At 40.5% G+C, this 50,316-nt stretch carries 59 protein-coding genes (1 of these 59 cut by a window edge); 4 read left to right on the top strand and 55 right to left on the bottom strand.

Features of this window, described 5'->3' with window-relative positions; translation table 11 throughout:
• Nucleotides 1–780 (top strand): YeiH family protein (locus G632_RS0113825; protein ID WP_022769961.1); only part of this gene is annotated, 780 nt, incomplete at its 5' end.
• Nucleotides 781–785: 5 nt separating this feature from the next.
• Here G632_RS0113825 and G632_RS0113820 read toward each other — a convergent pair.
• The 15 genes from G632_RS0113820 to G632_RS21390 all read right to left on the bottom strand — a co-directional run bounded on the left by G632_RS0113820 (nucleotide 786) and on the right by G632_RS21390 (nucleotide 11,232).
• The gene (locus G632_RS0113820) at nucleotides 786–1,076 is read right to left on the bottom strand and encodes a HigA family addiction module antitoxin (RefSeq protein WP_026491484.1); all 291 of its coding nucleotides are present in this window, start codon (nucleotides 1,074–1,076) and stop codon (nucleotides 786–788) included.
• Between the two features lie 43 nt (nucleotides 1,077–1,119).
• Entirely contained in the window at nucleotides 1,120–1,758 is a 639-nt protein-coding gene (locus G632_RS0113815; RefSeq protein ID WP_022769959.1) for a hypothetical protein, read from the bottom strand.
• A gap of 35 nt (nucleotides 1,759–1,793) precedes the next feature.
• A complete protein-coding gene (locus G632_RS0113810; protein WP_022769957.1) occupies nucleotides 1,794–2,234 on the bottom strand; it encodes a hypothetical protein in 441 nt (146 codons plus the stop codon).
• Nucleotides 2,235–2,316: 82 nt separating this feature from the next.
• Entirely contained in the window at nucleotides 2,317–3,261 is a 945-nt protein-coding gene (locus tag G632_RS0113805; protein WP_026512594.1) for a DUF6017 domain-containing protein, read from the bottom strand.
• A gap of 68 nt (nucleotides 3,262–3,329) precedes the next feature.
• Nucleotides 3,330–3,695, bottom strand: coding sequence for a replication initiator protein A (locus G632_RS0113800; protein ID WP_022769955.1), 366 nt, complete (start codon nucleotides 3,693–3,695; stop codon nucleotides 3,330–3,332).
• Nucleotides 3,695–4,612 (bottom strand): ParB/RepB/Spo0J family partition protein, encoded by a 918-nt coding sequence (locus tag G632_RS0113795; protein ID WP_022769953.1) that lies wholly within the window; start codon nucleotides 4,610–4,612, stop codon nucleotides 3,695–3,697. The genes G632_RS0113800 and G632_RS0113795 overlap by 1 nt, the downstream gene beginning before the upstream one ends.
• The gene (locus G632_RS0113790; RefSeq protein WP_022769952.1) at nucleotides 4,575–5,387 is read right to left on the bottom strand and encodes a ParA family protein; all 813 of its coding nucleotides are present in this window, start codon (nucleotides 5,385–5,387) and stop codon (nucleotides 4,575–4,577) included. The genes G632_RS0113795 and G632_RS0113790 overlap by 38 nt, the downstream gene beginning before the upstream one ends.
• Nucleotides 5,380–5,859, bottom strand: coding sequence for a DUF6462 family protein (locus G632_RS22530; RefSeq protein ID WP_330361285.1), 480 nt, complete (start codon nucleotides 5,857–5,859; stop codon nucleotides 5,380–5,382). The genes G632_RS0113790 and G632_RS22530 overlap by 8 nt, the downstream gene beginning before the upstream one ends.
• Nucleotides 5,860–6,532: 673 nt before the next feature.
• Complete coding sequence (locus tag G632_RS0113775) at nucleotides 6,533–7,768, bottom strand: tyrosine-type recombinase/integrase (protein ID WP_022769951.1); 1,236 nt, start codon at nucleotides 7,766–7,768, stop codon at nucleotides 6,533–6,535.
• A gap of 138 nt (nucleotides 7,769–7,906) precedes the next feature.
• Nucleotides 7,907–8,107, bottom strand: coding sequence for a hypothetical protein (locus G632_RS0113770; RefSeq protein WP_022769949.1), 201 nt, complete (start codon nucleotides 8,105–8,107; stop codon nucleotides 7,907–7,909).
• 3 nt (nucleotides 8,108–8,110) lie between these two features.
• A complete protein-coding gene (locus G632_RS0113765) occupies nucleotides 8,111–8,704 on the bottom strand; it encodes a sigma-70 family RNA polymerase sigma factor (RefSeq protein ID WP_022769948.1) in 594 nt (197 codons plus the stop codon).
• 123 nt (nucleotides 8,705–8,827) lie between these two features.
• Nucleotides 8,828–9,157 (bottom strand): helix-turn-helix domain-containing protein, encoded by a 330-nt coding sequence (locus G632_RS20180; protein ID WP_022769947.1) that lies wholly within the window; start codon nucleotides 9,155–9,157, stop codon nucleotides 8,828–8,830.
• Between the two features lie 235 nt (nucleotides 9,158–9,392).
• On the bottom strand, nucleotides 9,393–10,025 hold the full coding sequence (locus tag G632_RS0113755; RefSeq protein ID WP_022769945.1) for a hypothetical protein: 633 nt from the start codon (nucleotides 10,023–10,025) through the stop codon (nucleotides 9,393–9,395).
• A 185-nt stretch (nucleotides 10,026–10,210) separates the two neighbouring features.
• Nucleotides 10,211–10,780, bottom strand: coding sequence for a hypothetical protein (locus tag G632_RS0113750; protein ID WP_022769944.1), 570 nt, complete (start codon nucleotides 10,778–10,780; stop codon nucleotides 10,211–10,213).
• A 47-nt stretch (nucleotides 10,781–10,827) separates the two neighbouring features.
• A complete protein-coding gene (locus tag G632_RS21390; RefSeq protein WP_022769943.1) occupies nucleotides 10,828–11,232 on the bottom strand; it encodes a helix-turn-helix domain-containing protein in 405 nt (134 codons plus the stop codon).
• Between the two features lie 333 nt (nucleotides 11,233–11,565).
• Between G632_RS21390 and G632_RS0113740 the strand changes: the two genes are divergently transcribed.
• Nucleotides 11,566–12,261, top strand: a complete 696-nt coding sequence (locus G632_RS0113740) for a hypothetical protein (protein WP_022769941.1) — start codon at nucleotides 11,566–11,568, stop codon at nucleotides 12,259–12,261.
• A gap of 108 nt (nucleotides 12,262–12,369) precedes the next feature.
• Here the strand turns inward: G632_RS0113740 and G632_RS0113735 are convergent, their stop codons facing one another.
• From G632_RS0113735 to G632_RS0113540, 38 genes are all read right to left on the bottom strand, one after another.
• Nucleotides 12,370–13,053 carry a hypothetical protein gene (locus G632_RS0113735; RefSeq protein ID WP_022769940.1) on the bottom strand — a complete coding sequence of 228 codons (684 nt, stop codon included), beginning with the start codon at nucleotides 13,051–13,053 and terminating at the stop codon, nucleotides 12,370–12,372.
• Nucleotides 13,050–13,199, bottom strand: coding sequence for a hypothetical protein (locus G632_RS22020; RefSeq protein ID WP_155828895.1), 150 nt, complete (start codon nucleotides 13,197–13,199; stop codon nucleotides 13,050–13,052). The genes G632_RS0113735 and G632_RS22020 overlap by 4 nt, the downstream gene beginning before the upstream one ends.
• A 17-nt stretch (nucleotides 13,200–13,216) precedes the next feature.
• Nucleotides 13,217–13,669, bottom strand: a complete 453-nt coding sequence (locus G632_RS0113725; RefSeq protein WP_022769937.1) for a PaaI family thioesterase — start codon at nucleotides 13,667–13,669, stop codon at nucleotides 13,217–13,219.
• Nucleotides 13,670–13,730: 61 nt separating this feature from the next.
• Nucleotides 13,731–14,030 carry a hypothetical protein gene (locus G632_RS0113720; protein ID WP_022769936.1) on the bottom strand — a complete coding sequence of 100 codons (300 nt, stop codon included), beginning with the start codon at nucleotides 14,028–14,030 and terminating at the stop codon, nucleotides 13,731–13,733.
• Nucleotides 14,014–16,356, bottom strand: coding sequence for a hypothetical protein (locus tag G632_RS0113715; protein WP_022769935.1), 2,343 nt, complete (start codon nucleotides 16,354–16,356; stop codon nucleotides 14,014–14,016). Before G632_RS0113715 ends, G632_RS0113720 begins: the two co-directional genes overlap by 17 nt.
• Before the next feature lie 77 nt (nucleotides 16,357–16,433).
• Nucleotides 16,434–18,059 carry a class I SAM-dependent methyltransferase gene (locus tag G632_RS0113710; protein WP_022769933.1) on the bottom strand — a complete coding sequence of 542 codons (1,626 nt, stop codon included), beginning with the start codon at nucleotides 18,057–18,059 and terminating at the stop codon, nucleotides 16,434–16,436.
• Between the two features lie 9 nt (nucleotides 18,060–18,068).
• A complete protein-coding gene (locus tag G632_RS0113705; RefSeq protein WP_022769932.1) occupies nucleotides 18,069–21,068 on the bottom strand; it encodes an Eco57I restriction-modification methylase domain-containing protein in 3,000 nt (999 codons plus the stop codon).
• Between the two features lie 301 nt (nucleotides 21,069–21,369).
• Complete coding sequence (locus G632_RS0113700; protein ID WP_022769931.1) at nucleotides 21,370–22,035, bottom strand: HAD family hydrolase; 666 nt, start codon at nucleotides 22,033–22,035, stop codon at nucleotides 21,370–21,372.
• A 15-nt stretch (nucleotides 22,036–22,050) separates the two neighbouring features.
• Nucleotides 22,051–23,067, bottom strand: a complete 1,017-nt coding sequence (locus tag G632_RS20170; protein WP_022769929.1) for a lysozyme inhibitor LprI family protein — start codon at nucleotides 23,065–23,067, stop codon at nucleotides 22,051–22,053.
• 80 nt (nucleotides 23,068–23,147) lie between these two features.
• Complete coding sequence (locus G632_RS0113690; RefSeq protein WP_022769928.1) at nucleotides 23,148–23,723, bottom strand: MT-A70 family methyltransferase; 576 nt, start codon at nucleotides 23,721–23,723, stop codon at nucleotides 23,148–23,150.
• Between the two features lie 230 nt (nucleotides 23,724–23,953).
• Nucleotides 23,954–25,351, bottom strand: coding sequence for a relaxase/mobilization nuclease domain-containing protein (locus G632_RS0113685; RefSeq protein WP_022769927.1), 1,398 nt, complete (start codon nucleotides 25,349–25,351; stop codon nucleotides 23,954–23,956).
• Nucleotides 25,352–25,409: 58 nt separating this feature from the next.
• Nucleotides 25,410–25,742, bottom strand: a complete 333-nt coding sequence (locus G632_RS0113680) for a plasmid mobilization protein (protein ID WP_022769926.1) — start codon at nucleotides 25,740–25,742, stop codon at nucleotides 25,410–25,412.
• A gap of 1 nt (nucleotide 25,743) precedes the next feature.
• Entirely contained in the window at nucleotides 25,744–26,337 is a 594-nt protein-coding gene (locus tag G632_RS22340) for a helix-turn-helix domain-containing protein (protein WP_242826727.1), read from the bottom strand.
• Between the two features lie 7 nt (nucleotides 26,338–26,344).
• On the bottom strand, nucleotides 26,345–26,758 hold the full coding sequence (locus G632_RS0113670; RefSeq protein WP_022769923.1) for a DNA topoisomerase III: 414 nt from the start codon (nucleotides 26,756–26,758) through the stop codon (nucleotides 26,345–26,347).
• A 5-nt stretch (nucleotides 26,759–26,763) separates the two neighbouring features.
• On the bottom strand, nucleotides 26,764–27,093 hold the full coding sequence (locus G632_RS0113665) for a hypothetical protein (protein ID WP_022769922.1): 330 nt from the start codon (nucleotides 27,091–27,093) through the stop codon (nucleotides 26,764–26,766).
• A complete protein-coding gene (locus G632_RS20160; protein WP_022769920.1) occupies nucleotides 27,093–28,328 on the bottom strand; it encodes an ArdC-like ssDNA-binding domain-containing protein in 1,236 nt (411 codons plus the stop codon). Before G632_RS20160 ends, G632_RS0113665 begins: the two co-directional genes overlap by 1 nt.
• Nucleotides 28,329–28,451: 123 nt before the next feature.
• Entirely contained in the window at nucleotides 28,452–29,243 is a 792-nt protein-coding gene (locus tag G632_RS0113650; protein ID WP_022769918.1) for a DUF4366 domain-containing protein, read from the bottom strand.
• Entirely contained in the window at nucleotides 29,230–29,580 is a 351-nt protein-coding gene (locus G632_RS0113645) for a DUF4315 family protein (RefSeq protein WP_022769916.1), read from the bottom strand. The genes G632_RS0113650 and G632_RS0113645 overlap by 14 nt, the downstream gene beginning before the upstream one ends.
• Before the next feature lie 14 nt (nucleotides 29,581–29,594).
• A complete protein-coding gene (locus G632_RS0113640; protein ID WP_022769915.1) occupies nucleotides 29,595–31,349 on the bottom strand; it encodes a C40 family peptidase in 1,755 nt (584 codons plus the stop codon).
• A 19-nt stretch (nucleotides 31,350–31,368) separates the two neighbouring features.
• A complete protein-coding gene (locus tag G632_RS20155; protein WP_022769914.1) occupies nucleotides 31,369–33,774 on the bottom strand; it encodes a VirB4-like conjugal transfer ATPase, CD1110 family in 2,406 nt (801 codons plus the stop codon).
• A 19-nt stretch (nucleotides 33,775–33,793) separates the two neighbouring features.
• Nucleotides 33,794–34,177: a PrgI family protein gene (locus tag G632_RS0113630; protein ID WP_035782757.1), complete on the bottom strand. Its 384-nt coding sequence runs from the start codon at nucleotides 34,175–34,177 to the stop codon at nucleotides 33,794–33,796.
• Nucleotides 34,178–34,190: 13 nt separating this feature from the next.
• On the bottom strand, nucleotides 34,191–35,057 hold the full coding sequence (locus G632_RS0113625; RefSeq protein WP_022769912.1) for a VirB6/TrbL-like conjugal transfer protein, CD1112 family: 867 nt from the start codon (nucleotides 35,055–35,057) through the stop codon (nucleotides 34,191–34,193).
• A 201-nt stretch (nucleotides 35,058–35,258) separates the two neighbouring features.
• Nucleotides 35,259–35,471, bottom strand: coding sequence for a Maff2 family mobile element protein (locus G632_RS0113620; protein ID WP_026512590.1), 213 nt, complete (start codon nucleotides 35,469–35,471; stop codon nucleotides 35,259–35,261).
• 304 nt (nucleotides 35,472–35,775) lie between these two features.
• On the bottom strand, nucleotides 35,776–37,536 hold the full coding sequence (locus G632_RS0113615; RefSeq protein ID WP_022769910.1) for a VirD4-like conjugal transfer protein, CD1115 family: 1,761 nt from the start codon (nucleotides 37,534–37,536) through the stop codon (nucleotides 35,776–35,778).
• Nucleotides 37,533–38,006 (bottom strand): PcfB family protein, encoded by a 474-nt coding sequence (locus G632_RS0113610; protein WP_022769908.1) that lies wholly within the window; start codon nucleotides 38,004–38,006, stop codon nucleotides 37,533–37,535. The genes G632_RS0113615 and G632_RS0113610 overlap by 4 nt, the downstream gene beginning before the upstream one ends.
• Nucleotides 38,007–38,016: 10 nt before the next feature.
• Entirely contained in the window at nucleotides 38,017–38,463 is a 447-nt protein-coding gene (locus G632_RS0113605) for a hypothetical protein (RefSeq protein WP_155828893.1), read from the bottom strand.
• Entirely contained in the window at nucleotides 38,460–38,654 is a 195-nt protein-coding gene (locus tag G632_RS0113600; protein ID WP_022769906.1) for a hypothetical protein, read from the bottom strand. The genes G632_RS0113605 and G632_RS0113600 overlap by 4 nt, the downstream gene beginning before the upstream one ends.
• A gap of 83 nt (nucleotides 38,655–38,737) precedes the next feature.
• Nucleotides 38,738–39,811 carry a DUF5688 family protein gene (locus tag G632_RS0113595; protein ID WP_022769904.1) on the bottom strand — a complete coding sequence of 358 codons (1,074 nt, stop codon included), beginning with the start codon at nucleotides 39,809–39,811 and terminating at the stop codon, nucleotides 38,738–38,740.
• A 320-nt stretch (nucleotides 39,812–40,131) separates the two neighbouring features.
• Nucleotides 40,132–40,680 (bottom strand): HD domain-containing protein, encoded by a 549-nt coding sequence (locus tag G632_RS0113590; RefSeq protein ID WP_022769903.1) that lies wholly within the window; start codon nucleotides 40,678–40,680, stop codon nucleotides 40,132–40,134.
• Between the two features lie 176 nt (nucleotides 40,681–40,856).
• Nucleotides 40,857–41,459: a sister chromatid cohesion protein PDS5 gene (locus G632_RS0113580; RefSeq protein ID WP_022769900.1), complete on the bottom strand. Its 603-nt coding sequence runs from the start codon at nucleotides 41,457–41,459 to the stop codon at nucleotides 40,857–40,859.
• Between the two features lie 296 nt (nucleotides 41,460–41,755).
• Nucleotides 41,756–42,388 (bottom strand): L-2-amino-thiazoline-4-carboxylic acid hydrolase, encoded by a 633-nt coding sequence (locus tag G632_RS0113575; RefSeq protein WP_022769899.1) that lies wholly within the window; start codon nucleotides 42,386–42,388, stop codon nucleotides 41,756–41,758.
• Nucleotides 42,385–43,134 carry an alpha/beta hydrolase gene (locus G632_RS0113570; protein ID WP_022769898.1) on the bottom strand — a complete coding sequence of 250 codons (750 nt, stop codon included), beginning with the start codon at nucleotides 43,132–43,134 and terminating at the stop codon, nucleotides 42,385–42,387. The genes G632_RS0113575 and G632_RS0113570 overlap by 4 nt, the downstream gene beginning before the upstream one ends.
• Nucleotides 43,131–43,811, bottom strand: coding sequence for a DUF6796 family protein (locus tag G632_RS0113565; protein ID WP_022769896.1), 681 nt, complete (start codon nucleotides 43,809–43,811; stop codon nucleotides 43,131–43,133). The genes G632_RS0113570 and G632_RS0113565 overlap by 4 nt, the downstream gene beginning before the upstream one ends.
• A gap of 2 nt (nucleotides 43,812–43,813) precedes the next feature.
• Nucleotides 43,814–44,668: a class I SAM-dependent methyltransferase gene (locus G632_RS0113560; protein WP_022769895.1), complete on the bottom strand. Its 855-nt coding sequence runs from the start codon at nucleotides 44,666–44,668 to the stop codon at nucleotides 43,814–43,816.
• A gap of 21 nt (nucleotides 44,669–44,689) precedes the next feature.
• Nucleotides 44,690–45,316, bottom strand: coding sequence for an L-2-amino-thiazoline-4-carboxylic acid hydrolase (locus G632_RS0113555; RefSeq protein ID WP_022769894.1), 627 nt, complete (start codon nucleotides 45,314–45,316; stop codon nucleotides 44,690–44,692).
• Between the two features lie 29 nt (nucleotides 45,317–45,345).
• Nucleotides 45,346–45,846 carry a hypothetical protein gene (locus G632_RS0113550; RefSeq protein ID WP_022769892.1) on the bottom strand — a complete coding sequence of 167 codons (501 nt, stop codon included), beginning with the start codon at nucleotides 45,844–45,846 and terminating at the stop codon, nucleotides 45,346–45,348.
• 12 nt (nucleotides 45,847–45,858) lie between these two features.
• On the bottom strand, nucleotides 45,859–46,338 hold the full coding sequence (locus G632_RS0113545; RefSeq protein ID WP_022769891.1) for a hypothetical protein: 480 nt from the start codon (nucleotides 46,336–46,338) through the stop codon (nucleotides 45,859–45,861).
• Between the two features lie 36 nt (nucleotides 46,339–46,374).
• A complete protein-coding gene (locus G632_RS0113540) occupies nucleotides 46,375–47,163 on the bottom strand; it encodes an alpha/beta fold hydrolase (RefSeq protein WP_022769890.1) in 789 nt (262 codons plus the stop codon).
• A gap of 245 nt (nucleotides 47,164–47,408) precedes the next feature.
• On the opposite strand from G632_RS0113540, the gene G632_RS0113535 reads away from it, so the two are divergent.
• Both G632_RS0113535 and G632_RS0113530 read left to right on the top strand, forming a co-directional pair.
• On the top strand, nucleotides 47,409–47,705 hold the full coding sequence (locus G632_RS0113535; protein ID WP_022769888.1) for a DUF6110 family protein: 297 nt from the start codon (nucleotides 47,409–47,411) through the stop codon (nucleotides 47,703–47,705).
• A 31-nt stretch (nucleotides 47,706–47,736) separates the two neighbouring features.
• Entirely contained in the window at nucleotides 47,737–49,812 is a 2,076-nt protein-coding gene (locus tag G632_RS0113530; protein ID WP_022769887.1) for a heavy metal translocating P-type ATPase, read from the top strand.
• 111 nt (nucleotides 49,813–49,923) lie between these two features.
• Here the strand turns inward: G632_RS0113530 and G632_RS20150 are convergent, their stop codons facing one another.
• Nucleotides 49,924–50,199: an Lrp/AsnC family transcriptional regulator gene (locus G632_RS20150; protein WP_022769886.1), complete on the bottom strand. Its 276-nt coding sequence runs from the start codon at nucleotides 50,197–50,199 to the stop codon at nucleotides 49,924–49,926.
• 24 nt (nucleotides 50,200–50,223) lie between these two features.
• On the bottom strand, nucleotides 50,224–50,316 hold the 3' portion of the coding sequence (feoB, locus tag G632_RS0113520) for a ferrous iron transport protein B (protein WP_022769884.1). 1,923 nt of this gene lie beyond the right edge of the window; only the last 93 of its 2,016 coding nucleotides appear in the window; its start codon lies beyond the right edge, outside the window; its stop codon occupies nucleotides 50,224–50,226.

Raw genomic sequence — 50,316 nt, 5'->3', positions numbered from 1 at the left:
AAACAGTCACTTCCTATAATTATCTGCACGATTTCAACATCGCTTATCCTATCATGGATTCTTCATAAGGTTATGAATATCAAAGGAAACACAGCTACTCTTATCGGAGTTGGCTCATCAATATGCGGCGGCTCAGCAATTGCAGCTACGGCTCCTGTCATTGATGCGGATGATGATGAAGTGGCACAGGCAATTTCTGTGATATTTTTCTTTAACGTGCTGGCAGCACTTCTTTTTCCTTCGCTGGGAAAGCTTATAGGTTTTGATATCACAACAGGAGAGGCTTTCGGTATTTTTGCGGGAACTGCAGTTAATGATACTTCTTCCGTCACTGCAGCTGCATCAACCTGGGACAGCATGTGGAACCTGGGTAGTCAGACTTTGGACAAGGCAGTTACAGTGAAGCTTACAAGGACATTAGCAATCATTCCGATTACACTGGTTCTTGCTTATCTGAGAGCAAAGGAAGCAAAAAAGGATGGAAGCACCACCAACGGTTTTAGCTTCAGGAGAGCATTCCCGATGTTCATAGTGTTCTTTGTTCTTGCTTCAATTATCACAACACTTTGCTTGGGAATGGGAGTACCTTCGGATATTTTTAAACCTCTTAAAGAACTTAGCAAGTTCTTTATCATAATGGCCATGGCTGCTATAGGCCTGAACAGCAACGTGATCAAGCTCATTAAATCCGGTGGAAAGCCGATACTGCTTGGTGGCTGTTGCTGGGGCGGAATAACAGTTGTAAGCCTTGTGATGCAACATGTAATGGGGATATGGTAAACGATTCAAAATACTGTATCCAGAGGAAAAGGTATTACATTTGATGGTTCATTTTGCTGTGCTGTCCATAGTGTTAGTTTCTGCTGCATATTCATCCAACTTTCCGGAGATGTATTAGTTGCCTTGCTTATTCTAATGGCCATCTCCGGGCTAAGAGATACTTTCTCATTAACAAACTCTGATAACGCTTTCCTGCTTACTCCAAGCATTCTCGCTGCATCAGTAACGGAAAGATCTAGTGGTTTTAACACATCTTCAGCAAATACCTTTCCTGGATGCGTAGGTTTTCTGATCATATCATTCTCCATTTCAATTTTCTTCTGACTCAAAGCCGGCTTTTCATGCCGCCACTCTATCTCTTATAATGCTGCCTATTGCTGTAACAATCATAGCTGCGCATATTACGGCTATTCCAATCCTATCATAAGCATTATAGATTCCTTCAGAGAACTTAAGCTTAATGAATTTCTCCCAAATTGCACCGAGTATTACAAGAAGCGTGGCTCCAACAGAGGCAGCATACATACATGCCACAACCAAACTGGCAAGTATGTTTCTGCAATCATCCCTGTCGACTTTGAGAGAGTCGCAGTTGGAAACTAATATAAAGTATGTCACAGCCAGGTATGCAACGGTCACAAACGTGGCTTTCTGCCAAGATGCACATTCAAATAAACTGTAACCTAGGCCCATGATCAGGTCAACGAACATGAGGCAGGAAAACACTATCATAGGTCCGCTGGTCTGCTGATTAAATGTAAGGAGTGCTATTAACAACTCTATCACAACAATAAGTGTTATCACGCTGAGTTTAGTTTCTCCGGGAATAATGTCTTTAAGCCCTGGAAATACCAAAAGGAGAAAAAGAGATCCTAAGAGCCCTGTCATAAAAGGTAATGCCCTTAGAAGACCAAACAAGAGTATAAAGATCACTCCCAATGCTATGACCAACAGAATTTCAAATATTGCCGCTATCATTTATGCCTCCATTCTATGACCAAAGCCCTTGGCCATCATTTGCTGTTTTTCTTTTGTTTATACAGTTTGTTACAGTAGACAGCAGCTCTTGAAGCAGATTTAAACTCTTCTACACCGTTTCTTTCAATCACAGCCCTCTCGATGCCTTTGGCATTTCCCTGCTTGACTGCTTCTGTGAACATCTTGCCAAGGCGGGATCTGACCTGAGCCGGTGACTCTTTTATCTCGTATTCAATAAGAACATCGTTTACACCTGCGAAGGTCGGAAGATCTGCCAGGACGAATTCTGCTTTCATTGTTTTGGCCTCAGCGATCATGTTGTTGATGGCAAGTGTATAGTCGTAGACAGTTCTTTTGCCGAACTTCTCCTCCAACATATCGCAGATGTAGTAGTTGACGGTTACGTTCTCCTTCTTGGCTGCTTTCTCAATCTGATCATATAATTCCTGTGTGATTGCTAAATTAACTCTTGGCATATCTTTTCCCTCCATGAGTGTTGTTTTATGTTCACTTACAGTTAAATTATATGAGTGTTGTACAATGTTGTCAATATAACGATCATGTGCCGTACATGTTGTGGTTAACCTCTGCCTGATAGTAACTGCTCATAGTAGAAGGAGCATTAAACAGGGCTGCAAGCATGTAGTTCTTGATGTGGGTGATCTTGGTGGTGTTACTCTTAAGGCAGTCGATCACGTACTCAAGGTGCATGTGGTTGAGCTTTAAGAACTTGGACTTCACCAGATCCTTGGGATACTCGTTCTTGGCAATCCAGATTGTCTTCCGGGTGGAAAGAACTGTCTCAAGAATCAGGTCAAAGACTCCCTCAAGATCATCCCTGTATTCCGGATGACGCTCTATCATGGTATCTATATCGAGGTTTTCTCTAAGGATCTCATAATACGCTCTGTAGTCATCATTCAGATCCGGCTCCATCGATGTGATATGATTTGTTATTTTAACTAAGTTAGTATTATTAGTATTAATATAATTAGGGTTGGTTTTTCCCATGTCTAGACCTTGGTTTTTCCCATCTCTAGACATTGTTTTTTCAAAGGTCTTGACCTTGGTTTTTCCCATGTCTGAAACATCATCATTTTGTTCAGACATTGGTTTTTCCCGGGTCTGAACTTCTTCTGAATCTTCCTCAACGAAGTCCTTCAGGTACAATAAAGCTGCTTTCCCCTGGCCCTGCCTCTTGCGTTCCATGAGCCCTATAGCCTCCAGCTCCTTAAAAAGATTTATAGCCTTATTCTCCTTACAGCCCAGCATTTCCATGGCTTCCTGCTGTGAGTATATGATAAATGCCCTATTTTCGCTATCTATCCACTTGTTTTTCTGCGAAATTGACATTCTATCCAGCATCAGGCCATACAGGATCTTGGCATCAGAGCTCATGTTTCTGAATATCTTATTTGTAAAAAGAAGCTTAGGCAGCCTGTAATAAGCATGCATTTCAGATTCCTGACCATAAAAATAGTCAAATGTTATCTTGTCGCTCAAAGCTCTTTTCTCCTCCATTCAATGACTTTCTACGACTTTCTATGACGTATAGTGGTGCAATATTTGCACTACCCAATCAGCTGAAAAATCTTTTGTCTGTTGAAATTCTTGACGTAAATCTTATTGGGCTTTCCCTTTTCCTGTAGTCGCAATATAAGTCCAATATCCTCAAGCTCTTTCATACAATCGATTACTGTGTGCCTGGAAAAGCCGATGTCTTCTTCCAATTTTCTCAGTGGATAAAGAATATACACCCTGTTCTGCTCGTCATACCAGCTGTGCCTTTTGGCTTCACGCATTCTGTCGAGAAGCACAGCATACATAAGCTTGGCTCCGGGAGACAGGGAAGAAAACGCCTTCCCTGTCAGAAGCTCCTTGGGAATCTCCACTGAAGCAAACTGTGCTGACTGCGCACCATAAAAATATTCCATCATTATTCTGAGCCCTCGCTTTCATGAGTTCTTTTCCATTCCTCCAAGAGACTGATCATGATCCTCTCGATCTCAGACTGAGAGTAGTAGGCGGGAAAATACTTGTTGAGCTTTCTTTCGTTAAACGTAACTTTCTTTTTAATCTGAGGAGTGGCTCTCTTCTGTATAAGGATGTCTATCATCTGTTCCTGGGTGAGAGAGTCATCATCACGATATTGGCGGAGATCCATGAGCTGTTCCTGCTTGATCATGCCGTTTTCGTGGATGTATTCCCAGAGCCATTGTTGGTAGGTGTGGTTTAGATAGGAAATCTCTGCAGCTTGAAGCAACGCTAATCTTCCTGCATCGACCATATCTAAAAGTTTAGGAATTAAGTAAGTAAGACGAATATACCTGTGAACTTGAGCCCTTTTTAATCCGACAGATTCACCTACTTCTGTAGCTGAATACATTAACTTTGTCTCTTCAGTAGACAAAGTTAAATCTGATCTTTTCCCCTGATGGTTTAACGCATCCATCTTCATCTTTAACGAATATGCTCTTTCACTCGGAAGTATCTCTTCCCTCTGCATATTCGCATTAACCATGGCAATAGTCGCATCATCATTAGTCATTTCCTTAATGATTGCAGGAATCTTCCTTAGTCCGGCTCTTTTTGCAGCGTGAAGACGTCTGTGTCCTGAGATCATCTCATAATTGCCCTCATCATCCGGCCTTACAAGAACCGGAGTGAGAACACCGCTTTCCTTGATGCTCTCCACAAGCTCATCCATCTTTTCATCATCTACAACTCTGAAAGGGTGATTCTCAAAGGGATAAATGGTCATAACATCAAGATCTACTGTTCCCTCCATGCTGGGAACTCCTAGAAGCTCATCAATACTAGATAGCTTTACTTTCTGTCCAACTCTTTGTGCCATTGTCCATTACCTCCCTTATGAATGATGTGTAAGCAAATGCTGCTTTTCCTTTTGGATCATAGACGTAGAGACTGCTCCCTGAAGCGCTTATTTCAGCAGCTCTGACTGATAACGGGATCTCTGTCTCAAAAACATTTATACTTGATGAATAAGCTTCGTAAATCTGAGCCGAAATGTCTTTTGCATAATTGGTCCTGTTATCCACCATAGTGATGAGAATTCCGTCGATTTCGAGCTTAGGATTAAGCTGACGCTTTACTCTTCCAATTGTCTTTATAAGCTGTTGCAGACCCTTTACAGGAAGATATGCGGCCTGGCATGGAATGATTACAGAATCAGCACAAGCCAGGGCATTTATGGTCATCATTCCAAGAGAAGGCATACAATCAATAATAATGAAGTCATATACTTCTCTGGCCTTGTCTACGTACTCTTTGAGGATTGTCTCCCTGCTGATCACTCCGGTCATGCTGATTTCTAAACTTGAGAGTTCTATATTTCCCGGCATCAGATCCACACCTTCAGGATGATGGATGAGGCCTTTTGTCACATCTACAGGCTCGTCATTGATGATATTTACAAGTGCTGTGGCAAGAGAGTAATCAAGTCTGTCCGGTTCATCACAGCCAAGGCTGATTGACATGCTGCCCTGAGGATCCGCGTCGATCATAAGGACCTTATAGCCTTCTCTTGCAAGACCAATACCTAGATTTACGCTGGTGACGGTTTTTCCCACACCGCCTTTCTGGTTTGCTACGCTGATAACCTTACTCATAAAAATCGTCCTCCTCCCAACATGATTCTATAAACTCATCAATTTTTTCCGTGTTACACAGAACAACTCCTCTGACCTTCCTTGTGGCTCTTGCATCCTTAGCCAGCTTTTCGAAAGTATGAAGCCCCATTGAGTAGAGCTCAGCGCCTTCCTGGTAACGCACATATTTCTTTTTTCCCTTTTTAACCATTTCCTCCAGGTTAGGGACAATTCGTCTTTTAGGCATTTCCTTGTTCTCCTTTACTGTTTCCTCGTACCGGCAGTTATCTTCAATAAATTTTTCATAGATGTCCTGATCTACCAGTACCCGTTGTCTGATCATCCTATTGGCCCGGGCTTCCTTGACTGAGTTTACAAAACTCCAATAAGGAATGCTGTAGAGCCTTGCACCATCTTCGTATGTGACGAAATTATGCAATTTTCCCTTGATGTATTTATCAAGATCCGGTGGAGAATTTGATTTGTGAACCATCTTGTAACCTCCTTGTGGGTGTTACGAGATGTAAAACGAATGAAATGAACTAAAAGATAAAAAGCCACATCTCTCTGTGAAAAGAAATGTGGCTTAAGATGCAGATTCTGTTTTAAAAGATTGCAAATTGTATCAAAAATACGCCGCTAAAACTGTTACAAAAAATAAACCGACTATTCCTCAGGGCCTTGACCAACCCCAAAATTCGTCATAGCGCGTCCTTTGATTTCTCGATTATTATCCATAGAACGTCGTATAGCTCCGTAGGAGTCCAATGAAGGAACTGTCAAAAAGTTGCCTGATTGGACGAATATGGACTCCTATGGATTCCCTGTACTTTCTAAGACGCACTATATTACTTGCTCGACTTCAAGGTCGGGATTTTTGCGACTTGTCGCACTTCCCGATACTGTATATACGTTTCAAGCCAGACAATTACATTTTTGACTTGCACTTCATGTTACTTTGAAACACTACGTTAACGGCTTCATTTTGCTGTATTCGTGCTGTCACAAATTTGCGGTTGTGATTATGGCTCATAAAATGAGTCATTTTTGATGCTGTTTGTTTTGCCGGAGATTCAAAACCTTTTTTGCTATCCTGATGAATGGTTGCTGTCAATTGCTGTCAAAAAATATGTCAAATCAATTTGCTGTCAAAACCGCTCTGCGATTTAAAAAGTATCATCCATACTGTCAGATAGCAATCCCATTACTTCATTGTTCTTTTCTTCACTTGCATCTGCATATATATCCATTGTAGTCTCTACACTCTTATGTCCCATGATCGAGGTAATGACTTTAAGGTTCGTACATACTTCAACAAGTCTTGTAGCAAATGTATGCCTACATATATGAAGTGAAAAATCCGGGAGCAGGAATGGGTCTCTCTTCTCCTTTAATGCACGCTTTTCTTCCTCCGCATTGTAGTGTGCGACAATGCATTTGATCTCGCGATTAAGAGTCTGTGGATTATGAACCGTTGAATACTTATTTAGGAATACAAAGTTTGTAAGTCCATCAATCTCAGGCTGCTCATATTCACATCCTTCAAGTTCTTCCTTTGCCATTTCGAATGCAAGCTTTACCGAGTCAAGCATTGGTATGACTCTTATTCCAGCCTCAGTCTTTGGTCTGTGAACATGCATCCTGGAAAGCTTCTCGCCTCTCTTTTTGTAGTATGACAATGTATGATTGACGTTGATTGTACGCTTCTCCATATCAATGTCATCCCAGGTAAGGCCTACAAATTCTCCCGCCCTTAAGCCTGTTCCAAAAAGAACTACGAAGACTGGCCACCATGAGCAGAATATAGGATGTGATGCTACATATCCCATAAACGTTCTAAGCTGATCCTTAGTAAGCGCATCTCTTGAGTTCCTATTCTTTCCTCCGCACTTACATACCTCAGCCATTGCACCATCAGTGGGATTTTTCCGGATTATATCGTCTCTTACTGCCATCTGAAATGTTGGATGTAAAAGACAATGCACATTATCAAGCGTTGCTAGCTCAATGTCGTCTTCCTTAAGCAGTTTCAAATAAAACTGCATAATATCTGAGAACTTGAAACTTGATATAAGCTTACCTCCGATAGTGTTTCTCACAAAATGGTCATACATGTAATAGTACCCTTTTTCAGAGGAACCGCGAAGACCATATTTAGTTTTCATGTATCTGTCGAATGTTGCATTAAGGGTTGCTGTCTTTCTCTGGTACAGATCAAGTCCATCAAGTAGATCTCTCTGGATTTCTTCTTCCTTTTCTCTAAGCGAAAGAAGGTCCCGGTCATATATGTACCGTCTTCTTCCAAGAGCATCTGAATAGGAGAAGCAGAATCGCCCATCACTCTTCCGGACAAACTCACCTTTCTTCAACCTTCGACCCCTATTGTCTTTTCTTGCTTCCATATAATCTCCTAATTAATATAGAAGACATGGCATGCTCAAACATAGGGCTTCATCACTTATAATTATGACTCTGATTCTTTGATAAAGCAATCTATTTTCATGGCATGTCATGTCTTATAACACCGCTGTTGACTCGTTTTAGCATGCTGGGCTTGTGTCAAAATATTTCTTCATTCTGGCATAGTTATAATAAACAGCCCCATCTACTTTTCTCTGTGCATCACATGCATTTGCAATCTTTCTTACTGTATCTTCACAGCAGTTAAACTTAAACATGGCCTGATCAATTCTGATATAATCAGGTTCCCCAAATTCTCTTGGTCTTTTTAATCTTCCCATAGCTCATGCTCCTATCTTTAACTCAATTTCTACTTCATCGCTAAAGTATTTCTGTTCCAAAAACAGCATGGCTCCTTCTTTGACTATTTTCTTGGTACGCTTAATCCTGGACTTCACAGCTTCCGGAGAAAGATTCACATCATCAGCGATGGTAAAAAAGCTTTCTCTTTCCACTATGTATCTTTCAAGGAAGATTCTCTCATCATCATCCAGGCTTTCCACCTGGCTGCATACAATCTCGTAGTCGTCTCTCATATCGAGCAGTGTCTTAATCTCCGCTCTGTGTATGAAATATTCTTCGGAGCCTTTAAGTGCTGTGTTGTAATCCCCCTCATGGATTGCTTCCTGTATGGAAACATTCTCAACCGCTGTATTGGCAGTCACGTCACTTATGTTTGATGTCTGAACTCTTACGCCCAGCTCCCCATTTTCCCTACGTCTCTTATGCTCACGCTCATTTCTGATCACAATGCTGAGACATTTCTCATAACCATCAACCAGTTTGTTGAACCTCGCATAGTTACGCAGGATTATATCCACTCTTGTGTCTAAGTCAGCTCTTCGATATTTGTCTACAATACTTTGCACTACAGCCATAAGTCCCCCTCTCCGGTAAGCCTGTAATAATCAATAATTGTAACCCCATATACTATCTTAAACCGCATAAACACTGAGTTTCAATGACATTATTGTGTCGTTTATGTCACAGTATGTGACACCTTAAAAGTTCTCCAATCCTTCTATCTGCCTGATCACAGCTTTCTTTACTACTTCATTATTTATGGAACTGTAAGCTCTGACCAACTCATCAATCTCACTGTTACCGGAGCTTGTCTCTCCTTTAAGAATCCAGTCTGTTGATACATTAAACTTCGTGGAATACAGCACAAGGATCTTTATTGGCACATCCCTTATCCCCAGCTCATAGTTTGCCAGTGTTGACCTGCCTGTTATAACAAACTCATTAGATACATCTTTTTGGCTAAGTCCCCTGCTTTCACGGAGCTCTTTTAACCTTGCCCCAACTGCAGCTCCTAAATCAAAATCCATGGGCACAACTCTCCTCTCCTTTAATATATAGTAGAAACTCACGAGTTATCTCCGTTGCAACAGTATGCATGATATCATACGATATGCCTGATTTTTTCTCACAAATCCGTCTTTTTCCAATCATTTTTTCTGCAACATTCCCTCACATTTCCCTCACGAAACCATCACGAATCCATCAGAAAACCCTCAAATAAAAAAACGGCTACAGATTTCTCCATAGCCGCGCGACTTTATATCAACATGCTCCTATTTTTTCTTTGTAATAAACAGGCTTATCAACAATACCTGCATTAATATCCTCTTGTTCTCTTCTGTTGGCATATATCCACATCAATATTCCAAAGAGCACTATTGCAACTGGATGCCGCCTGTCAAAGGTTGCCTCTGAAATTTCCATTTCAGCCATAATTTCCTTCTTGGTTTTAAGCTGATTTTTACTGTTTAAGTAAGCAAGCTTTAGAATTGTCTTAAGCTGCTTACCTTCGAGCCTGGTCTCACCTTCAACACTGGGATCATACTTAGTAGTGCTGATCTTACCGTCCACCATCTCCTCAATGCTATCCATGATCATGTCAGCCTTTTCCATGAACCATCTGGATCTGACAACCTCCCATATGAAATCCTCGTACTCAGCATCAGTGTATTTGTGCCCTCCGCTTATAATCTCAATATATTTTCGCCTTATTCGCTGCTTTTCCTTTGTTATCACTTCCAATGATTCATTACCAACACCCTGCAGAGCCTTGCGTCCGACAGCATATCTGCAAAGAAGTGCCTCCGCAAGAGAGTGAACTGTATCATAGGCAAGCTTCTCCTGTCTGCATATTTCCCGGGCTAAAATCTCAGCCCTTAAATTTTTTCTCCTCATAAAAATTCCCTCCAACTAACTAAAATAACAGAAAGTAGATTATCACAATATTGTTAAACAATCTTCCGAGGAATTTCCGTGAAATTTCCGTCAAAAAAAGCCATCACCTCTGTAAAGCATCGAAGCAATGGCTCTTTTCAATCATTCTTTTTCCGAATATTTGCTAATTCGTCAATTATAAATCATTATTTGAGATTATCAGGAAAAATCGGATGATTGGGCACAAGGCCCATAGCGATATCCCTATATTCATTATTTTTCAAGTGGATCCATGCCTCTATGGCAAACATTGTCACCGCCTCTTCTAATCTGTCATAGAATACAGATGTAGTAGTAAAACCGCAGTCGTACATCCTCTCGGTCTTACTTTCATGTTCGGCATGAAGGTAGTACTTATCAAGGATTCTTTTATAAATATTACCCTTATCAAGCATCAGCATCATGCTCATAGCGTAATCAATCACACCTTCGAACCACACTGTAGCCATGGCCCTATCAACTAACGGTCCCATCTGGGCCTTGTATTCATCATATGGTCTCCAGAACATATCCAGAAGATCATACCTGAGCTGCCTTCTTTCAGCATCTATTTCTTCCTGTGTCTTTACGATATCTGTATTCTGATCCTGACAGATCAGTGCAATCCTGTAATCCTCAAACAACAACTTACCTTTTTTATAGACTTCCTTGGGGTTTTTAAATCCCTGTATCATACATAATGAAGCAATTTTCCTGTACGCAACCGACTTTGCCATGATAATACCTCCTATATCACAACACCATCAATCGATTTAAAATCGCGTCACTTCTTTTTCCTTTTTGTGGACACCTTTTGATTATCTTTTATCACTTCTTCAAGCGCTTCAGAAGCAATCAATGTATCCTTTGCTAAAGCCTGCACAATATTTAATACTCTCCGTTGCTGAGCTTCAGGCATCTGCGTGACAAATTCAATGATTATCTCTAAAGTCTGAGTTTTTCCAGCTTTTTTACCAACAACAAGATCCTCTAGGAAAAATTCCGGAACTGTCATATCAAAGGCAGCACAAATCTTTTCAATTGTTTCAAACTTTGGAAAACTATCTCTTTCAAATACATACTGAACAGTACTGGCAGATACACCCATTTCTTCAGCAAGTCTGTACCTTTTCCAGCCTCTGTTCTTCATTAGTTGTTTTACTTTTTGTTGAAATCTTTTTACAGTCATAGTTTCACACCTCCTTAAAGAAGTGTTTTCCTAACTGTATTTTAGTTAAAGCTTCATTCCGTTTTAATAAATTGTATTGAATGAATTATTTCATTGCATTGAATGTGTAAAGCCTGTAATTCGCATATAATCCGCATTTATGGATAGTTGATGACTGATATATAATATTTTTATTAACTTAAACGCATTGAAATTCATGTCCGTCAAATATTATCAATTAGCGCTTATTGAGCTATAGCTAAGGTAACCATTAAAATATTGTACTCACTTCTTTCAGCAGGCATATAATGTTAATAATTGATTTGAATAAAACTGAGAAAGAGAGTATGGGATATGGAAAAATCTTTTGAAACACTAATTAAAGAAAAATATTGCAATGCAGAAGAACGTTGGTATCCAACATCAGTTGATGTGTTTAGAAATGGATTTATTGCCATGAGTAGTGATGCTGAAGGTTTCCATCCTTTGGTAGACAATCTTGCGTATAATTTACAATACCTCCAGTTTTTGGAGAAAGAAATACAGGAATTAAATGTATCCAGCGTAATCTACTCAATGCTTGTAAAAACCTATGTCATAACAGGAATGGGTATCGTAGAAGGTATTTTCTCCTATGTAATCAAGTCAAATGGATGGTGGAAAACAAATGACGAAGAAGAAGTGCTATCTAGCACATCTGAAATAACGGATAAAAAAGGAATAACGTATAGAATAAGAACTATAGTTAACAAGAAAGTTGCACCAGTCAATGATAAAATGAATTTTGATGACATGATAAAATGTCTAAAGCATCATCATAAGGCATTGTCTGTTGATCATTTATTGTATCCCCAAATTGATCGTGTACGAGATCTTAGGAATAGAGTTCATTTACAAAAAGGTAATAATGAAAAAGATCATGATTATAATGCCTTTGATTATATTGTAAAAAAAGAAATGCGAAACATTCTTTATGAGTTACTATGCTCTCCCAAGGTGTCTGACCAAAGGACACTTCACAATTATGATTTTTTGAAGCCAGAGGAGTAACATCTCCAACCATAACTCACTATCATCAAGATGGATTTTTAGGGCTACTGTAAAAATGAAAGAGTTCAACGTAGGACTCTTTCATTTTTTATATCTTCATTTACCCATTTATTCAATATTTGTCCATTCAATCGAAGTATTTATCTCTGAGTATTCATCAACAAGAGCATTGAACTCTTCTTCTGTAATAACATCAAACTTATCTATATTCTCAAGGTAGTCCTGAGGCGGATTCTCCTGTTTATAAAACTCTGGCGAACCTGATGCAGCCCAGTCATCATAGTAATTTACAAATGCCATGACGACCTTTGCTCTACCCTGATCATCAATTTCAGATACGACATACATCTTACGGCCTTCGTGTCCAGTATCGCCACTGACAAACTGGTTCTTATTGTTTATGAAGGTGACACCTGAAGATCCAAGATTCTCTACATTCGCTGACTGGATCTTATTATCCTTATACTCGATAATGTCATATATCCAATAGCCAAAAGAGCGGACTATCAGTTCATTTACTCCGTCCCCATTCATGTCATAGAGAGCATATTCCATATCAGGCTCGCCTACTGCCCAGAAGGTCTCGCCGTTTGCATCAGTTTCATTCCCCTTCAGATACTCCATGAAATGTGCATCGGCATCACTCTCTTTGCCAACAGTTGACGGAAGTTCAATAGCTGTGGGCTCATCTGCACCACCGATTATTTCTGCATTATCTGTCTTTTTCGCACCGCAGGCTGTCATCCCAAATACAATCAATAATGACATTGCAGCTAATATAGCTCTTTTCATGATAAGTTCTCCTCAAATATCGAATAGTCCCTCTCAAAAAGGACTTCTAACATCTGCTTTTTCAGCAGTTCTTTATCCACTTTCTCCATCAGGTACTTCTTGCAGTACATCTTGCTCTTCCACATCACGGAGCATATCTGTAGCACTTCTCCTTATAACAGGCTTAAAACTTAAGATTATCTCCCAACACCGGAACCTTGCTTGCAAAGAAGGAAAACTCTCCGCTGTCGAGAAGATTACCTGCATCATCAGTTACTCTGATATCAAATACAAGTATGTGTTTACCGGTCTTGAGCTTCATGCACTCACAATAGATATATTCCGTATTAACTGCCGGCAAAAGAAAATTCAGATTGGCAGAAACTGTAGTAACATAATATCCGCTCATGCTGCCTGTTGCACCTGCCATAGCATCAACAAAAGATAATAGTGCTCCGCCATGGATACTCCCATATGTGTTATGAAGTCTGGTATCACATTTTATCCTGGACTTGCTGTAAGTGGGGCTCAGTTCCAGCACTTCAAAGCCTATAAACTTGTTATATTCATTCGCATAAAGCTCAGGGATTATCTTCTCCCTGATCGCGTTTTCTTTCTCAGTACGTGCTTTTCTCATTTTATCCTACAGCGTTCCCTTTCCGTCTTTGTCGTAAACCACAAGCATATTTTCCCTGCTCCTATGCTGAAAAGCACTTTTTATTGATTTCTTTGCAGATATCATCACATAATGATTGTAAAGTTTCACAAACTCGTGTCCCCTTTTTTACAATACTGGCATCCAAAGTGGTACTAATTTGATTGGCAATAACAATCTCGATTTCTTCATTTACCTTTTCAAACACCATCTTGTAAAATTTCGCAGAATCCAATTCCATGTTTTTTTCGTCTATTTCCAGAGTGCCTTCTTTATTCCCCGGCAAGGAATACTCTATGATATATTTTCCGCCTTCATACCTTACATTATAAGTTTTTCTCATATCTTTTTACCCTTTGTTGAATTGTATATATACCACCATCAATGTTGTCCGCTACGATTTTTAAAATACTATATTTATCATCTTCATATTCCAATGCACCTGATTGGACTGAAATCTCCTCGTTTTTACTTAGAAAAATAACATTATCAACATCGAGATTAACAATAAATTGCGGATTATGTGTAACCATGATAACCTGACGTCTCTTAGCCATATTTCTAAATTGTTCAAGTACATCTTCCTTAATCGCCTTTTGAGAAATATGATCTTCGGGCTGATCAATAATATATATACCCTTATTCTTTTCCTCCCCGCTTAGGAGCTTAAAATATATACGCGAATTAAAACCTGCAGATAAATCCGAATATACATCCTTCCCATTCTCAGTTATAGCCTTAATGGGTTTGAAATCATTATCCAACCTTGATGTAATCTTTGCTTTGAAAGCTTCCAATGGGTCTTCAATATCATTTGGATACCTTGAAATACTATTTTTCAATTCCTTCCGAGTTAAAGTATTTAAATCAAGCTTATGATCCCTCTTAAGTACACTTGAAATAACTTCATTGATGTATTTTTCATCTACTTTTTCAACCATTATTTTAGAGACAAACAAGAATGTATCAACAGGATTTACCTCTGGTTTAACGATAGTTTCATCAATCTGACACTTATAATCCTCAAATGATAATCTGGTCTTCACAAGATTACTGATATTTTCAGCAAGTATTTTTCTATCTTCTGCAAATGCATTATGTCGATTCTGAGCATCAGTCTGTCTTTCGCTATACTTCCTTTTAAAACGCTTCAAAGCTGTATTAAAAGCATTTCTTTTTGTTCTTTCAAGCTTAGCCTTTTCGTACTTATCACTGTATTTTTTATGAATTAATTCAAAGTACTCAACTTCACTTTGCAATCGTTCCTTATCGCCCTCTTCCAAGGCTTTATTAGGAATTATTTCCTTAGTTAATTCATCAATAATTGCCTCGAGTTTTTCAACAAGTTTTTGAAGTTCTGAGATATCTATCGTTTCTAATTCAATACCAAGCACCAATTCCTTTTCAAGCTCGTCCTCATCTAAAATACTTAACGGCAATAGCTGATTTATACTATCCTCATATTCAAATCTTTTTTCAATTAGCTTGTAAAGGCGATTAAACTCTCTTTCGACAGGCTTTCTGTATGAACCAGCATTGATCTCAGTGGGAAAGAACTCCGCCAAGTACTTATCAGCTTTCAAATTTACATCCTCAAAGATTTCTCTAATTTGTCCCTGATAATTAAATTTGAAAATATCTTTTTCATCTATCTTTGTTAATATTTCAATGCCATTGTCGCTGATGTACTTCTCATAACCTCTTTTTAGCTTAGTATTTGAAGATATCTCTCGTTCCGAAGTTAATTCGTGCAGTAGAAGAGATTTGCCTATGGAGTTATCTCCAATTATTACATTTATACCTCTGGACATAGGGACAACATTAGTCTTACCATTGATTTTGATTCTTAATTCTTTTACATATTTACCCTGGCCCCAAAAGCTTCCGGAATAATTAATTCTATGATTATCCGTAATTGCCATCACTAAACCCTTAAAGGTAGGCAACGCTTTAAGGTAAGTAAAACCTATCTCGTCTTTCTTGTCTTCGGAATTAGGATACCACTTCCAATCATGGCAATCAGAACCGGTAACAAATCGCATTTTGTCTTTTACATCATGATCTATCGAGTATTTTTTATTAAAAACTTCATTGTCCCTTTGACGAAACTCATATGCATCAAAGTATTCTAAAAACAATAGTTCATTAAACTTATCTCTCCCAAGTGATAAGACATCAGATTTATGCGGCTTTTGCGTTGATGTTGGTGATTTTTTCTGGTGGGCTATCATTACAAAATCCAAATCTATTTCCTTTAAAATCAGAAAGTAATCATCTCTGGAGAATGCTCCATCTTTGTACTTTTCTTTGCCCGACCCTTCATTCAAGATTTTTTCAATATTCTTTACTTTTTCATCATTGCTGTCATCGAATATTGTTACGATATGAATAACCTTTTTTCCATCAAAATTTACCGAAAATTCAACCCCAGGCAATACCTTTTGCAATTCATTTCCTTCATGCGATTTTAACACCCGGTACATGGAATATCCAAAACGGTCATGATCAGTAATCGCACACATATCAATACCATTCTCTTTAAGCTTAGAAATCAGTACAGGAATATTTTCTATAGTATTGTTTGCAACCTTTTTCCCGTCTTTATGTGCCGACTCTATAGAATGAATGTGTAGATCTATCTTTATAGGCTCATCTACAATTTTTTGCATAATACCCCCAAAAACTCGAATCACTTAATGTAAACAAGGGACAGCAAAAGATGTAGCCCTTTTACTGCCCTTGTAAATTAACTTCTTTTCAATCTTCTTTTCTGAAGCTTTTTCCATATATCTCTTGCTTCATTACACAGCGTTTTTGAAATCCCAAGCTCTGCAACTAGGATTTTATCATCTACTAAATCAAGAGCTTTTGTAATATCATCGTTTCTTCTTACAATGTCATCCACCTTTTCAAGAAGTGATCTTACTTTATCTTCTGAAATATTGTCTAATTTAGGGACAAAAATATTTCCCACCTCACCAGGCAATATTTCAAGAACGCCACCACCATAACTTCTTCCGCATAACTCGGTAAAAGCAAACGATATACTGTTATAGTAAGAAAGCATTATTTTCTCAGCACTTACACCGTCATTGAACTTTATTCTATGCATAGTGTCCGTAGAAACAGCTTCACATCTGTTTAAAACAAACTTAGGATAAAGATTATTTCTTCTCAAGAAAAAAGCATCCGGAACCCATATTGATGGAATTCTATACCAGCGATCTCGTATAGAACACTTATACCCTTTGTTTTCTTCTTTTTCTTCTCCTAACTCGATGTATTCCCTGTGCTTTTCAGGATACTCGTCATATGGTGTCTCTGGAAAATCTATCAGATAAGCTGCTTTTCCGCTATTAACATTTTCCATCCAATCTTCCTGAGTAAAGAAAATACTATTAGCATGAGAACTTCTACCTATAAGTGGTCTTACAACACTCTCTAATTCATACTTTTCTACGGTGTTTTTATCTACTGAAAAATACTTATTGTTTCCAGTTGTAATACCAACATTTATTAGAGCGCAATCAGATAGCTTATGAAACAGCTCGTTATTTCTGATTTCAGAGACCAATTCATTCTCTTTATCTGTGGTGAAATACTTTGTCCATTTCTCATGAACATGTTGTAACTTCTGGAAACCATTTGAGTTAATATCGAAATCCTTTAAATCATCAAGGTTGTTCAGCTCTATTATTCTGATTCCCTTTTCTTCTTCTCCCTTCTCCCCTATAAATACTACTACTTCTTGTTCTATGTCAGAGAATACTAACTCCTCAAACGTAATAATAGAAATCTTTGATAAATTGTTAGAGAGAAATAATCTCAAATCTTCTGCATATACAACCTGCAATATTTCCGCTGGAATTACGAACGCAATCTTGCCTTGATCCGAAAGCATATTAACACATGCCACCATAAAACCAACCCAGGCGTTAATAAGTTTGTTTGCTTTCATACCTTGTGAGGTTAGAATATCTGACAGCAATGCTCTTTGTTCTTCTTCCAAATACTGATATCTGATATATGGAGGATTTCCTAAAATCAAATCATATTTTTTATCTGAGTACTCTTCATAGTAATCAAAGAAATCCTGATTAATAACTTTTAAATTTTTATTACTTTCATATCTCTTCTGAACTTTTATAGCTTCATCATCTTCGATTTCTATAGCTGTTATCAAGTCAAACTGCTCTATGATACCTGTGTTACTCATAGCGTCCAAAAATACGCCATCACCACAACTAGGTTCTAGCACATTCTTAATCTGCATATTACCAGAAAACAGCTTCACCATCATTTCGGCTAAAGGTAATGGCGTATAATATGCTCCGCGCAGTTTCTGTTCAGAACTTTCTTCCTTTAATCTCATCTATTCACCTTATATTTCTTGTTCGTATACCTTTTTTATTAGAGTCTGGATTTCTTTAACCAAAATACTCTTCTCATTTTCTATTACATTTTTAGTTGCACGATCTGTATGCCCCTTCAACTGTTCATTCAGCTCATATATTCTTCTCGTTTTAGAAACAACATCATCATACAACTTTTTATGATTAACATTATTAAAATCCAAATCAACAAAAGGAATCTTATTAAGCAAGAACGTTCCTCTTGCTGTGAATCCTCCCTCAAAATCGCTACCTTGAATCTGAAAGATTTTTTCAGTATATGGATGTGCCAACCATGCTTGAATGTATTCTAATTCATATTTACTCTCGTTTTTCTTGCTTATAGCAACGTATCCAGCAGTTCCACCAGATGCAATCAACATATCACTTTTATCGTATGCATACATCGGTTCTTTGCTAAGAACTCTTACAATTAGCTTTTCAGTATCAATAAATGAAGTTAGCGCCTGTGTTCTTCCATACTTATACCATGTATCCTCAGTAGCATCAGGAACATCCCTGCCTATACCATCATTTAAACATCTCGGAACAAGTCTGTCATAGCAATCCAGCAAATATGCATATGTTCCAGCAAAGGTACTTTTCATTTCATCAATTGAAAACAATTTACCCTCTTTGTCATATGGGAATATAATTCTCTTATCGGTTTCCAATAAAGAATATGTTGTCATGCCCTTTTCAGCATTTTTGGTAGGTTTAAAATATGGTTTGAGAATACTTTTTTCTACCTTGTATTTCTTACCAAATCTTTCTACATATATAAAATCATTGTCCTCTTTATAGATGCATGTTCCATCAAACCAATACACTTCTTTTTTATCTGAAAACTTTTCCGCTCTTTCAGCACTAGTCTGTATACCATTAAATATATTGGCAACATCAGATAATGGAATGGCTTTATCTTTGGTTTTGTCAAGCATCTTCAAAAAATCTATTTCTGTTGTTAAAAGCCATGGGTTCTCATCAAATATTTTTGTATTTAAATCTATACTACTTATATTTGATCCAGTCCATAAGTCTACAACGTTCTTAACATAAGAATACTTCATTACAGCGCTTTTCTCTTTTTGTGCTGTAACTATCGCACTATAAATTGTCTTGTCCGGGAACAACTGCGCGTCACCAAAGTCATCAATTGATACTAGGTGTTTTGCAAGTAATTTCCGCAATTCCTTACCAGCCTTTATCTTCGGAAACTTGTTCGGAATGATATAACATAACATACCATCGTCAATTAGTAGTGACATAGCTTTTTCAACAAATAAAAAGTACTTATCAAATTGCAAATATGAACTCTTGTACTTTTTCTTATATACATTGAATTCAATCTCACCAGAAAGCCTGTGCATATCCTCCGTATTAACATATGGCGGATTGCCTAATATCACGTCAAAACCCTTACCAGTATTAAATGTCTCCCAGTCAAACGGAACTAGATTGACTAACTCTTCAACAGACAACTCTCCACTGTTAATATCGCTGTTTTCAACCAGCGAGTTTCCTGCAACTATATTATTAGCCAAATCCGGAAGAATCGGATTCTCTTCTTTAACAGAGGGTTCTGTCTCACCCTCTAACAGTTTTAACAGCAACGATAACTTGCATACTTCAACCGCATTGCTATCTATATCTACGCCGTATATGCAAGAAGAAAGCAATCTCTTTTTTTCATTCAGAGGAAGTTTCTTTTTTCCTTCTTCAATTTCCAGCAAATGTCCCGGGTCATTGTTCTCATACCATCCAGTACAATAATCAATCAGGTATTGATAAGCTTCCTCCAGAAACACGCCTGAACCACAGGCTATGTCAGCTATTTTAAGTTCCAACACTTCATGTGGAGTCTTATTCATGCACTTTTTATCCATAACCGTCTTAACCATATACTTGACGATCTCTATAGGAGTGCTTACTACAGACTTGTATTTATACTCGCTTTTCTGCGCTAAGCTTACTTTCCCATCTACTACAACCAAACTTTCAGTTAAGAAAGCTTCATATATTTTACCTAAGATACTTGGTTCAAGAACAGTAAAAAGGTAGGGCGTCTGCGGATAATACAATGACTTTATAATGTCGTCAATAAGATTCACCTTTAAATCAAATATTGGTGAATCCCCTTCAAAAAGTCCTGAATTATATCTCTTATCTGCTTTTTTAAGTATCTCTGTAAGGATCTGTTGTAAAGTAGCCTTATCCGCAATTATTTCATAAAGCTTTCTATACAGCGGCAATTTTCTATCTTCGCAAATTCTTAGAAATATAATCTGATTTATGAACGACTGTACAGTTTCATTAAGTACTTTTAAATCTTTATATTTTTCATCTTTAGAATATAAGTAATCTCCAAGTGCCAATCTCCACTCGTTAATCTGCTTTAAAAAGGTCTCATCTACTTCTGTGCTATACTTAGAGCTGTCTTTGAATGATTTTTTTACAAATTCATCAATATTTCCATTGTAAATATTGTCTCTGCCAATTAACTCATATATCTCAGCATATTTCAGCAAGTAATCTTTGTAATTATATACCCTGTACAAAGACGCTCTGGCATCGTCGCCATCATGAGGCTGATTTGTTGTATCATAAATGGACAAATTTTCAAAATTTGTCAGAACAGCATATGGATGATTTGCATTCCATCCATATTTTCTAGTCTGCATTGCAGGATCAGTTTCAACCAATATATCCACGCTTGGTTTTTTTGCCTCTACATGAATTTTTGAAACTCCGTTAAGTGTAAGCGTGTAATCTGGTCTCTCCGAACTATTAGAAAACTTTTCAACAACTACTTCCTTGTACTGAGGTAACTTTCCTTTAGAATTCTCGACATCCCACCCAAAGCATTCTAATAAAGGACTTATGTATTCATCCCTGCATTCAGTTTCATTATAAGCGTTCTTCGAATCACGATAATATTCTCTATTATCACCATATTTCTTAATCAACTCATCAAGCTTTTCTTTTCCCACAACAAATTCTCCTTTTCATGTAAGTATCCTTACCCTACATGATAAACAATATGGTGTCCCAAAATATGGACTCGTCATCAAAATCAAAGAAAATCAAAGAAAAAATCAAATTTATCAAATATTATTTCTTTACTTTTTCCACATTATCTAGTAACCCACAATATACATTCTACCAGATTTTGTCTAGTTTTTTAACCGTTTCAACACATCTTGTGGCGATAAATATGTCTTGCCTTTTCTAAAATAAAAAAGCCGGGGCAGTACACCTAAGTGTATCTGCCCCGAATCATTCCTAACGTCATCAAACGCTCTTAAAGTATTCAATTACCTTCAGAAGATCTTCACCCACAACCTCCGACAGCTTTTTCATTTCATCATCTGCAGGAATCATGTCCGGCACCATGATCGGACGCATGCCTGCAGCGTGAGCTGAACGTATGCCGTTATATAAATCTTCTATTGCAAATGCTTCTGCAGGATTGACCTTCATTACATCACAGGCAATCAGATATATCTCCGGATCCGGTTTGGATATCTTTACAGCATCGCCTCCGACAAGTTCCTCAAAATAATTGATGAGCCCGGCATCACGAAGTTCAGCTTCGACTACTGCTTTTCTTGTTGATGATGCAACAGCGCATCTGACATTTTCAGCTTTAAGATATTCCAAGACCTCTTTTACGCCAACCTTGACCGGCAACTTACCGCCATCATATTTTTCATGAAAGAGTCTGCTGCTCTCGGAAAGAAGTTTATCAGCGATACCTTCTCCGCAGATTGCAGCGTAAGCATCCTCGACAATCTGGATGGTCTGGTTTTTATTTGTCCCGATGCATCTGTTGAAAACTTCTCTGATATTCTCCAGTCCATATCCGGCTGCTGTCTCTGTCCATGTATCAAGACAAGCTCTCTCCGAGTCGAAGATAACGCCGTCCATGTCAAATATAACGCAGTAATCTTTTATCATCTCTCACCTTTTCTATCAGAACACAAATGGAAATTCATATACGTCACCAACGCTGACAATCGCATCGCCATTTACCTCTGTGACTTCAAATGCCGCTCCGTCCCAACCGTAAGTAATTGTTCCTTTGACATTATCATCATATGAAACAAATGAAAGTTTTCCATCTCCAGCTTCTTCGACGCTGCCCTCCAGCTCTCCTATTCTGTAGATCGATATCTTACAGTTATAGCCTGATTCCCATCCTTCAGAAATGTAAAGTGATCCGTAAATTTCTCCTGTGCCCTGATTATCTATGTACATGCCGGTCACTTCTTTGGCAGGCATTGTATAATCAACACCCTTGAAAGCCGCAAACTCTTTTGCAATAAAATAACATCTTGTCTTAGTACTGTTTTCCAAGAGATCATAATACAAAACAGGATAAATACTTCCACCTTCCTCTGCAGGGCCAAGTGCTTCAAGTACAGCACTCTCTTTCATGGAATTCCAATTACGCTGATTAGCGAGAACTTTTTCCTTGGTCTGTTCATCAACGCCATCAGAAAACCTTCCCCATAGGTCGTTCAGCTCATCATCCCAAACCTTAAAGAAATAACTTGCAACCATATTCATTTCAACCTGATTCTCACTATCTTTTCTTCGTGAAGTGATGTGCTCACGGATTGCATCTATCTTTTTGAACTCTTCTTCATAGGAACTTGATTCCACTATAGCATTCTGAACTGCAAACTTGATCTCACTATCGTAGTCATAAGAATAATCAAGCTCTGATGTCTCATCGCAAATGCTCAAGCCATAGGTCTGCTCTGCAGGAGCTGCATAAGAATCACCTGTCTGTTCGCTTACATCTGTAACAGTTTCACCTGTCCCAGCATTGTTTACTGCATTATCGCCTGCTGCCTCTGGAGCATTTTTATTTTGCTGTGCTTCAAAAATCGAACTATTGTCTTCGTTGTTGGTACTTCCCGCACAGCCTGTCAGTACCATCGCAGCTGTCGCAATAGCAAATCCATATGTAATTAGTTTTTTCATTTCAATATTACTCCTCGTCCTTTTCATATCTACCAATAATATTTCAGTACAAATCTAACGTCAATGTGGATTATTAACAATCATGCTACCAGCTCCAGATCATTTTCCAATTCATTCCCCCAGGTATCCCAGCCAGGTATCTTCTGTCTTGCAAATAATTCCACTCGCGGTACATCACCCACAAGCTCAACAATCCGGTCACGAGTCTCTGCTGGCTTTTTGCTATGCTCTTCAATGTGACTTATGATTACCTGATGGACCGCTCTGCCGATCCGTTTTGGATGTCCTTTGGTTGCAAGCAGGCAGATCTCTGCATTGGATCTTGTCCAATAGCCCATGCCCCAGAAAAGAGAATCGCATTTCTTGTTCTGCTTCACCCAGACAAATGCAACAGTTTTATAATCGAAGCCCCATGCTTTTATAACGTCAAATGCTTCCATGAGGTTCGGAAATGTTGCCCACATGAAAAGAACACAATCCTCAGCAGCAATATATGCAACAGGAAGTCTGCAGATATCCTCCACACTCATTGTAGGATAATGATTCTCAGCACTTCGTCCTTTGCCCTTGTCTGACCAGACACCATATCTCCATGGCGGGTCACAATAGATCACGTTATATTTTTTCTGCTCTCCATTTTTATTTTTATTTTTCATTCTTACAAATCCCCCTTCAAAAGATTCACCTACCCCATCTCCAGTAACCTGGCGCACTAACGTTGCAAGTGGTGCATCATGCGCCCATGATGCTCACTTGTTGAGGCACATCCCCAATCCCCTTAGCATCAGATTAAAATCTGACCACGCTCCTTCGGAGCTAAAAACTGAAAGCCGCCAAGATGATGGCATAGATTTGGGCACTGCCTTAGATGACAGTGCCCTGACTATTATCGCGTGTGTTCACGTTCCTTGTTTTCTTTCTGCTGACCGCTGATACCAAGTATCTGGTCGATATCATACTTCGCAGTCTGATAAGTCTGCATATCTTTCTTTACTTCTTTGTACTCTGCATAGGCAGCTTTCTTTTTGGAAAGCACTTCATCATACTCAGTGCTAAGTTCTTTCACTGATGGAAGTTTACCTTTATGTTTGTTAAAAGAATCTTTGGCAGCTTTATGCGCCATGATGTCATCCTTATGCTCTATAAAAAACTTTTTGCTATAGCCCGACTTACGGTAATCGGCATATACATCTTTGGTCCTGCCATATGTGATGATGTTACTGCGAAGCTCTGAGATTTCTTTGAGCCTTTTTTCATAAGCCTTTATATCAGCACTAAGTTTACTGAATCTCTCTGAAGTATCTCCTGCTCTTTTTTCCAGTTCGTTGTAACTCCGAAGCCCCTGCTCCTGGAAAAAGAGAATTGCCTTCATGACATTTTTTACATTAAACTTCTTAGCCCACATCTCGTAGCCAGGACCTTTTCCTTTAGCAAAGATGTCCTGAAGATTAAGGAGCAGGTCAAAACTGTCATCCCTGTAGAATGGAACACTGTCCTTTTTCATGTCAGTGCCTTTGGCTACACCCTCAATCTTTTTTATCAGCTCATCCTGGGTATAACCTTTTCCAAGAGATCTGAATCTTATGAAACGCTGCTGGCCATTTCCTCTGACAGAAAAATGTTTTCCTCGCTTAATCTCATAGCCCTGCAAAGACAACTCTTTTAAAAAGTCCTCAAAGGTCTTTGGCTTTTTGGAAAGAGCTATGTCTATCGACTCACGCAGTTTATCACGAAAGCTCGGGCCATTATCCTCATGGATATAAGTTGTCTTACTGTGATATGGAGCCGGAGCAATCACTGAGTAACCATTTTCCATGCAGATAATATTTGAAAGTTTTCCAAGAGCAATTCCTGAGCCCCAGAAATTTCTGAACTTTCTGCTGCAGTCCAATGTTGTGGAATTGAAAATCGCATGATTATGAATATGCTTCTTATCAGTATGAGTAGCGACAATAAAAGCATGGTTGCCCTTTGTAAATCTCATGGCCGTCTCATAGCCGATTCGGTTTGCTTCCTCCGGAGTGATCTCCCCGGGCTTAAATGACTGTCTGATCTGATACGCAATTACATTATCTGTTCTCTTAAGACCTGTTATCTGCTCATACTCTCTCTTGGACAAAGTAAATTCTTCACAGACAGTCTTAGGATCACATGCATAAGATGTCACATAAGTTCCATTCTCAGTTTTATCAGGGTTCATTGCATAATCGGTTCTTTCGCCGATACATTTAGCAAGAGTCCTTCCCTTATTTTCATGTAATGCAATAAGTCTTGTCGCTGCCATAACACTCCTTCAGAATCAAAAAACTGCGGCTACAGGATTCTTCCCATAGCCGCACTCATCATTTTATATTTGCCAATCGCTCCAATATTTCTTTTATGGAAGTCCATATCCCTTCCTGCTGAGTCCGTAACTGCTCAATGTCACACAGATAAATGCTCCCGTTTTCATTTGCTTTCTTGGCATACTGATTCAGATTGTTACTGTTGATACGCATAAGCCTCACGACTTCCCTAACATCTGACAGATCCAGCTTAATTATGTAGCCATCAATAGCCATCTTCTTCATGTATGCATTAAGATTTTTTACACCTGCTGCTTCCATACAGTCTCTGATCTGCTGTCTTTCTTCAGGGGTTACCCTGACATGGATTTCATTGCGTTTCTTCTTCATATCACAGCACCAGCTCAGGAGCAAAGCATCGATGAGGCCTGTCATCTGTTTCAGGCTTGCAGTCACGAAGCTGCTTCAAAAGAGAAGTCTTCTCTGCTTTCTCTGCTTTCTCTGCGACTTTCTCATGCTGCTCTCTTTTTTCCTCTTCATCAGGAATACCATTACAATTATCATCCCTGAACTTATCAACAGGTTCATCAACCTTAACGTTGTTAATGCAGCCATCAAGGTTGTTGTCGTTCTGCTCAATCTGATCTTCCAATCCTCTTCTGACATTTCCAAGAGTGTTAGGATCAAGCTCCTGTGGAAGTTTCATTCCAAACTCAGCTCGGACCTTGTACTCAATAAGAGAAAAGACATATGCCGGCATGGTACGTACATCACGCTCCCAGTCCTGCATTGTCCTGTAGGGAATATCCAGGTAATCCGCAAATTCTTTTCTGCTCATACCAGTGGACTCACGGAGCTGGATAAATCTTTCTCCCTGAGTCATGTCATTAGTATCTGCAGACAGTTCCATGTGCTGAGGTGCTGCTGGAACTACTCCATTAACATCATCCCATTTTTCAATAGGTGTTCCTGTTCTTCTTTCCATAACAGCATCACTCCCCTCTGTGCTTCCTTTCAGGAAATCGGATCTCATACTGCACCCTGCCCTCATCATCGTAAGTAATATCAACATAACAGTTGAAAGTCTTGCCGGTCTTGCGGGACTTACATCCCATAAGCTTCACTGTTCCACCTGTTAGAAGATCCTCAGCAATTTCTCTGGTCATCTCCTTACCGATTGCCTGAAAAAACTTGTTATCCTTCCAGATTGCAAAACTGCAGTCCATGTTGTCACAGAAATATGCCATGTCTCTTTCAACCACATTGGTTCCACAGCACGGACATACTCCGACAACATCATCTGTTACAGGAGCTTCAATCTTTTCATTGTCATTAAAATTCCCGAATGGAAGTTCATCTTCATAAGCTGCTGCATCCATCCAACCATCATCATTTACATTTTCCATAATGCTCAGCCCTCCTCTTCATCATCAAAAGAATCTTCGCAAGCACTGGGAATCAATTCATACTCGTCCTTATACTCGTATCTGTACTCATCGATAAGAATATCTGCCATGTTCTTCATGGACTCTGTCAGATCCTTTGATGTTTCAAAAAGATCTCTTGTCTCGCCAAAAATACTTACTTCTTTTTCAGCGAGATCAAGAGACCTCTTCATCGTCTGTGCCATATCTTTGATAAGATGTGCAATGTCCGCACCACTCTTTATTGCCTTTAAGAGCTTCCTATTTTCCTCATGAAGTTCTATATTGATTTCCATTATGTCCTGTTTCTTTGCCATTAAATAGCTACCCCCTTCTCACTCGCTGCACCCCCTGCAACCTTATCCCTGCTTAGCCTTTCCTTCTCAATCTTGAGCTTATCCAAAAGAGATGGTCTCTTTCCGCCAGCTCCATCAGGAAGGATCCTTACTGTACCAAGAATCTTTCTGCCAACATCTGCGACTGTCCCAGGCTTATCAGCAACAACTTCATCTGTATCCCTAAGCGGCCAGTCATCATCTGACTTATTCTTTTCAGCAGCTTCTTTGGAATTTTCACCAGCCTGTTTCTCTTCTGCTCTCTGCTCCTTAGCTATTTTTTCAAGCTCTGCTTCCTGTTCCGGGCTCATCTCCTGGGACTTTTCCTTGTCAATCATCATGTCTTCCACTGACCTGATGATCATTGCCGATGTGGACCTTATGGTATTAAGAGCAGCTTTCAGCTCCTTCATGGACTCATCAGTTGTGTATGACGCTAGATAAGGAAAAGAATAAGCCCCGGTATCATAGCCAAAGAAATTCAGGACTACTGCTGCAGTTCCCTCAGCCTCAATCTCTTTTCTGTTCTTGCTGATATCTTTTGACGCATCAGCATGCAGCTTTGCATGAACCACTTCATGAAGGCATGTCTTAAGAGTCTGTAATTCGCTCATGTCCTTCTGGATAGCAATTCTCTTTTCCGCCACATGGTAATATCCCTTGGCACCAGATTTAATGTCTTCATAACCAATTGGAACAGGACTTACTTCTCTTATGACACTCATGAGAAGGGAAAACTTATTAACATCCCCCTTAAGTTCATCAATGCCAAGCTTTGGAAGCTCCTTGCCTTCGGTCTGCGAAACGTCAAATGTACTTTCAGCCTTAAAGCCCATGAGATTTAGTTCCTGTTTCACCTTCACAGGCTCACCATCTTTATCAAGGACTACTTTCCCATTGGCATCAAGCTTGTCTACTTCCTTTTCGATGGTATATGGCGCAGGAGCTATGACCTTGATTCCTTTTTCACCTTTCTTCACATAACGCCCCATCTTCTTCCACGCACCATAGCTCTGACATAATGTCGCATCCGGCTTCTGCATGGAAATCAGAATGCAGTTGTTCAAAGAGTAATGCGGAAACTTTGCCATTGTCGCAAGAAGAGTCTTAAACTCTGCGCTGCTCCTTACAGACTTAACACCGACTTCAAGCTGGTCAGTAAGTTCCTTAAGCCTGTCTTCCCGGCTTTTGAAATTCATATTTTCTGTATCAGCCATTCAGATCACCTCACTTTGTTTTCTTTGGTGCCTTAACTGAAGAAGGAGCCTGCCCAGCAGACTCCTTCCTGACAGCCTTCCTTGCTGCCTGTGCATATGAAATATATCTTGATTTACGTGCCATCAGTCATCCTCCTCGTCATAGGATTTCTCCTCCCCGGTGTCATCATAAGAAGATTCTTCCTCCTCACTGATGCTCTTCAGATAATCATCATCTTCATAGTCTTCATCAGGATCCGGCAAGGTATTCTTCTTTTTAGAATTCTTGGTCGTTGTATAGTACATAAATCCGCCGGCACCTCCAAGTCCAAGGATCAGAAGGATAGCCATGATTCCATTCACATTAACTTCTTTCTTTGGTTCGGGCTCCGGTTCTGCCTCAGGCTCCGGTTCAGGTGTAGGCTCAGGGGTAGGAACAACAGGCTTTTCTTCTACTTTCTCCTCAGTCTTGCCTTTTCCTGTTACTGCAATATATTCACTGACCTGGTCCTCATCCATAAGTGACAGAAGATCTGACTCATCTACCATGTTAAGGAAATGAACCTTCTCATTGCCATCATCGTCTCTGTCAATGATGATATAAAAATAATTGCCATTCTTAGTCATGACAGTGATGAACTGCTTGCCTCCGGCTTCAAGGCTCCCATAGTCATCTACAAGCTCCATGTTTCCATCAGGAGTAAGTGGTCCCCACTTTTCCTCAATCTCAGGGTCTTTGCCCTCGCAGTTACGATAGTCCTGCTTACAGAGCTTGCATTCCTCATTTACATGATCCTCTGTACACCTTGATTCACAGATGCAGTCATATCCACCGGCTGCAGCTGTAACAGGATTCAAATAAAAAAGTGACCCGCAAAGAGCCACTGACATGCCAAGAACCTTTGCCCTGGCTGCTATAGAATTAAAAAACTTCATTTAATACATCCCCCTCAAACTTGTTATCGTTGTTTTCGGCAGCATCTGTACTGCCAACAGGCTCTTTTCCGTCAGAGCTCTTTGCAGAATCTTTTCCGGAATTCTTATCCGATGCAGCAGATTTCTTTGGAGCAGGCTTCCTCTCTTCTTCAATATATCCAAGCCTCTCCGCGGCTTTTTCAGGCGTTATCTGCAAAAGATTTATAACGCCGACAATAGCAGTAGCTTCTTCTGATCTGATATTAGCGTCCAGTGCATCCACTTTCTTCTGGAATTCTTCTATCTTTTTCATATAACGTTCCCTGTCTGCTCTGTACTTTCTTAGTTTTTCAAACATATTCCCTCCGTCTCTTATGGCAAGCGGCCAAATCCCAGATAATGGCTCTGCCAGTATGGTGTATTGATTGATGAATAATGGATTGGATTTCCGGCATGGAGCATCATTCCATTACCCACATATATCCCGACATGACTTGCTCCGGGAGTATCATATGTTCCCTGGAAAAAGATAAGATCTCCAGGCTTTGCTTCTGAAGCAGGTATATTTCCAGTGATTGAACGAAGGCCATTTGCTGTCTGCCTTCCCACATTCCAGCCATTACCGCAGTGGTTTATCACATAGCTTACAAATCCGGAGCAGTCAAATCCATCCGGTGAATATCCTCCCCATACATAAGAAACGCCAAGATATTTCTCTGCTTCATGAAGCATACGTGCAAATTCTTCATCACTCAGGTACTCTCCGGGTACATGATAATCATCATAATCACCCGGTCCCGCTCCCGGAATACTGTAGATGTCATCCTCACCAAAGAGATACTTTTTATTTCCAAAGGTCTCAAGCAGTATCTCATATCTGGCAATTTCATCATCAGTAAATCCAAGTTCCTCTACTACATAATCAAGACCATGATTTACAAGATAGATATCGCAGATGTAATACTCATACTCTTCGGTATAGGTATAATCTTCCCAATAACCGCCTTCAGCATAAGAATCATCTTCAACCCATCTCGTATCTTCAACTTCTCTTTCTCTTGTCTCTACTGTTTCCTCGTATGTGATCTCATACTGGAGTTCAAAGATTTCCTGGAGCTTATCCTGTACTTCATCTCTTGTATATGACTCAAAGATTACTGTGAGAATTGCTGCAAGCTGATATGGATTATGCCCCACCTCATCAAGGTGGTAATTGACCTCATCATAATCAGCATGATCCTCAGCTATTTCATCAACCTCATCCATAAGACCTTCTTCAAGCTCCTTGTAATCATCTTCGGTCTCAAGTATGTCCTCATCCTTTGCAGTAAAAGAGGTCGCAACTGTTATGTCACCGCCTCCTGCTCCAAGAGCTGAACATGAATTCATGAGTCCCGAAAACGCCAGGATAAGGATCAGGATTGCCACTATGATTATGGATATTACAGGATTGTCCATGATAAATTCCTGGATCTTTTCCGCCAGAAGTGCCAACATATCTTCTGCTTTATCCGTTATCTTCCGTCCAATCTTTCCGGTATTCTCAGCGGCCTTAGCATTTTTAGCAGCAGCTTTTCTCTGCATTTCTTTTTTCATGCGCTCTTTGGCAGCCTTTTCTGCAGTGCTCTCAGTATTCTTTCCCTGATGGAGCTTATTGCTGTACTTACTGTGCTTTATCTTGCTGGTGACATGACTAACCGCACCACTGGCAATATATCCGCCGGCATCAAAAGCTTCCTCGGCAACACTGCTCTCATCCTTATTCTGATCTTCACTGTTCGCACCAGAAATATCACTTACAATAGAAGCAGCGACTCCTACACGGCTTGCAGCTTCAGTAATCCCTGCTTTTGTTCTCTCCCTTGCAGCCTTCTGCTCAGCTTTCTTTGCGGAATCCTTCTGTCTTCGAGTCTTTTCAGCATTTACAGTCTGCTTTTTAACTTTCTCGTGGCGTATATCTTCTGGAGTCTTCTTTGAAGTATCTTTCTTTGAGCGTTCCTGTCTGAACTTCTCCCCATAATACTTCTTGGCAGACTCTTTATTCATAAGCTTGTCAGCATGAGTCATCTCTCTTTGGGTTGGCCCCTTATTCTTGGAATTATCCCTTGTGTATAAGCTTTCATCCATCATTCATCTCCTTAAAGGCTCAGGCTGACGCTTTATCTGCATCAGCCTTATTGCCATTCTTTTCAATAAATTTGGTATTGATAACCTGATAAAGCATGGTCTCTTTCGGGAACCTGTCTACAAATGGCAGGATAACGTTGCCATAAAAAATAAGCCCTTCACCTTCTCCCGAATGAGTAACATACGAAAGCTGGTGTGGACTTATGTTTAACTGCTTTGCAAGAATAGATCTGTCTCCTACCGCCTGATTGAGCATGAGAATGAAGTCAGAGTTCTCAAATATATTCTCAATTTCGCGGGAAGCCAGCAGATCCTTGATGTTCTGGGTTATACCAGTCGGCATACCTCCCCATTTTCTGAAACGCTTCCAGATTTCTACTGTATACGCAGCAGTCTGATCTTCCCTCAAAAGAAGGTGCATTTCATCTATATAGTACCTTGTACTCTTTCCAAGTTCACGGTTAGCTGAAACCCTGCCCCAGACAGCATCTTCTACGATAAGCATTCCTATCTTTTTGAGCTGTTTGCCAAGGTCCTTTATATCAAAGCAGACTATTCTGTTATTGATATCAACATTTGTTCTGTGATTGAAAACATTAAGTGAACCCGAAACATAGATTTCAAGTGCAGTTGCCACAAACTTTGCCTCAGGCTCTTCCTGTCTTAAAAGTTCATTATAAAGGTCTTCAAGGATTGGAATGTTTTCTGGTCTTGGATCCTCAAGATATTTTCTATAGATCATCCTCGTACATCTGTCGATGACAGTTCTTTCCGCAGGCTTTAGTCCGTCCCTTGAACCAAGGATAAGTTCACATAGAGATAAAATAAAATCCACCTTGAGCATTACCGGGTTATCATCATCGGAATAGTTCATGTTGATATCCATTGGATTAACGTACTGGTCTGATGTAGGACTGATACGGATTACCTGGCCTCCGAGGTACTCGACCATTGCACGATACTCATTTTCAGGATCGCAGATGATGATATCATCATCCGTGACCATGAACGCATTGGCTATTTCCCTTTTTGCTGCAAAAGATTTACCGGAACCCGGTGTACCGAGAATTAGTCCATTAGGGTTCTTAAGCAGCTTTCTGTCAACCATGATAAGGTTGTTTGAAAGAGCATTAAGTCCATAATAAAGTGCTCCCCTGTGATCCTGGAACAGTTCCTGTGTAGTAAATGGAACAAATATAGCAGTGCTTGAGGTTGTCATTCCGCGCTGTATGTCCACTTCGTTGTAAGCAAGTGGCAGAGAACTTACTAATCCCTGCTCCTGCTGGAAATCCAGACGTACAAGGTTACATGAGTGCTTCTGCACTATTGAAGATGCCTGGAAGATATTGTTTTCAAGCTCTTCTTTGGTCTTTCCTGTATTCATGATCATGAAAGTAAGAAGAAACATTCTCTCATTCTGCTGCTGTAATTCCTTCAGAAGGTCTTTGGCATCCTTGCCATAAGTAGCCAGATCTGAAGGAATGATGTCCATATCATACCCGGAACGTACTGCCTTTTTCTGCTCCTCTATCTTACTTCTGTCGAGCTCAGTTATGGTATGCTTTACTGTCTTTATAGCCTCATTCTGGTCTACAGACTGCAGGTGCATTGTAACAATCTGACTTGATTCCATACCAAGGATCTCCGCAAGCATCCTGTCACTGATATCTGATGCATCGATGGAAAGAAAACTCATGGCACACCATGTATCTCCCATCTTGAAATACCTTCCGGTCGGAAACTCAAAAGAGCTTGGTGCTACAAAATCTTTTGGTGAAAGCCCGGTTTTTACAAGATATTTCCAGTCAAAATGGAACTTGGACATATCGCCTATATGCATCTGCTTATGCATAAGCTCCAGTCTCTCATATCCATTTAAGGTTCGGGCTAAAACGCCAAGAGTCTTGAAGTTATTAAGGATATCCATCTCGATATGCACAAGTCTTGGTTTTGCTGACTTCATGGAATCGGCGTGGATACCGAAAGTAATATACTTGGTCTTTGTAAGGCCATTATTTCCTGCCTCCATGTTCTTAAGAAGTACTCCGGAGTATTCATCACGAACATCATTAAATCTGTCATCCTGATGCTGAATCTTAATCTTCTTTTCAAAATCCCCTACTTCTGTTGCAAAGTTCATGAAAGAAAGCTGGAAATGCACAGAGCTGTCAAAGAAATTGAGGAAGCTGCACCACTCCTCAAAAATCTCTTTCTTATCCTCCTGCTGTGCAAGCTGATAATTTATATCCTGGAACTGGATCGTTTTGGTATAGTAATCCATTCCGACTCTGCAGATTCCATCAGGGAATATTCTCTCAAAAGGCAGCGTCTGCTGCGCAGTTCTTGGAGTCCCGTCATTTTTCTGAGCATTCTTTATGATCTTTTTTATTTCTTTCTGCTCACGTTTTGACAGCCCTTCCGGCATATCAAACTCTCTTGTATTCTTATTCTTTAGTGGAAGCACGAACAATCTTTTCCACCTCCCTCTCTGCAGCTGCCTGTCTCATGAGGGCTGCATAATAGTTATCCGTCTTATACGGACGTTTCTTAGGCCTTATGAAAATGGCCTCAATAAAATGTCCCAGGTAAACTTCCAAAGGTCTTCCATTCTTTTCATACATGGCAAAAAAGAATATTGGCATCATGATCACCATCATTCCCATAACTGCCACGTTTACTGTAGCCACATTCTTTATAAGAAAAAATGACGGCACTCCTATAAGCGCCGCCACAATAAAGCATATGATCTGCCGTTTTGTTAAATTGAATATGACCTTGCTCTTTACCTTAGTTAAGTCTCTGGGGACACTGGTGTATGAAGCTGCCATAATAATCCTCCTGTTACATTGCATTCAGGATAGCCTTGCTCACTGTGCTTGTCTTGAAAAGGGACAGTCCAAGAAGGAATGTATATCCAAGAACGCTCCAGAGCGATCCGACTATATCTGATGAAAATGAAATTGATGCGATCAGCATTGCATAAATACCTACACATATCATGATGAGAAATCCCTGGAATCCGAGAGCAAACAGACTCTTTACAAAGTGCATGCCCATGGCGCTGTGCTCTCTATTTCCCCATGTTGCAAATGGAATTGGAGCCATGGAAACATACATATAAATTTCAATCATACGAACCATGATGATTACAAAAATGAGCTTCGATGAAAGCTGCGTCAGGATCATTATGATCGAAACCTGAAAAAACAGTGCAAAGATGCTCCATATATCCATAGCCTCAATTGTTGACTGCATAGACGCAAGTGCTGATGCATCAACAGCTGTAGATGCACTGATGATTCCCCCGGCATTTGTGATCACATGCTGTGCTACATCAAACACTGCCATGGTGAAATCAAAGGTATGTGTGATAAGTTCCACAGCAATGGCTGTCTTGAACACCCACTTCCATATAAACCAGGTCTCGAAATTAGCCAGGTTATTGTAGCTGATTATAAGCTGTATCAATTCATAACAGGCCACAAAGGTCAGGATTATGCCTGCAATCGGCATTATGACAGTATCGGATATGTTTCTGATCATGTTAAAGACTGATGGAGAAAAAGCTGATGGAGTCGTTGCCACATCAGATGCAATTGCTCCCACCTCATCATTCACGCAGTTAAACATTGAGCTCAGACAGCTCATGAGATAAGGGATTATCAGCTCTTTTAAATGCTCCTCAATCTGTTCAAATAATCTGTCCAATCTATGTCTCCTGTTCTTGTTTCGTTGTTATTAATTACAGAGCCAGACTCGGAAATGATACCATTTCCTCGTTGGCGGATATCTGCCAAATGGAGATATTCAAGAAAACTTCCGCGCGAGCATGCTCTGCTCCCGTTTTCTTGAAATCTCCACCTGACTCTGTATTGTTCCATATTCAGTTTTTATTATTCTTCTGACAGATCAGAAAAGACCTGAAAGAAGAGGAATGAGTGTTGTTCCGATTAAGGCAACACCACCTCCCGCCATCAGCTGCTTCATTCCCTGGCTCTTTGCACCTGGGTTGTCATTGCCATAACCTTCAAGAAGGTTGATGATTCCCCATACTCCAAGGCCTGCGCCAAGGGCGATTACTACTGTCTGTAATGTTCCTACTGCTGAGTTAAAAAATGCCATAATGCTTAAAACCAAAAAACCATCACAAATGCAGTATTCATGCAGTTTTCAGCGTTTTATGGTAAACCCAAGATGGGTTTTGTCGCTTTTTTGTCGCACGATGCATTTGTGGTGGTTTTTTCTCTCCTTCCAATAATTTTTTTGGTTAGCGGCATCACTCATATTGCTGTGATGTCGGTTGATAGTTACTTTCCGAAAGCCCGTCGACTGACTTCCGGTACATGGCCATGCCTGCCTGTTACCAGGCAATATAAAAAGCCCTTACGTCCATGCCTTTTATTGACATGAAGGAGGGCCTCTTATCTTATTCTTCTGCTACTTCGATGACTTCATATTCATCATCAGGCCTGAGCTTCAGTTCATGATTTAAGAACTTCTCAGCATCAAACCAGTTCTTTTTATCCGCATCCGCTGTGTACTTATAGTTGGGATGCTGCGTAAGGTCGTATTTATCTGACAGGAAAGGTCTTACGCCCCTTACCTGCACTATACACTTGCTGCCATCCATGACTGCAAGCTCGTCAACACTCATAAGCTCATGACCGAGCTTCTGATAATTCATGTTGTAGCTCTGCTGTGATCCTCTTGATTCTCCGGTATTGTACATATCAATGGTTTCTTTGCCCAAAGTGGCATTTAAGTCCTTAAGAGTAGACTGCTCTGTACCACCAAGGAAAATCTGTGAATCACAGTTTGCGCAGATGGTCTCTGCATTATCCTTGTAGATTGCCTTAAGCTGCGACTTTGCCTGAAGGACAAGTGCTGCAGATATCTCACGGCTTCGTATAGTTGCCATAAGTTTTTCCAGGTTAGGGATCTGTCCGACATTGGCTGCCTCATCTATGAGACACCTCACATGAACCGGAAGCCTTCCACCATAGAAATCATCTGCTTTTTCACACAGTATATTGAACATCTGTGAGTAGATCATTGCCAACAGGAAATTAAATGTCGGATCTGTGTCTGACATGATTAGGAAAAGAATAGTCTTTCTATCCCCCAGCTTATCCAGCTCCAGTTCATCATATGACATGATGTCCCTTACCTGCGGAATATCAAATGGAGCCAGTCTGGCACCGCAGCTCACCAAAATACTTTTAGCTGTCTTGCCGGCAGCCAATTTATATTTTGCATACTGCCTCACTGCAAAGTGGTCAGGCTTCTCTTTTTCAAGTCTCTCAAACAGGATATCCACTGCATTTTTGAAAGATTCATCATCTTCTCTTATCTCCATGGAATTGATCATTTCCACAAGAGTATTGATATTCCTCTCTTCCTCTGGAGCCTCATAGTAAATCAGACCAATAAGCGCCGTATAAAGGAGCTTTTCAGCCTTCTCCCAGAACGGATCTCCGGGAGTGCCTTCCCCTTTGGTGTTTGCCATCAGAGTCGTGACAAGCTTTAATATATCGGTCTCTGAATGGATATATTCAAAAGGATTATATCTCATGCTCTTCTTGAAATTAATGGTGTTGAAGATTTTTATCCTGTAACCGGCTTTCAGAAACACATTCCCAACTTCGCCCAATAAAGTTCCTTTTGGATCTGATAAAACATAGCTGCTGTGGAGCTGCAAAAGATTGGGTTTTATCCAGAATCTTGTTTTACCGGACCCAGAACCACCGACGATCAGGACGTTTTTGTTCCTGGCATACTTCGGCTCTTTTGGTCTTGAATTCATGGTAATGCGCTCTGTCTGAGACAGAATCACATTGTTTTTAAAATCAGGATCCTCAAAAGGTTCTATGTCTTCATGTTTCCCCCACCTCGCTGAACCGTATTCTCTATTGTGGCGAAAGGTCTTGGCGTTCTTACCCTTAAGGTAGACTGCCAGTCTTAGAGCTGCGCCACATACAATTCCTATCATCAGGTCAAATGGATGCAGACTTGGAAGCAAGTTGGAAAAAGCCTCGCTAAGTCCACCATACAGGACCAGTCCCTGAATCTTTTCTGACATGTTGCTTCCCCAGGATATTCTCCAGGCTTCGCCAAGATTAGTGCAAAAGAGTCCCACTGCAAAATACGGGATGTTAAGGATTATTGTCTTCTTTATTTTTCTATTCATCTGACATTCTCCTTGAATTTCTCTTTTACCTTACGTGGACGCTTTGCAATCTCTTCCTTTAGCTTTCGGAGCTGCTTTATAAGGCTGGGCTTTTCTTTCTGCTCCCGCTTTACCACCTTAGCAGAGTATTCCTTTACAACTGCGCTGATGGCATCGATGTCTTTCGCCTTGAAAAAGCATGTGTACCTTGGCGGATCCGAAGTTTTGTCTTTCACAATGGCAAAATCAACTCCGTACTTGTTAGCTATTCGTTTGAAAGTACGCATGCTCTCTCCACTGACTTCCATTGATGATGCACCCTGCCCCTGTTTAACAAGCTGCTTTACTGTCATCTTGCCATGTTTCGGAGCTTTGGACTGCTGGTCCAGGTACTTAAGAAATGCAACCAGTCCTCTTATCAGTGCCCTGCCTGATACCTTTCCAACCTGATAGCAGAAGCGTATATATTTTGCCGATACTTCTTCATTCATAGGCTACACCTCATGCTGCGGCTTCATACTCCAGAGGATATGCTCCAAATGTTTCACTGCCATATGTAAGGGTGATAAGCCCCATCTGGAAGTTGGTCCGCATAATCTTGATGTCAATATCTGTAAGTGGCTTGATCCTTGAATCCTTCCCAACTTTTACCATGATTGCACTGCCGACAAGATATCTTGCATATCCCGTATCCATTATGCTGTTCCCGGAAAAGCACAGAAGATAATCATCTCCAATAGGAGCTGCATATCCATCCTGTCCTATCCCATCAAAGATTCTGTCCATCTCATCAGTATTGACTGATCGGAAGTTTTCGTCCGTACCAATAACAAGACCCTTTCTGATATCTCCACTTACATCCGCCATAAAGTTACCAGGGAACTTGATGATTCCATCTGTAACCGGATCAAGTTCAATCTTTATCTTAAGTTCCTCCATCGCTTTCACGCTGCCTTTCTTAGTTTCTTGTGTTCATCCATGATCTTGGCCATGCATGGAAAACAGAAAGTTGTTCCATTTCCATAAGGGCATGGAGTTTTGCAGTTATGCGGTTTTAACCCTGCCACTGGGATCGGATCCCTTGTACCCTGAAAACTCTTACCACCACTGTATTTGTCTCTGTTGTATTGTGCTGACATCTCTTTATCCCCCTCATAAAAAGAAATACTTTCTGCAAAAATGGACGCCGGTCCGGAAACTTTACAGACCAGCGCCCATATGATCAGATGGCTGCTTCGCCCTTGGACTTACTGCCAATATCAGCAGCATCCTTCTTAGGTGCCTTTGAAGCCTCTTCCTTAGCAGCCTTAAGCTCTCCAAGAAGAGATTTCTTCTCGGCTGCCTTTTCCTCTTTTGCTGCCTGGCGCTCTACGAACTTCTCACCAAGCTCAAAGACCTTATTCTGCGCATCATAGTGATACACATTATCAGTGAGCTGGTCAGCAGGATCCACTGTGGTAGCATTGACCTCTTTTACCATGTTCTCCAGGCTCTTGAGATCGAAGTTACCATTGTCAGGAATAATCAGAAGTTCGTGTATAGAACTTGGCAAAATGAAAAAGCTCTGATTATTAACTCTCTCAGATGCCTTCTCCATAAAATCGTTATATGCCAGCACTCCGGCACCATGTACGTTTCCTTCTACAGATGCAACAAACATCTGCTCCTGCTCAGGTGGAATGTTAAGACCAAGCATCTCAAGGTCCTCAACTCCCATCTGCTTTGCAAGCACCTCTGCCATTCCCTCGATGACAAGAGGTCGAATCTCAGGTGCGTTCTTAACAGCGTCCTCATGAAGCTGCTCGGGAGTGATGCCGTAGTTATCAAGCATCTGATTGGTAACAAGGATTGTACCGGAACCCTGTGAAGTCTCACCGATCACAAATCGGTAAACAACAGCCATGTCCTCAATGTCCTTATGAGGTACTGTCTCCAGGAGCTCAGCGTTCCTCTCTGCAGAAACAACTTCCATGGCAAGAGTTGATTTCATCTTGTCATAATCAGTGAAGGCATCGATGTCAAAGTCCGGTCTGTTCTCAAGAGCAGTTCCAGCAACTTCTGTAGCGCCTGTCACGATAGTGTCATAAGGTCTGCCCTCTTCGTAGTCCTTGTAGAGTGAATCTACGTTAAGGTTTACACCGATGACGCCATCCTCAGGCTTTACAGTGAGTGCTTCGTAAGTTTCATTCATCTTGTCGATCTTGTGACTCTCTACAGCAACCTCTTTTCCATATCTCTCGTAGAACTGCTCCTTCACATCATTGGCCAGATTCTCTTTAAATGTCTCAAAGTCCATTTTTAATTTCCCCTCTCTTATCCAAATGTTTTAAGGCATGAAAAAACACTGTGTAATGACATCCCTGTCAAAACACAGTGCTTCATTTCAGGTTATTCTTTTGCAAAAGAAATACGCCCCGCGGTATGTGAAGCTGTGCATCTCATATCACTTGGCGCATTATAATAATATCATGCCTAAAAAATGATAAAAAGGTGAAGTTAGGGGCGAAAAAGGGGCATAAGAGGGGCAAATCGGGGCACTGGAAAATTTCATAGACTATGATTACTCCAAATCTCGATTCTTTCTCAGTTATACCGCAAGTTACTGCTTCTTTGCTTCTATCTTTTTAGGGTATCATCCAAAATTTCTTTTCTCAGTTCAGTAAGCCAATCTGAGAATGCAACAGTATCAAATGCATATGTTTTATTAAGCTCATACTCGTTTTCTGACCATGTATCTATAGGAGATTCATTGTGCTGTATAAGAGCTTCGAGCTTATCAAGAGACTTGTATAGCTTTGCTTCCTTAGTTTCCTGCGCATCCATCTCTTTGTATAACCCGGCGATATCTCTGGATAATTCCTCCGGCAGTGATTGCACCCATTTGTTGAGAAGCAAATCCTCAACTTCTCTGTCATCATCTGTTTTGATAAAGGTTGGAATATCACCAGTAAAGCATTCCCCAAGATCATGGATGAGGCACATGTCTACAACTTTATCCATATCCAGATCCGGAAACTCATGCCTTAGAAGAAATGCCATCAGCGAAATACGCCAACTATGTTCAGCAACACTCTCTGTCCGCCTTTTTGTAGTAGTGCAATGGCGTGGCGTATCTTTCAATCTCTCAGCAATGTGTAAAATATCCAGGTATTCTCTAGCGTTCATACTAATCCTCCCAAGTAAAAGATTTACCCTGCCAGTTGCATAACCCATGCCAGGATTGCCGCAAGTATTGGAAATCCGATCAAAGGCCCAATCCATTTAACCGCCAGTGTTTTCCCGTGAATATAAGGCATGAGCTCCTCTGTTCCCGGGATATTCTTCCTTCATTTGCTTTCAAATCACCTATTTGTTGCTTTAATCGCGCCTAAGCAATGTATCCTTACTACGCGGTTACTATCTGTCTCTGACATTTTCTGTAACTGCGTAATGTATGGCCTGACAAACTCCGGTCTGCGTTTACCAAGGACCCGGAATATCTCAGGTGCTTCCATTCTTACCTTATCGTCCGTATCGTGTAGAAGACTTTCAAACACAGACATATATCCTTCATAAATATCCGGTGTATTTGTAGCAATGTTTTCAGACGCCCAGATGAAGCTCAGCCTGACCTTTGGATCCTCATCAGAAGCGAATTTGAACAAGTCCTCCCAGTATTCCTGAATCAAATAATAGTCGGCTCTACCTATCCTTCCTAGCGCATTAACCGCTCTTTCTCTTAAAAGCGGCACCTGGCTATCGCAAAAAGAAACTATCTCTTTAACATAATCTTTTACTTTCTTTGGATGTTCAAGCCCCATCTCACCAAGCAGCCATAGGGCCTTTGCTTTAATTTTTTCAGATTCGTGAGCAAGAAGCGATGACACATACGGAATGTTTTCTTCCCACCTGCTCTTATCCTTTGTTAAAACTCCAAGTTCCTTATACAGCGCTGATTCGTTCACCCCATCTTCTCCCTATATCAATCTTCATTCGATATAACGCCAGTTTCAGCCTAAATAAAAAAAGCAATACCGCAATTTACAGGAAAAATCTTTTTAAAATACCCCACTGTCATCACAAGCCATTGATCCTGAACAATTATATCAAATGCCTTCATGATATATAGCAGTATTACAAATCGAATAGTAAGCTTCCGGAAACCATAAGTTCCTTAGCAGCAAGTCTTACATCCTCCGGAAGAAAACGTAATACTAACGCAACGACAATTGTTTTTATCATTTCAAACTACTCCAAGTTGCTATTTTTTCTTTTTATATCCACAATCGCAATATGGTCCGCCGGATGCGAGAGTATATTCTCTAGCAAAAGTTGAGGCGCCTCCAAATTCGCTCATAGTGTAGTCAAGATGGCACATAGCAGGAACCAGCTCAAATAATCCGTATTCTTTCATGAGGGTACAGATACCACACTTTGTGAACCTCGCCTCATATCCGCTTCCATCCTCATAGGGCAGGTACTCCATATTCCAGGAATAAGGATTTCTGTCAGCCGCTTTTAGAGCCGCCGTCTTCTTCATTCCCTCAATATCTTTATCTGTGAACTTCTGCTTCCCTCCCAATTTGCAGAATGCTTTGGTCGCAAAGTTTGTCATGGCGTGCTCATAGTATGTGGTTGCCTCGGCAGCCGTTGGTTTTCTGTCCATACTAAGAAATACAGATGTCAGAATGGCGCAATTTACAATATTCGCCTTGAACCTGTCGCCTTTTTCAAATTCAGGGAGCTTGCTAATGATCTCTTTGTATTTTGGCTTTGCCTTTGCCATAATCCGCTTTGCCTCTTCGGGGCTTTTCTTAAGGTCATTTACAAGTGCCTTTTGAAAAGATTTTTTGTATAAGAGCCACATAGCCGCCGGCATTCCACTATACTTCATTTCTCTGAATCCTCCAAAAACTCTACCAATCTTTGGGCGTAGACCTTCGTATGTTCATGAAGCATCTGGCCATGGCCCATTCCTTTAAATACCCGCTTTTTTATCTGGGGGAGATATCTCTTCAAAAGCTTCGCACTCTTTACTGGGTATGGTTCATTTTCTCCGTGCCAGAACACGACTGGATTATGATAATCCTTTATTCCATCCTTTATCGTATATGTGTAGCAGGACAAGGCTGCATTACCAACAGATTTAAGAGATACTCCCTTATAAAGCGTATCTACTATTCCACTGTTTCCTTTTCCCATGATGCTTTCCACAAGTGGCTTTGGAACATGGATATTCTTTTTGATGCTCCATATAGAGCCCTGAAACAGCCATTTGAATGGATATGTCATTATGCCCATCTTTATTACAAATGCCGCATCCAAAACAGTTCTGTCTACTTCTATATTCCCTCTGCTGATTAGTTCCGTTGCGATGGTTCCTCCAAGAGAAAATCCCAGAAGGCCGTAGAGTCTTCCACTGAGAGTTTCCTTAACATATTTTTCGATTTTCTGAGCTGCATCGCTTACCGAAACAAAGTTTCCCGCTTCACTTCTTGAGTGACCATCCAATTCGCAAACAACCACATAATAATCTTTCAGGTACGGAAGTAACGGATCAAAAAGATCCGATGTATTTGCCATACCATGGATCAGCATAAGCGATCGTTTTTCCTTATCCCCATGTGTCAGAAATCTCATAATCGGACACTTTTCTCCTTATCTTTTGTTAGGCATATCGCACAGACCAGATACATAACAAGCCATCCGAAGGATTCTGTCCCCGAGTCCAAGCCTTCTGCGATAAGATTCAAAAGCTGGCCAAATAAAACACCGAATATCGGGCAACAGATTATGAATACTTTCTTAACCGGAATAAGTCCTTTCATAACCATACCAATCCATCCGATTGTTACTAGGAGATCGCAGGTGATAAATCCAGCTACCATTGGAACAGCTATGCTCTTTAGCACCCTTACTGTCATTGTTGCAGCTGTAGGAATATCTCCCGTCGCCTCCATGCCAGCGTTAAAGACTACCGGAAGCATGCAGATTCCTATATGAATAAAAGCAAAATACAAAATCCCGCTCCAATTTGCCACCTTAAAGATCTTATACAGCTTGTATGATTCCAGCTTATAGTTTTCTTCCATAACTCTTAGAAGTTCTGTGGCAGCATAAGCAAACATGGCTGCACACAAAAAACCAAGAATGGATGAAACAGCATACCTCCAATCCGGAGCAACATTCCAATCTATTCCCAAATATGCATCAGGATCCGAACTCGTACCTATTGTTCCAAAACCAAGCAAATAGTCACCAACTATGGCTAATACCATGGCATAACATCCAAACATAATTCTTTGCTTTGAGTTCATTTTTAAGATTCCTCCTTAAAGGCTACCCTTATGATCTGCATGTTCACATATCTGTCGCAGAAACTGATCATCATCTTATGTAAAAGACCTACATCCTTATAAATATCCCTATATCCACGCATGTAGCTTCGAGCCGTAACCGCCTCAAAATCCGTGCACCAGCTTTCAATTTCAGATTTATCCTCTAATGAAAAGAATGCGCTGACATCAGATATTCCAGCTTCTTTAAGCCATGTCTTCGTCATCATCTTTGCCCCGCGACTATTACAGGAATCAAATACAATTACGCCCCCTGGGAATCTCTTCGCCAACTTGCCTAATAGTTTTCTTACATCTTCTTTTCTGAAATAATAAAACACACCCGATGCGAAGAAAACAGTTCCTTTTGAAGCATCAATCATGTCCATCCATGAATAGTCATTTAAATCATATCCAATATTGCTTTCTCGTGCAGCTGCTGGTAACAGCTCATTTCTTACCGCAATCACATCTGGCATATCGATATTGTACCCTATACATGAACCGTTATCACACTTATGAAACGTATCATCCAAACCGCATCCCAAATTCACAACACTTGCATCAGGGTGATTCTTTAAATAATCTCTCACTTCCCAAGCAAGATCATATTGTCTTTGAGCTACTTCCAATGCGCCAAAAAGCCCGACACCGCTCTCCATTCTTTTGCCCTTTACAGCGAAATCGTAATCCAACATGTTGCATATTCGCTCAGCTTCCTCGTCCTTGAAAAGCTCTGGAAAATGCTCTGAACAAACCTTTCTTCCATAAAGCGGAATAATCAGTGTCTCCTGAACTGTATTTTTCTCAATGTGGTATTTTTTTGATACGACTTCCATCACGGAATACTCCTCCAGAGATCAAACTATTTCCATCTTAAAATCACACAATTCACCGCCGGAACCTATAGTCATTGTCCTGGTAAACCTCATCCCCGGCAGCTTTCCATACATATGAACATCATTCTCGCAAAACAGAACATTTATTTCCGGACATCCCAGTTCCGTAAGATACTTATGATACGGGCACTGAGTGATATCCATACGGAAGCAATCCTTTTCCTTTGGATAGAACACATTTTTAAAACCAGATGCTTCTCCAAACATTTTATGGCTCAGTGTATCCCACATACTTAAGAAAAATCTCCTGAACCCTGGGATCTTGCAGCACCTTGCTAATGATTGCCCCATCTTTTCTGATCTGATAGCCATAACCTGCTTCATCACATCATAAGCAATGTCAGGATTTTTCTCCTTCATAGAAAGATATATAGCCGCCGCAGGGAAGATAAAGGAATCTGTGTGTGCACTGATACCCTTTGGAAGACTCTCATGCTCAGAGTACATTTTGCATAATCTTCTATGAGCATTTTTCCATATCTTTTCACTCTCAGATGCTGAAAATCTTTTTTCAATCTCAGCCTTGAAAGCCTTCTTGCTTTTCATTATCCTAACAGTCTTTTTCTTTAATTCTTTCTCTGTATTCATTGCTTATCTCCCGCTCATTTTACTCTATGCTATTGAAAGATCGTACATATCCAAGCTGCAAATGCCGAGGCAACCGGGAATATAACAAGTAGTTTTAACAATTGACTCTTTATGTTAAATCCATACTTTCTGCCAGTATAAACACTATCCACTTCAGGAAAATAATATTGGAAGAACTTAAATTTCATGAGCAGAAAGTAGTCAAAACATATCATGTCGTACACCTTATATACAGTAAAAATCGACACAAATCTAAAGAAGAACTGCCAGAAAGAAAAACCGCTTCTGAAACCATCCCATATAGAGATCACTCCAACTCCGAGTATCAGCAGAATACTGAACACCATGAATGTCCAGCCTATTGCCCGAGCACCATAGAACAGTTCTTTCTCCCGAGGGATTATCACGTTCTGAGCTTCCTTCGGTGCTGATGAAAAGAATTTCTTATCCTGTATAAATGCTACTGCAGAAAACATCATCAGCGTTATCGCCACACAAAAAACTAACGCCAGAAAAATAGTAAGAATCATCTATTACTCCTCCTAAAAGACTAAAGTCACGATACCTGCAACTATTGCTGCTCCTATAACCCATACAAGTGTCAAAAACAGTCTCTTTTTCAGCATCTGCTTTATAGTCTGAACATAAGGTATGTCTTCGCATCCGGGAATCACCCAAAATTTACTGTATCTAACCCATACCTCATCGATAACGATCCCGTCATACCAGTTCATCACCTCAAGGAACAACAGGGCGTGCAGATATGCTGCCTTGAAATCTGATACGTTATTCCATAATCCTATGATCAGCACAAGGGTTGTCAGCATGACGATATAGAATTCCGTCATGAATATCTTTCTTTTTCTATTCATGGTCTCCCGTGTAGTAAGACCAATCTCTATTGCCCTGTCTTGTACCGCCTTGGGATAGAAATACATCCCGTCTATTGCGCCTCCGCGAACAGAAAACCTGACCATCAACGTAAATATAAGGCAGTATATGACCAGTTGAAGTATTATCATCTAACGATTCCTCAGTTCCCATATATTCTGTGCAGTTCATCCCATGACGGCATCTGTTCCTTCAATCGATTCCAAACAGAGCATTCTAATTCCTTTTGCAAGCTTTTCAGGATAAAACGGTGCAAGTCCTCCGTGTCCTAAGTCCTTAAATCTGACAAAACGAGATCCGGGAAATGCTTTTCTGATATATGCAATGTCCCATTTTCTTGCCTTTTCTTCAGCTTCTGCGAACCAGTATTCAATGAACGGGCAATTAGTTTTCACATGATCCGGCATAGAATAGTTATTTGCCGAATCAAAGGTTCGCCATATTGTTTGATAGCTTATCATCTCAAGAACTTTTGCCTCATATCTGATGTCATCTTCTGAAAGCTCATCTGTTGAGAATGCTTTTTCAAGCAATTTGATTCCACCAATCTTACCCATGGAGATCATTGCAAAATCCTTGAGTGCAATAATTCTCGTAACTAGCCAAGGCATCTGGTATGGTGTGATACCACCATCAATTACAGCATGGTTAAAATAAATCTTTCCGTTCGCCAAAAGCTTTGTAACTACAGCCCCTCCCATTGAACAGCCATATATGCACTCAACTGTGGATATTCCTTGTGCACCTAGCCAACTCTCCAGTTCCTCTGCTATCTCTTCAATACTTGTAAAATCACTTGCGTTTTCAGGATCGTATCCCGGAAGTGCCGGAATGATAAGATGATAGTCTTTTTCCAATAGCGGAATCACATATTCAAAATAATCCCACATCACCACAGCAGGGTGGATTAACACTATTACTTTTCCATTTTCTTTTCCGAATTCATGGTAGGTCATAAAGTATTCCTTATTTTTGAGACATTTTATCAACACCAATCAACGACGAATACTCGCTATACACCAATATGTTAGCACTTGCTAACCCTAAAATAAAGACATAATTGCAGTTTTTATGCACATCCATTCCACTGCCTTGTTGATAAAAATTCTCACACGTTAGCTGCCTCTACACTCCCTTCGCTGTTTTATAATTAATTAGCAAATCTATTAACGTACATTTCCAGGTACAGAAAGGACTATCTATGATTAATTGGAGCACAATAGGAAAAGTGGCATGCGGTTTCGCGCTTGGTACAGCAGGAGTTAAGCTCCTCTCCAGCAAGGATGCCAAGAAATGCTACACACATATAACTGCTGCGGCGTACAGATGCAAGGATACATGCCTTGAGACCTACACTAACATCAAGGAGAACTGTCAGGATATCAGTGCTGATGCAAAGGAAATCAATGAAAAACGCTATGCTGATGAAAGAGCAAAAGAAATAGAGGATGCAAAGGCTGTTCTGGCAAGCGCTGAAGCTGAAGCCGCTAATGCATAAGACATAAGTAAGCTTAGATGAAAGGCATACTATGAATTGTAAAATATTGCATGAAAATGGGGGACGTATGCGTGTACACATTGCTGTACGCCATATGTCTTCTTTTGAAGCTGATAAGATCCAGTATTATCTCTCCTCACTTCCTTTTGTAAAAAAAGCTGATGTAAATGAACGGACTTCAAATGCCATAGTTTTCTATGACTCTTCCTGCAGGAATGATCTGATACAGGCGTTTTCTGAATATAGTGAGAGAACAGAGATTACTGTGCCCGAACATACAGGCAGGGAACTCCGTATCGAATACGAAGACAGAATGTTCTTCCATATTGCAGGCAAGCTTGTCCGCAGATTCATCATTCCATTGCAGATAAGAAGGGTGATCATATATCTAAAGGCTATCCCTTACATAATTAAGGGGCTCAAGTGCCTGCTCTCCGGAAAGCTTGAGGTTTCTGTTCTTGATGCAACCAGCATTGCGGTATCACTGCTCAGAGGCGATCATGCAACAGCAAGCAATGTAATGTTCCTTCTTGAAATGGGTGAGATGATGGAGGACTGGACTCACAAAAAGTCCGTCGATGACCTTGCAAGGGCCATGTCCCTGAATGTAGACAAGGTATGGATGCTTTCTTCTGACGGCCAGGAGGTCCTTTCAAATATCTCTGACATAAAAGAGAATGACAGGATAGTTGTCAGAACCGGCACCATGATCCCCCTTGACGGTGTAGTACTAAGCGGTGATGCTTCCGTAAATCAGGCAGCCATGACCGGTGAATCCGAGCCTGTCCACAAAACAGAAGGCTCTCTTGTATACGCCGGTACTGTTATTGACGAAGGTGAGCTTGTCATAACCGTACAGAAGGCACAGGGGCAGGGACGATACGACAGGATTGTAGCTATGATAGAGGAATCCGAGAAGCTCAAATCCGAGTCAGAAGCAAAGGCTGCACACCTGGCCGACAGACTTGTTCCCTATACTTTTGGTGCCACACTCCTCACCTGGCTATTTACCAGAAATGCCACCAAGGCCACATCAATCCTTATGGTGGACTTCTGCTGCGCATTAAAGCTCGCCATGCCTATTTCAGTACTCTCAGCAATGAGAGAAGCCGGTGATCACAAGATATCTGTAAAAGGCGGCAAGTTCATGGAGGCTGTGGCTGAAGCAAAAACAATAGTCTTCGACAAAACCGGAACTCTGACTCATGCCACACCAAAAGTTGCCAAGGTTGTTACTTTTGGCGAGAATGACGAAGATGAGATGCTTCGCCTTGCTGCGTGTCTTGAGGAACACTACCCTCACTCCATAGCCAACGCAGTGGTAAAAGCTGCAGAAGTCAAAGGACTTACTCATGAAGAAAAGCACACCAGAGCTGCCTATATCGTTGCACATGGCATTTCCAGTACGATTGACGGTAAAAAGGTATGTATAGGAAGCCATCACTACATCTTTGAGGACGAAAAGTGTATTGTTCCAAGTGGATTCACTGACAGGTTCGATTCTCTTCCACCTGAGTATTCGCACCTGTATATGGCTATCGGTGAAGAACTCGCTGCAGTAATACTTATCGAAGATCCACTTAGAGATGAGGCTCCTTCGGTAATAAGGAAATTGAAAGAGGTTGGTTTTGAAAATGTAGTTATGATGACCGGAGACAGTGACAGAACAGCCAAGTCGGTTGCAGAAAAGACCGGTGTGACAAGATACTTCTCTGAAGTTCTTCCTGAAGACAAGGCTGAATTCATAAGAAAAGAACATGAAGCAGGTAGAAAAGTAATCATGATAGGTGACGGTATCAATGACTCACCTGCTCTTTCAGAGGCAGATGCAGGAATCGCCGTCAGCACAGGAGCTTCCATTGCAAGAGAGATTGCAGATATAACCATCTCCTCTGATGATCTTGGAGCTCTTTTAACGCTTAGAAGTCTCAGTACAGAGCTGATGCGAAGGATCAACCTGAACTACAATTCCATTATCGGGTTTAACTCCTTCCTGATAATTATGGGTATGTTGGGTATCTTCACCCCAACCACTACAGCATTCCTACACAACGCATCTACCATTGCTCTAAGCATGAAGAGCATGACAAATCTGTTGGATGATTGACCAATAATAAAACCTCGTAGCGGCTATTCTCTGGCAACTACGAGGTTTTCTTTCTTTATTTCTTTATCACAGATATGACTTTGTAATCCAAAGTTCCTATAGCCCTTGTAATCATGGCGTCACCACTTCCCACATCTGTCCCATGTTTTGAAATCCATCCTGAGGCAGGCATCCTTTGCAGGTATGTCCATCTGAGTGGCTTCCGGATGAGCATCCACTGCATCCTGAACAACTCTTGGATGTGAACACCACTTTTTTAATGATACCCATGTTTTCAAGATATTCCATCTGTCTGGTGACATCTTCCTCACTGGTATGAAGTTCTATGGCAAGAAGCTTTGTGGTTCTGGCACGGCCATCTTTTAACAGTTCCAAAAGTTGTTCCATTTTACGCCTCCCTAGTTACATTTCTCACCAGATGAGCATTCCCACATGATAAGCAATAAACGCAAGCAAAAGAGATACTGCTGTGTAATAAAGCACAATCCTTCCTGTCCATTTTGC

Source organism: Butyrivibrio sp. NC2007 (assembly GCF_000421405.1).
Classification (GTDB): domain Bacteria; phylum Bacillota; class Clostridia; order Lachnospirales; family Lachnospiraceae; genus Butyrivibrio.
The sequence above is the reverse complement of the archived record's forward strand: the minus strand, read 5'-3'. Positions and strand labels throughout refer to the sequence as shown.

Coding starts and splice junctions, on each gene's coding strand:
- G632_RS0113820 (WP_026491484.1), bottom strand. CDS start 1,076: ATGATCAGAAAACCTACGCATCCAGGAAAGGTATTTGCTGAAGATGTG.
- G632_RS0113815 (WP_022769959.1), bottom strand. CDS start 1,758: ATGATAGCGGCAATATTTGAAATTCTGTTGGTCATAGCATTGGGAGTG.
- G632_RS0113810 (WP_022769957.1), bottom strand. CDS start 2,234: ATGCCAAGAGTTAATTTAGCAATCACACAGGAATTATATGATCAGATT.
- G632_RS0113800 (WP_022769955.1), bottom strand. CDS start 3,695: ATGATGGAATATTTTTATGGTGCGCAGTCAGCACAGTTTGCTTCAGTG.
- G632_RS0113795 (WP_022769953.1), bottom strand. CDS start 4,612: ATGGCACAAAGAGTTGGACAGAAAGTAAAGCTATCTAGTATTGATGAG.
- G632_RS0113790 (WP_022769952.1), bottom strand. CDS start 5,387: ATGAGTAAGGTTATCAGCGTAGCAAACCAGAAAGGCGGTGTGGGAAAA.
- G632_RS22530 (WP_330361285.1), bottom strand. CDS start 5,859: ATGGTTCACAAATCAAATTCTCCACCGGATCTTGATAAATACATCAAG.
- G632_RS0113775 (WP_022769951.1), bottom strand. CDS start 7,768: ATGGAAGCAAGAAAAGACAATAGGGGTCGAAGGTTGAAGAAAGGTGAG.
- G632_RS0113770 (WP_022769949.1), bottom strand. CDS start 8,107: ATGGGAAGATTAAAAAGACCAAGAGAATTTGGGGAACCTGATTATATC.
- G632_RS0113765 (WP_022769948.1), bottom strand. CDS start 8,704: ATGGCTGTAGTGCAAAGTATTGTAGACAAATATCGAAGAGCTGACTTA.
- G632_RS20180 (WP_022769947.1), bottom strand. CDS start 9,157: ATGGATTTTGATTTAGGAGCTGCAGTTGGGGCAAGGTTAAAAGAGCTC.
- G632_RS0113755 (WP_022769945.1), bottom strand. CDS start 10,025: ATGAGGAGAAAAAATTTAAGGGCTGAGATTTTAGCCCGGGAAATATGC.
- G632_RS0113750 (WP_022769944.1), bottom strand. CDS start 10,780: ATGGCAAAGTCGGTTGCGTACAGGAAAATTGCTTCATTATGTATGATA.
- G632_RS21390 (WP_022769943.1), bottom strand. CDS start 11,232: ATGACTGTAAAAAGATTTCAACAAAAAGTAAAACAACTAATGAAGAAC.
- G632_RS0113740 (WP_022769941.1), top strand. CDS start 11,566: ATGGAAAAATCTTTTGAAACACTAATTAAAGAAAAATATTGCAATGCA.
- G632_RS0113735 (WP_022769940.1), bottom strand. CDS start 13,053: ATGAAAAGAGCTATATTAGCTGCAATGTCATTATTGATTGTATTTGGG.
- G632_RS0113725 (WP_022769937.1), bottom strand. CDS start 13,669: ATGAGAAAAGCACGTACTGAGAAAGAAAACGCGATCAGGGAGAAGATA.
- G632_RS0113720 (WP_022769936.1), bottom strand. CDS start 14,030: ATGAGAAAAACTTATAATGTAAGGTATGAAGGCGGAAAATATATCATA.
- G632_RS0113715 (WP_022769935.1), bottom strand. CDS start 16,356: ATGCAAAAAATTGTAGATGAGCCTATAAAGATAGATCTACACATTCAT.
- G632_RS0113710 (WP_022769933.1), bottom strand. CDS start 18,059: ATGAGATTAAAGGAAGAAAGTTCTGAACAGAAACTGCGCGGAGCATAT.
- G632_RS0113700 (WP_022769931.1), bottom strand. CDS start 22,035: ATGATAAAAGATTACTGCGTTATATTTGACATGGACGGCGTTATCTTC.
- G632_RS20170 (WP_022769929.1), bottom strand. CDS start 23,067: ATGAAAAAACTAATTACATATGGATTTGCTATTGCGACAGCTGCGATG.
- G632_RS0113690 (WP_022769928.1), bottom strand. CDS start 23,723: ATGAAAAATAAAAATAAAAATGGAGAGCAGAAAAAATATAACGTGATC.
- G632_RS0113685 (WP_022769927.1), bottom strand. CDS start 25,351: ATGGCAGCGACAAGACTTATTGCATTACATGAAAATAAGGGAAGGACT.
- G632_RS0113680 (WP_022769926.1), bottom strand. CDS start 25,742: ATGAAGAAGAAACGCAATGAAATCCATGTCAGGGTAACCCCTGAAGAA.
- G632_RS22340 (WP_242826727.1), bottom strand. CDS start 26,337: ATGGAAAGAAGAACAGGAACACCTATTGAAAAATGGGATGATGTTAAT.
- G632_RS0113670 (WP_022769923.1), bottom strand. CDS start 26,758: ATGGAAAATGTAAATGATGATGGTTGGATGGATGCAGCAGCTTATGAA.
- G632_RS0113665 (WP_022769922.1), bottom strand. CDS start 27,093: ATGGCAAAGAAACAGGACATAATGGAAATCAATATAGAACTTCATGAG.
- G632_RS20160 (WP_022769920.1), bottom strand. CDS start 28,328: ATGGCTGATACAGAAAATATGAATTTCAAAAGCCGGGAAGACAGGCTT.
- G632_RS0113650 (WP_022769918.1), bottom strand. CDS start 29,243: ATGAAGTTTTTTAATTCTATAGCAGCCAGGGCAAAGGTTCTTGGCATG.
- G632_RS0113645 (WP_022769916.1), bottom strand. CDS start 29,580: ATGTTTGAAAAACTAAGAAAGTACAGAGCAGACAGGGAACGTTATATG.
- G632_RS0113640 (WP_022769915.1), bottom strand. CDS start 31,349: ATGGATGAAAGCTTATACACAAGGGATAATTCCAAGAATAAGGGGCCA.
- G632_RS20155 (WP_022769914.1), bottom strand. CDS start 33,774: ATGCCGGAAGGGCTGTCAAAACGTGAGCAGAAAGAAATAAAAAAGATC.
- G632_RS0113630 (WP_035782757.1), bottom strand. CDS start 34,177: ATGGCAGCTTCATACACCAGTGTCCCCAGAGACTTAACTAAGGTAAAG.
- G632_RS0113620 (WP_026512590.1), bottom strand. CDS start 35,471: ATGGCATTTTTTAACTCAGCAGTAGGAACATTACAGACAGTAGTAATC.
- G632_RS0113615 (WP_022769910.1), bottom strand. CDS start 37,536: ATGAATAGAAAAATAAAGAAGACAATAATCCTTAACATCCCGTATTTT.
- G632_RS0113610 (WP_022769908.1), bottom strand. CDS start 38,006: ATGAATGAAGAAGTATCGGCAAAATATATACGCTTCTGCTATCAGGTT.
- G632_RS0113600 (WP_022769906.1), bottom strand. CDS start 38,654: ATGTCAGCACAATACAACAGAGACAAATACAGTGGTGGTAAGAGTTTT.
- G632_RS0113595 (WP_022769904.1), bottom strand. CDS start 39,811: ATGGACTTTGAGACATTTAAAGAGAATCTGGCCAATGATGTGAAGGAG.
- G632_RS0113590 (WP_022769903.1), bottom strand. CDS start 40,680: ATGAACGCTAGAGAATACCTGGATATTTTACACATTGCTGAGAGATTG.
- G632_RS0113575 (WP_022769899.1), bottom strand. CDS start 42,388: ATGAAGTATAGTGGAATGCCGGCGGCTATGTGGCTCTTATACAAAAAA.
- G632_RS0113570 (WP_022769898.1), bottom strand. CDS start 43,134: ATGAGATTTCTGACACATGGGGATAAGGAAAAACGATCGCTTATGCTG.
- G632_RS0113565 (WP_022769896.1), bottom strand. CDS start 43,811: ATGAACTCAAAGCAAAGAATTATGTTTGGATGTTATGCCATGGTATTA.
- G632_RS0113560 (WP_022769895.1), bottom strand. CDS start 44,668: ATGGAAGTCGTATCAAAAAAATACCACATTGAGAAAAATACAGTTCAG.
- G632_RS0113555 (WP_022769894.1), bottom strand. CDS start 45,316: ATGAATACAGAGAAAGAATTAAAGAAAAAGACTGTTAGGATAATGAAA.
- G632_RS0113550 (WP_022769892.1), bottom strand. CDS start 45,846: ATGATTCTTACTATTTTTCTGGCGTTAGTTTTTTGTGTGGCGATAACG.
- G632_RS0113545 (WP_022769891.1), bottom strand. CDS start 46,338: ATGATAATACTTCAACTGGTCATATACTGCCTTATATTTACGTTGATG.
- G632_RS0113540 (WP_022769890.1), bottom strand. CDS start 47,163: ATGACCTACCATGAATTCGGAAAAGAAAATGGAAAAGTAATAGTGTTA.
- G632_RS0113535 (WP_022769888.1), top strand. CDS start 47,409: ATGATTAATTGGAGCACAATAGGAAAAGTGGCATGCGGTTTCGCGCTT.
- G632_RS0113530 (WP_022769887.1), top strand. CDS start 47,737: ATGAATTGTAAAATATTGCATGAAAATGGGGGACGTATGCGTGTACAC.
- G632_RS20150 (WP_022769886.1), bottom strand. CDS start 50,199: ATGGAACAACTTTTGGAACTGTTAAAAGATGGCCGTGCCAGAACCACA.